The following is a 42189-nucleotide window of genomic DNA, read 5'->3' on the forward strand; positions in this document are numbered from 1 at the left end:
CGAGCGCGAACCGCGGCCCGTCGTTCGGCACGACCGGAGCGACTCCCGCCCAGTTCCGCCATCGCGAACAGCTGCTCCCGCGCGGTCAGCGACGGCAGCAGGTTCGACTGCTGGAACACGATCCCGATGCGCTCGCGGCGCAACGAGGTCGCTTCGGCGGGAGAGAGCGCTGCGGCGTCGATCGCGTCCGCGCCGTCGCCGATCAGCACGCGCCCGGAATCTGGCCGGATCAGCGTAGCGGCGACGGCGAGCAGGCTCGACTTGCCAGAGCCGGACGGGCCCGTGATCCCGACCACGGAGCCCGATCGGGCCGTGAGCGAGACACGGTCGACCGCCGTGATGCGGTCGTCGCCGTCGGGGAAGGTGAGGGTGACGTTGTCGAGCTGGATCATCGGTGGCTCCCGAGTGCGGTGAGGGGGTCGGCTGAAGTGACGGAACGGAGAGCGAACGCGGCGCCGGCGAGACCGAGCACCGCCATGATCACGGCGGGGAGCGCCGTGGTGAGTGGGCTGAGCAGGAACGGCAGGGCGCCGCCCGCCAGGGTGCCGAGCCCGACGACGAGGGCGAGCCCGACGCCGATGCCGAGTACGAGCACCACGAGCGCCTGGCCGAGCGCGTCTCGCACGAGCGATCCGGTGGTGGCGCCGAGCGCTTTCAACACCGCGATGTCTCCGGCACGCTGCATGGTCCAGACGGTGAAGAACGCACCGACCACGAGCGCCGAGATACCGAAGAGCATGGCGATCATGAGGCCGAGCGAACCGATCTCCGACTTGAACGTCTCGAGCGCGCCGAGGCTCGCGAGCGTCGGCTGGGCGACGGTCTTCGTCGACGACGCGACCGCGTCCCAATCGGGCGACCCCGACACGGCGAGCACGGTCACCGCGTCTCCGCCGGATCCGCCCATGCGCTGCGACGCGGCCTGCCACGAGGCCGGGGTCATCGCCACGACCGGAGTGTGGCTGTACCAGGCATCCCCGCCGACCTTCGCGACGCGGTACTCAGAGCCCGCGATCGAGATCCGGTCGCCGACCGAGGCGTCGAGATCCTTCGCGGCGCCCGCTGACAGGCCGACCTCGTCATCCTCCGCGGGAGCGAGCTCGGTGAGGTCGGTCTGCTCGCCGGCACCGGACGGAGCAGAAAACCCGAACAGCGCGACTCCGACCGGTGACCCGCCCGAGGAGACGGAGGCACCAGCGGAACTGGAGGCACCAGCCGAACCGGAGGCCCCAGAGGACTCCGCAGCGCCCGAGAACCCGGCCGATCCAGCCCCGCCGAGCTGCGCCCGGCCCTGCGCGATGCCGACCGGCAGCACCGACGAAACGCCGGGGGCCTCGCGCCATGCCTGCACGGTCTCCGCGTCGATCTCCGAGGTGCCGAACGACGGCGACCCCGATGCGGGATCCTGCAGCACCAGCCGATCGCCGGGAAGCCCCAGCACCGCCGAAACGTTCTGCGACGCGAGCCCGCCGGTCAACCCGGCGAGAAACCCGACGAGGAGGGTGATGAGGGCGACGACGGCCCCGATGAGCAGGAATCGTCCACGGGCGAACCGCAGGTCTCTCCAGGCGACGAACACGAGTGCTTCCTTCCGGCCGCTCGAGGTGAGCAGCACCATTCCAGGCTCCTCGCACGGCGCTCCCGCGTCATCGCCGCTTCGGTCGGTATTCCCGAGTCGAAAGGATGGCCCGCGCTCCAACTTTCGGAGGATGCGTCGCCGCGGCCCCGCGCCTACGCTGGAGATCCATGGCCCACGCGACTCTGACTCCGGTGTTCGTCGGGCTCCGCGTCGGCCTGCACGTGCTGCTCGTGGGGCTCGCGGCGTTCGCCGTGGTGCCCGGGTTCGTCACCGAACGCTCGAGCGCGCCGGGGGCGCTGCTCATCGCGATCCTCTTCGTCGCCGTCTACGCGGGAGGAGTGCTGCTTCCCCGGAAGCGGGTTCCCGCGACGCTCTGGGTCGCCGCGCTCACCCTGCTGTGGGCGGTGCTCGTGTGGCTCGCGCCCGAAGGCGCCTACCTCGTGTTCCCGCTGTTCTTCCTCTACCTGCACGTGCTGCCCGGCGCGGGCGGCATCATCGCCGTCATCGCGTCGACCGCGATCGCGATCCTCGCGCTCGGCCTGCACCTCGGCTTCAGCGTCGGCGGGGTCATCGGCCCGCTCGTCGGCGCCGGTGCCGCGATCCTCATCGGACTCGGTTACCGGGCGCTGGCCCGCGAAGCCGCCGAACGACAGGAACTGGTCGACGAGCTACTGCGCACCCGGGAGCGGCTCGCGGCGACGGAACGCGAACAGGGCGCGCTCGCCGAACGCTCCCGCCTCGCACGAGAGATCCACGACACCGTCGCGCAGGGGCTCTCCAGCATCCAGATGCTGCTGCACGCAGCGGAACGCGACGACCCGGACGGCCCAGGAGCCCGGCACGTGCGCCTGGCCCGGGAGACCGCGGCCGACAGCCTCGCCGAGACTCGGCGGTTCATCCGAGAGCTCGCACCTCCGTCGCTCGACGACGGCTTCGCCGCCGCGCTCCGGCGCCTCGCCGAGGATCAGAGCCGCCGCTCCGGCCTCGTGATCTCGGTCGAGACGCCCGACGAACTGCACCTGCCCATGAGCACGCAGACCGCCCTGCTGCGGATCGCGCAGGGCGCCGTGTCGAACGTCGTACGCCACGCCGCCGCCGGCCGGGCCCGGATCCTGGTCGAGGCGATCGATGGCCGGGTCACGCTCTCCGTGCACGACGACGGCGTCGGCTTCGATCCCGAGCACGTCGCAGCCGGCGGCGGCTCGGCGGACAGCTTCGGCCTGCGCGCCATCGCCGAGCGCGCCCGCCAGCTCGGCGGCACCCTCGTCGTCGAATCCGAGCCCGGACGAGGCACCCTGCTGTCCGTGACCCTCGAGAGGGGAGACGCATGATCCGGATCGTGCTCGCCGATGACCACCCTGTGGTGCGCGCCGGCATCCGAGCCCTGCTCGAGGGCGACCCCGAGCTCGAGATCGTCGGGGAGGCCGCGACGCCGGACGACGCCGTCGCGCTCGCCGCAGCCGGCCGCCCCGATGTCGTCCTCATGGACCTCCAATTCGGGCAGGACCAGACGGGCGCCGACGCGACCCGCAGGATCCGGGCCCTCGCCGGCGCGCCGGCCGTGCTGGTGCTCACCAACTACGACACGGACGGGGACATCCTCGGCGCCGTCGAAGCGGGCGCCAGCGGCTACCTGCTGAAGGACGCTCCGCCGGCCGAGCTGATCGCGGCGATCCGCGCCGCGGCGGCGGGGGAGAGCGCACTCGCACCGGCCATCGCCGGGCGCCTGCTCGCCCGGATCCGCACGCCGCATGCGAGCCTCAGCGCCCGCGAGACCGAGGTGCTGCGCCTCGTCGCCGACGGCGAGAGCAACAGCGCCATCGCGACCAGACTGCACATCTCCGACGCCACCGTGAAATCGCATCTGGTGCACATCTTCTCCAAGCTCGGCGTCTCGTCGCGCACCGCCGCCGTCGCGGCAGCGCGCGACCTCGGCGTGCTGCGCTAGAAACGCTGAGAGCGGGGCCCCGGCCGAAACCGGGACCCCGCTCTGCAGGATCGGAGCTCAGGAGCTCAGGAGCTCAGGAGCTCAGAACTGATTCATCGTGTTGTCCTTGCCGCCGGCCTTGAGGGCCGCGTCGCCGGCGAAGTACTCCTTGTGGTTGTCGCCGATGTCGCTGCCGGCCATGTTCTGGTGCTTGACGGTGGCGATGCCCTGGCGGATCTCCTGGCGCTGCACGTCGCGGACGTAGGTCAGCATGCCCTCGTCGCCGAAGTAGCCCTTGGCGAGGTTGTCGGTCGACAGCGCCGCCGTGTGGTAGGTCGGCAGGGTGATGAGGTGGTGGAAGATGCCGGCGCGGGCCGAGCCGTCGCGCTGGAAGGTGCGGATCTTCTCGTCGGCGATGCGGGCGAGCTCGGTCTCGTCGTACTCGACGCTCATCAGCTTGTCGCGGTCGTACGCCGACACGTCGGCGCCCTCTTCGACGAGCTGGTCGAAGGCCTGCTGGCGGAAGTTGAGGGTCCAGTTGAACGAGGGGCTGTTGTTGTAGACGAGCTTCGCGTTCGGCACGACCTCGCGGATGCGATCCACCATCGAGGCGATCTGCTCGACGTGCGGCTTCTCGGTCTCGATCCAGAGCAGGTCGGCGCCGTTCTGGAGCGAGGTGATGCAGTCGAGCACGACGCGATCCTCGCCGGTGCCCTTGCGGAACTGGTAGAGGTTCGAGGCGAGGCGCTTCGGGCGCAGCAGCTTGCCGTCGCGCTTGATCACGACGTCGCCGTTGCCGAGCTCGGCCTCGGAGATCTCCTCGACGTCGAGGAAGGAGTTGTACTGGTCGCCGAGGTCGCCGGGGGTGCTGGTGACGGCGAGCTTCTGGGTGAGGCCGGCGCCGAGTGAGTCGGTGCGGGCGACGATCACGCCGTTGTCGATGCCGAGCTCGAGGAACGCGTAGCGGACCGCGTTGATCTTCGCGATGAAGTCCTCGTGCGGCACGGTGACCTTGCCGTCCTGATGGCCGCACTGCTTCTCGTCCGAGACCTGGTTCTCGATCTGGATCGCGCAGGCGCCCGCCTCGATCATCTTCTTCGCGAGCAGGTAGGTCGCCTCGGGGTTGCCGAAGCCGGCGTCGATGTCGGCGATGATCGGCACGACGTGCGTCTCGTAGTTGTCGATCTGCGACTGCAGGAACTCGACCGCGGTCTCGTCGCCGGCGGCGCGGGCGTCGTCGAGCTGGGTGAAGAGCAGGTCGAGCTCGCGGGCGTCGGCCTGGCGGAGGAACGTGTAGAGCTCTTCGATGAGCGCGGGCACCGCGGTCTTCTCGTGCATCGACTGATCGGGCAGCGGGCCGAACTCCGAGCGGAGCGCGGCGACCATCCAGCCCGAGAGGTACAGGTAGCGCTTGTTCGTCGTCTTCAGGTGCTTCTTGATCGAGATCAGCTTCTGCTGGCCGATGAAGCCGTGCCAGACGCCGAGCGACTGGGTGTAGACCGAGGAGTCGTCGTCGTACTCGGCCATGTCGCGGCGCATGATATCGGCGGTGTACTGGGCGATCTCGAGGCCGGTCCGGAACCGGTTCTGCGCACGCATACGGGCCACGTGCTCGGGGTTGATCGCATCCCAGCCGGAGCCGTTCTGGTCCTTCAGGCCTTGTGCGGCTTCAATGTCGTTCTGGAACGCGGTCATGATGACTCCTTGACGTGGATCTTCGGTGATTGATTCCACAATGACCGAGCCTGAGCACCCGAATCGGCCATTTCGGGGGTGAAGATTTGACGTATTTCTACTCGACGGAAAATTTCCGGGTTGCGAGGCGGCCTGGAGCGAGGCGCCGGCCGCACTAGGATCGCGGCATGAGCGGACTCTCGGATCGGGCGCAGCTGCGACTGCGGTGGGGGATCGCGGTCCTGCTGGGAGGCGCCGCGGGCGCGATCGCGGGCCCGGCGCTCGGCGTCGCCGCGGGGTTGCTCGCGGGTTGGGGAGCGCTCGCGTGCGTGAGCACCGTCTGGGCGCTGCTGCAGGTGTGGCCCATGGACGCCGAGGCGACGCGGGCGCACGCGACCGCGGAGGATCCGGGCCGGCGTATCGCGCGCCTCATCGCCATCGCTGGCAGCGTCGCGAGCCTGGCCGCGGTCGTGATCGTGATGATCCAGGCGCGCCACGCGAGCGGAGCCGCGACCTACTGGCTCGCGGGCATCGCCGTGGTCAGCATCGTGGCGTCGTGGGCACTGATCCAGGTCAACTACCTGTTGCACTTCGCCCGCAGCTACTACGAGGATCGCGGCGACGGCGAGATCAAGCGCGGCATCGACTTCAACCAGCAGGAACCGCCGGAATACACCGACTTCGCCTACTTCTCCATCGGGCTCGGAATGACCTACCAGGTCGCCGACACGAACGTGACGCGCAACGAGATCCGTCGCATCGTGATCGCCCAGACGACGCTCGCCTACCTCTTCGGAGCGGGGATCCTCGCAACCGTCATCAACCTGGTGTCGGGTCTCGGCTGACGCGCAGCAGGGGCGCCCGGACGCACCGCGCTGCGCATGATCCGCGCCGCGCGGGCGCCCCGCGACCGGCGGCGTCGTGTGAGGATGGAGGCGAACCGGATCGACGGCAGCGAGGGAGCACCGGAATGCACGACACCCAGCAGTGGATCACCGACGGCGGCATCGAGACCGCGCTCGTCGACCGCCTGGGGCAGGATCTGCCCGAGTTCGCCGCGTTCGTGCTGCTCGACAGCGCCGAGGGGCGCCGGGCGCTGCGCGAGTACTACGCGCCCTTCGTCGAGATCGCCGACGCCGCGGGCCTGCCGATCGTGCTCGACACCCCGACCTGGCGTGCGAACCCCGACTGGGGCGCGCTGCTCGGCGCCGACGACGCGCACCTCGAACGGATCAACGAGGACGCGGCGGCGTTCGTGCGCGAGGTCGCCGACGAGCTCGCCCCCGATGCGGACGTGATCGTGAACGGGTGCGTCGGCCCGCGATACGACGAGTTCGAGGCCGATCAGCGCATGACCGCCGAGGAGGCGCAGAGCTATCACGCGCCGCAGGTCGCCGCGCTCGCGGCGGCCGGTGCGGATCGGATCACCGCGGTGACGGCGCTCGATGCGGCGGAGGGCATCGGCGTGGCCCGCGCGGCGATGGCGCTCCGGGTGCCCGCGTACGTGTCGTTCACGGTCGGGGCCGACGGGCGGCTGGCCGACGGATCCTCGCTCGCGGAGGCCATCGCGATGGGCGATGCAGCCACCGGCGGCGGCATCGAGGCCTATCTCGTCAACTGCGCGCACCCGTCGGAGGTCGCCGCGGGCCTGGACGACGGCTCCGCCGCCCTCAGCCGGATCGCCGGGTTCCGGCTGAACGCCGCGCGCGACGGCGACGACGGGGCTTGCGATGGGCCGGCGCGTTTCGCCGCCGGGGTGCTCGCCCTGCGGGATCTCGCGCCGAACGCGCGGGTGTTCGGCGGCTGCTGCGGCACGGATGCGCCGCATATCGATGCACTCGCAGGACTCCTGCGGGGTGCTCCGACTTCGAGTCGCTAGGCTGTCCGGGTGACTGATCCGCTGATTCCCGAGCTTGTCGAGACCGAGGTCGAGGTACCGGAGCGCAATCCGCACCTGGTGCCGTGGATCACGGTCGGCGCGATCGCCGTCGTCGCGATCGTGGTGTCGATCCTCCTGGTGACCTTCGGTCGGGCCGAGAGCATCGCCCCGACCGCAGATCCGAAGCCGTCGACGTCCGAGACGACCTCGCCGTCGCCGTCCACGACCCCCAGCGAGACGCCGACCCCGACCGAGACACCCAAGACCGACGACGTGCCGGTCGTCACGATGGGACCGTCGCAGCGGCTCGCGATCGAGCCCTGGGGCGTGCAGGCGCAGCTGTCGAACAAGTTCGGCAGTTCGCAGTACTCGATCGATGCGCAGCAGAATCTCGTGCTCACCTCGCCGCTGATCGAGAAGCTGCCCGAGTCCTGCGCGGCCATGCGCAAGCAGTTCGGCATCACGAAGGGCACCGACGGCAAGTACGTCGTGCTGCGGCCCGGCGAGAAGTGCGCCGAGGCGCCCGAGCTCTACGACGAGATCTGGGGCCAGCTGGCCGAGACCGTCAAGACGATTAAGCCGCTCTGAGCGCAGAGCCCCGCGCGGCCGGGCCGCGCTACCTCGCGACGGCGAACAGCGCGGGCCAGATTGCGACCGCGAGCGGATACCCGACGAAGCTCACGATGTCGAGGATCCAGTGCGCCACGACGAGGGGGAGCGACCGGCCCCAGCGCTGGTAGCACCAGCCGAAGACGAGGCCCATGACGACGTTGCCGATGAACCCGCCGAAGCCCTGATACAGGTGGTAGGTGCCGCGCAGCAGGGCGCTCGACACGATCGTGGCGACGGGGCCGACGCCGAGGCGCTTGAGCCGCTCGAAGAGGTAGGCGACCACGATGAGTTCCTCGGTCAGCGCCGCTTTCAGCGCCTGCAGCACCAGCACGGGTACGGTCCACCAGGCGGCGTCGAGCGCGGTCGGGATCACGGTCGCGTTGATGCCGATCGCCTTGGCGATCACGTAGAACGCCAACCCCGGGATCCCGATGGCGGCGGCGAGCAGGAACCCGCCGCCGGTCTCCCGCGCCCACCAGGGGCCGCGCGGGGAATCGGACACCCGGACCGGGGCGCCGAGACCGAGCGCGCCCAGCCGCGGAGCCCGTTCGCGCCAGAGCAGGAAGACGACCAGGGCGACCGGGGCCAGGCCGAAGCCGAAGGAGAGCAGCTGGTAGATCAGGTCGAACAGCGGGCGCTCGTCGAGCGGCGTGTTGATGGTCGCGGTCTGCGAGGACAGTGCGGTGTCGCGGGTGAGGCGATCGGCGATGGCGACGATCGCGTAGACCGCCGAGGCGCCGAGCGAGAGCGCGAGGACGATGGCGATCTCCCAGCGGAGCCGGGCGGGGGAAGGCTGCGGGGCTGCGGAGCCCGGAACGCGTTCGGAGGAGAGCACGCGCTCAGCGTACCGGCGCAGGGCTCGGACGAATTCGCGAGAACTGTTCGAACTCGACAAAACCGTCTCCGCGTTCTGGGGGTCGCATTGTGACTTCCTGGACCTTCGTCACGATTGGGTCGCGATTCGCGCGCGTTGGCCGTTTGTGCAGACGCCTTCCGATTAGGCTCTGGTCGGTTGAACTCCGCGGAGTGCGATGGGGCGTTTTCGATGCCCGGGGCACCTCTGCGGAATCTGAACAAGGAGGAATATCTTGAAGCGAACTCGGATCGGCCTGGGGCTCATCGCCCTCGCCGCAGCGGGCTCACTTGCACTCGCGGGCTGCTCGTCGTCGAGCACCGGCGGAGACAAGGGATCGACGCCCAAGGGCGACGCGTCGGCCATCATCACCGCGAACGGATCGGAGCCGGAAAGCGGCCTGATCCCCAGCGACACCAACGAGGTGGGCGGCGGAAAGATCCTCGACGCGATCTTCGCCGGCCTGGTGTACTACGACGCGAAGGGCAAGCCCCAGAATGACGTGGCGGAGTCCATTGATACCAAGGACTCGAAGGTCTTCACCATCAAGCTGAAGGCCGACCAGAAGTTCACCAACGGTGACCCGGTCGACGCCGACTCGTTCGTCAACGCGTGGAACGACGCCGCGAAGCTGTCGAACGCGCGCAAGAACTCGAGCTGGTTCGCCAACATCGAGGGCTTCGACGACAAGAAGGACGCGAAGCTCTCGGGCCTCAAGGTCGTCGACCCGACCACCTTCGAGGTCACGCTGAAGGAAGCCCAGTCGGACTTCCCGTTGCAGCTCGGCTACTCGTCGTTCTACCCGCTGCCCAAGTCGGCGTTCGACGCCAAGGGCAACGTGACCAAGGAGTTCGGTCAGAACCCGATCGGCAACGGCCCCTACAAGGTCGCCGACAACGGCTGGGTGCACAAGCAGAAGATCGACCTGGTCAAGAACGACGAGTACAAGGGCGACCGCGCGCCGAAGAACGGTGGCGTGACCATCAAGTTCTACGACTCGCAGGATGCGGCCTACGCGGATCTGCAGGGCGGACACCTCGACGTCCTCGACGCGATCCCGGATTCGGGTCTCGCCACCTTCCAGACCGACCTGGGCGACCGTGCGGTCAACCAGCCGGCTGCGATCTTCCAGTCGTTCACGATCCCGTCCCGCCTGCCGCACTTCAGCGGCAAGGAGGGCGAGCTGCGTCGCGCCGCCATCTCGATGTCGATCAACCGCGATCAGATCACCGACAAGATCTTCTACAAGACCCGCACCACCGCGACCGACTGGTCGTCGCCGGTCATCGACGGGTACAGCAAGAGCCTCAAGGGCGGCGACGTCCTGAAGTACGACCCGAAGAAGGCCAAGGAGCTGTGGGCCGAGGCCGACAAGATCTCCAAGTGGTCGGGCAAGTTCCAGATCGGCTACAACGCCGACGGCGGCCACCAGGGCTGGGTCGATGCCGTGACCAACGACATCAAGAACACCCTCGGCATCGACGCATCGGGCGCTCCGAACCCGCTGTTCGGCGACTTCCGCCAGTCGATCACCGACCGTAAGATCCAGACCGCGTTCCGCTCGGGCTGGCAGGGCGACTACCCGGGTCTGTACAACTTCCTGGCCCCGCTCTACAAGACCGGCGCGTCCTCGAACGACGGCGACTACTCGAACCCCGAGTTCGACAAGCTGCTGGCCGAGGGCCTCGCAGAGAAGGACGTGGAGGCCGCGAACGGCAAGTTCCACGAGGCGCAGGAGGTCCTGAACAAGGATCTGCCGGCGATCCCGCTGTGGTACTCGAACGTCTCGGGCGGCTTCGGCACCAGCGTCGAGAACGTCACCTTCGGGTGGAACTCGGTTCCGCTGTACTACGAGATCACCAAGACGGCCGCGAAGTAACGCTGCCTGATGAGGCCCCGGGCGCACCCGCCCGGGGCCTCACCCCGTCACGCCGCACCCGGCAGACCAGACGGGCCACGAGCCCGGCGCAGCGCAGACATCGACGTCTGGAATTCGTTTTGCGCCCCGACTGCGAGAGAATACGCAACATGTCTACTCAGTTCGAGCGGGGGAGGGGACCAGCCACATGCTGAGATACGTCCTCTTCCGCATCCTGCAAACGATCCCGGTGCTCCTCGGCACCACCTTCCTGATCTACTTCATGGTCTTCGCCATGCCCGGCGACCCGGTGCTCGCGCTCTTCGGCGACAAGACGCCGAGCCCCGAGGTGCTCGCGCAGATCAAGCACCAGTACCACTTGGATCAGCCCTTCATCGTGCAGTACCTGCTGTACATCGGCGGCATCTTCCGCGGCGACCTCGGCATGACCTTCTCGGGTCAGCAGGTCAGCGAGGTGCTCGCGACCACCTTCCCGGTGACCATCCGCCTCGCCCTCATGGCGATCGTGATCGAGCTCGTGCTCGCGATCTCGATCGGCCTCATCTCGGGCCTGCGCAAGGGCAAGTTCTTCGACAACATCAGCCTCATCATCGGCCTGATCATGATGAGCGTGCCGATCTTCGTGATCGCGTTCGTCGGCCAGTACTTCCTCGGCATCAAGTGGCCGATCTTCAGAACGACCGTCGGACCGGGCGCCCCGTTCCAGGATCTGATCCTGCCGGCGCTGGTGCTCGGCATCTCGCTCTACGCGACCAGCATGCGCCTCACGCGCGCCTCGGTCATCGACACCCTGAACCAGGACTTCGTGCGCACCGCGTACGCCAAGGGCCTGAGCCGCGGGCGGGTCATCCCCGTGCACGTGCTGCGCAACTCGCTGATCCCGACCCTGACCAACACCGCCACCAACTTCGGTGTGCTCATGGTCGGAGCGACGATCACGGAGGGCATCTTCAACGTGCCGGGCGTCGGCAACACGCTGTTCCGCGCGATCAAGCTCGGCGAGAACACCACCGTGGTCTCGTTCGTCACCGTGATGGTGCTGATCTACCTCTTCGTCAACCTCTTCGTTGACCTGCTCTACGCCGTGCTCGACCCGAGGATCCGTTATGCCTGAGTCCACGACCCCCAAGCTCGAACACTACGTAGCCCCGGTCGACGAGACCCCGGTCGCCGCGGTCGACGCGCCCCAGCTCGACGAACGCCGCTCCGGTCTCTGGATCGACGCCTGGCGCGACATCCGCAAGCGTCCGATGTTCTACATCTCGGCGGCGCTGCTGCTCGTCGTGCTCGCCGCGGCGTTCTTCCCGCAGTGGTTCACCTCGGTGGATCCCACCAAGTGCGATCTCGCGCAGAGCCTCAACGGGCCGAGCGAGGGCCACCCCTTCGGGTACAACCGCCAGGGTTGCGACATCTACTCGCGCGTGATCCACGGCACCTCGACCTCGCTGTCGGTGGGCCTCATCTCGACGCTGCTCGTATTCGTGCTCGGCACGATCATGGGTGCGATCGCCGGCTTCTTCGGCGGCTGGGTCGACGCGGTGCTCTCGCGCATCGGCGACATCTTCTTCTCGATCCCCTACATCCTCGCGGCGGTCATCGTCATGGGCATGTTCAAGGAGTTCCGCAACATCTGGACCATCTCGCTCGCCATCGGCCTCTTCGCCTGGGCGTCGAGCGCGCGCGTGCTGCGCGCCGAGGTGCTGCGCGTGAAGCCCGCCGACTACGTCACCGCGTCCAAGGCGCAGGGGCTCGGGCCGTGGAAGACCCTGTGGCGCCACGTCCTGCCGAACTCGATGGCCCCGATGATCGTCGTCTCGACGCTCTCGCTCGCGGCCTCGATCGTGGCGGAGGCCTCGCTGTCCTTCCTCGGTGTCGGACTCGGTTCCGACGTCATGTCGTGGGGCAACGACATCTCGCAGGCGCAGGCCGATCTGCGCACTGCTCCGATGAACCTCATCTACCCGTCCATCGCGCTGTCGATCACGGTGCTCGCCTTCATCCTGCTCGGCGAACTCCTGCGTGACGCGCTCGACCCGAAGGCGAGGGCGCAGCGATGAGCGAGCAGCAGCCGATCCTCAGCGTTCGCGACCTCAAGGTCGCGTTCGGCACGAAGAAGAAGCAGAACGAGGTGCTGCACGGCGTCGGTTTCGACGTCTACGCGGGCGAGACCGTCGCGATCGTCGGCGAGTCGGGCTCCGGCAAGTCCACCACCATGCACGCGGTCATCAACCTGCTGCCCGGCACCGGCAAGGTGACCGGCGGTTCGGTGCAGTGGAACGGGCGCGAGCTCGTCGGCATCGGGCGCAAGGAGATGGAGTCGATCCGCGGTCGTGAGATCGGCCTCGTGCCGCAGGACCCGATGTCGAACCTGAACCCGGTGTGGTCGGTCGGCTTCCAGGTCGAGGAGGCGATCCGTGCGAACGGGCTCGCCTCGGGCAAGAAGGCCGTGCACGCGCGCGCCGTCGAGGTGCTCGAGCAGGCCGGCCTGCAGAACGCCGAGCAGCGCATGAAGCAGTACCCGCACCAGTTCTCGGGCGGCATGAAGCAGCGCGCGCTGATCGGCATCGGTCTCGCCGCGAACCCCGAACTGCTGATCGCGGACGAGCCCACCTCGGCGCTCGACGTGACCGTGCAGCGCGTGGTGCTGAACCACCTCGAGAAGCTCACGAAGGAGCTCGGCACCGCCGTGGTCTTCATCACGCACGACCTCGGCCTCGCGGCCGAGCGCGCGGAGAAGCTCATCGTGATGTACAAGGGCAACATCGTCGAGTCGGGACCGAGCCGCGAGATCCTGCAGAACCCGCAGCACCCCTACACCCGTCGACTGGTGTCCGCCGCCCCGAGCCTCGCATCGCGTCGCATCGGGACGGATGCGAGCCTGCCCGCGGCCCCCACCTCGACGTTCGACGTCGCGGCGCTGGCCGAGAGCACGGAGCGCAAGATCGGCGAGCCGCTGATCGAGGTCGAGGGCCTGCGCAAGGTCTACAAGCTCCGCAAGGGCAACTTCGGTTCCGAGGACTTCGTGGCGGTCGACGACGCGAACTTCACGATCAACCGCGGCGAGACCCTCGCGCTCGTGGGCGAGTCCGGTTCGGGCAAGTCCACGATCGCGAAGATGGTGCTGCAGCTCGAGGACCCGACCGCCGGAACGATCAAGATCGAGGGCCGCGACACGTCGAAGCTGAACGGCCGCGAGCTGTTCAACCTGCGTCGCACGCTCCAGCCCGTGTTCCAGGATCCCTACGGCTCGCTCGATCCGCTGCACAACATCGGCAACACGATCATGGAGCCGCTGAAGATCCACAACGTGGGCGACGCGGCGAGCCGCAAGGCGCGCATGTACGAGCTGCTCGACCAGGTCTCGTTGCCGCGCGAGGTCGCGACCCGATACCCGAACGAGCTCTCGGGCGGTCAGCGACAGCGCGTCGCGGTCGCCCGCGGTCTGGCGCTCAAGCCGGACATCCTCGTGCTCGACGAGGCCGTGTCGGCGCTCGACGTGCTGGTGCAGGCGCAGATCCTCGATCTGCTCGCCGAGCTGCAGCGCGATCTGGGCCTGACCTACCTCTTCATCACGCACGACCTCGCGGTCGTGCGCCTGATCGCGGATCGCGTGTGCGTGATGCAGCAGGGCAAGATCGTGGAGCAGGCGACCACCGACGAGGTGTTCGAGAACCCGCAGCAGGAGTACACCAGGAACCTGCTGGCGGCGATCCCGGGCGCGGGCATCGAGCTGGGCGTGGCGTAGTACCAGACACTCCGACGCCGCAGCGGGGCGGGATCCTTCGGGATCCCGCCCCGCTGTCGTATCCGGGTACCGAACGTGTCACGATTGCGACAACCCGGTTCGCGGGGGCCCGCGCGGCTCGCTATGATCGGGCTGTCTCTCCGCGTGGCAACGTCGCCGCATCGATGCGTCGACGTGAATGCGGACTCAACCCATGTAATGGAGCAAGAGTGAAACTTTCACGGACTGGAACCGGCGCACTCGCACTCGTCGCCTCGGGAGCACTGCTGCTCACCGGCTGCGCGCAGGGCGGCAGCGGAGGAAACGGCGGAGGCGGCGGAGCCGTCACGGTCGGCACGACCGAGGTCGTCACGGCCCTCGACCCGGCGGGCGCGTACGACAACGGCTCGTTCGCGGTCATGACGAACGTCTACCCGTTCCTGCTGAACAACCCCGTCGGCAAGTCGGAGGTCGAGCCCGACATCGCCGAGTCGGCCGAGTTCACCTCGCCGACCGAGTACACGGTCAAGCTCAAGAAGGACCTCACCTTCGCGAACGGCCACAAGCTGACGAGCTCGGACGTGAAGTTCACGTTCGACCGCCAGCTCAAGATCAACGACCCCAACGGCCCCGCCAGCCTGCTCGCGAACCTCGCGAGCGTCGAGGCGAAGGACGACCAGACGGTCGTCTTCACCCTCAAGGAGGGCAACGACCAGACCTTCCCGCAGGTGCTGTCGAGCCCGGTGGGCCCGATCGTCGACGAGGAGGTCTTCTCGGCCGACAAGCTCACGAGCGACGCCGACATCGTGAAGGGCAAGGCGTTCGCCGGCCAGTACACGCTCGATTCGTTCGACAAGGGCAACCTCGCCGCATACAAGGCGTTCGACGGCTACCAGGGCCTCTGGGGCAAGCCGAAGAGCAGCTCGGTCAACGTGAAGTACTTCGGCAACGAGTCGAACCTCAGCCAGGCGATCCAGACCAAGGCCGTCGACGTCGCGTTCCGCTCGCTGTCGGCGACCGATATCGAGAAGCTCGGCAAGACCAAGGGTCTGAAGGTCGTCAACGGCCCCGGCGGCGAGATTCGCTACATCGTCTTCAACTTCAACACGCAGCCCTTCGGCGCCAAGACGCCCGAGGCCGACGCGAAGAAGGCGCTGGCCGTGCGCCAGGCCGCTGCAGACCTCGTCGATCGCGCGAAGATCGCCAAGGAGGTCTACAAGGACACCTACACCCCGCTGTACAGTTACGTGCCGCAGGGCCTGACGGGTGCGGTGGAGCCGCTGAAGAGCCTCTACGGCGACAAGCAGGGCGGTCCCAGCGCGGACGCCGCCAAGAAGGTGCTCGCCGACGCCGGCGTCCCGACCCCGGTGAAGCTGCAGCTGCAGTACTCGCCCGACCACTACGGCAACTCCTCGGCCGAGGAGTACGCGCAGGTGAAGTCGCAGCTCGAGGCCGGCGGCCTGTTCACCGTCGACCTGCAGTCGACCGAGTGGGGCCAGTACTCGAAGGACCGCGTCGCAGACGTGTACCCGGCGTACCAGCTCGGCTGGTTCCCCGACTACTCGGACGCCGACAACTACCTGTCGCCGTTCTTCGCCAAGGAGAACTTCCTGGTGAACCACTACGACAACGCCGAGGTGCAGAAGCTCATCTCCGAGCAGCGGGTCACCCCCGATGCCGCCGAGCGCACCAAGAAGATCGAGCAGATCCAGGAGCTCGTGGCGGGCGACCTCTCGACCCTGCCGCTGCTGCAGGGCTCGCAGGTCGCGGTCGCTGTCGACGGGGTCGAGGGCGTCACCCTCGACGCGTCGTTCAAGTTCCGCTTCGGGACGCTGCAGAAGTAGACGCGATCCGGTGAATCGGGCGGGGAGCACGGCTCCCCGCCCGATCCGCCATGCGAACCATGACTGTCGACACGCAGGCCGCTCCGGCGGCCGTCACGTCCCGCACACGCTCCGGGGGAGGGCTCGGCCGCTACATCCTGTGGCGGGCCGTGCTCATCATCCCGACCGTGTTCATCCTCGTCTCGCTGGTGTTCGTGCTCATGCGCACCATCGGCGACCCGATCACCTCCTCGGTGGGCGGCAAGCTGCCGCCCGACGAACTGGCGAAGCGCATCCACGAGGCCGGCTACGACCGCCCGGTGATCGTGCAGTACTTCGAGTACCTCGGCCAGATCTTCACGGGGAACTTCGGTACCACGATCAGCGACCACCGCCCGGTCACCGAGGTGCTCGTCACCTTCGGCGCCGCGACGCTCGAGCTCGCGATCTACACCCTCATCGTCGCGTTCATCGTCGGCATCCCGCTCGGCATGCTCGCGGCCTACTACCGCGACCGCGGACCCGATGCGGCGCTCCGCGTCTTCGCGATCCTCACCTACGCCACCCCGGTGTTCTTCTCGGGCCTGCTGCTGAAGCTGATCTTCGGCGTCTGGCTCGGGTGGCTGCCGACCACGGGCCGCGCTTCGGTCGGTACGGAGCTCAAGATCCAGCTGCTGCCGAACCCATCCGGGATCTATCTGATCGATGCGTTCCGGCTCGGCGATCCGGAGGCGATCGGCGACGTGCTCGCGCACGCGATCCTGCCGGCGCTCACGCTGGGACTCATGACCGCCGGTGTGTTCCTACGGCTCGTGCGCACCAACATGATCGGCACGCTCGGCCGCGACTACATCGAGTCCGGTCGCTCTCGCGGCGTCCGCGAGTTCCGCCTGGTCTCGAAGCACGCCTACCGGCCGGCGCTGATCCCGATCATCACGGTGATCGGCCTGCAGATCGCGCTGCTCCTGGGCGGCGCGGTGCTGACCGAGAGCACCTTCGAATGGAAGGGACTCGGGTTCCAGCTGGCCCACTATCTGAGCGCACGCGATTTCACGGCGGTGCAGGGCATCGTCGCGATGCTGGCGGTGATCGTCGCGCTGAGCAACTTCGTCGTCGACGTCGTCGCCGCGCTCATCGACCCGCGAGTGAGGTATTGACATGACGACGGAAGCGATCCTCACCGCGCCCCGCAAGCAGGAGCGCGGCTGGCGCACGTGGCCGCTGATCAAGCAGATCCGGCAGAGCGTCGGCTGGCAGCGCGCCATGCTGCTGACCGGCCTCGTGCTCGTGCTGCTGTTCGTGGTGATGGCGGTCTTCGCGCCCCTCATCGCGCCCTACGGATTCAACACCCTCTCGGGTCCCGGCGGCGACTTCGGTTCGCGCATGCCGCCGTCGGCCGAGCACCTGTTCGGCACGACCGTCGCCGGCTACGACGTGCTGTCTCGCGTGATCTGGGGCTCGCGCACCGCGCTCCTCGTGATCATCATGGCCGTGGTCAGCTCGCTGTTCCTCGGCACCCTGCTCGGCATGGTCTCGGGCTACCTCGGCGGCGCGCTCGACCGGGTGCTCGTGATGCTCACGGACGCGATCTACGCGTTCCCGTCCCTGCTGCTCGCGATCGTCATGTCGATCGTGATCTCGGGCGGGCAGTCGAGCATGTGGGGCGGCATCTGGTCGGCCGCGCTGTCGATCACCGTGGTGTTCATCCCGCAGTACTTCCGCGTGGTGCGCAGCGAGGTGGTACGCGTCAAGGCGGAGGCGTTCGTCGAATCGGCCCGCGTGGTCGGTGCGGGGCACTGGCGGATCATGTTCCGGCACGTGCTGCGCAACTCGACGCGTTCGCTGCCGCTCGTGTTCACGCTGAACGCCTCGGAGGCGATCCTGACGCTCGCGGGCCTCGGCTTCCTCGGCTTCGGCATCGAGCCGAACTCGGCGGCCGAGTGGGGCTACGACCTGAACAAGGCCGTCGCCGACGTGACGAACGGCATCTGGTGGACGAGCCTGTGGCCGGGCCTCGCGATCGTGCTGATCGTGCTCGGGCTCACGCTCGCGGGCGAGAGCCTGAACGACCTGGCGGATCCGCGACTGCGCAGCCGTCGTCGGGCGAAGGCCGGCAGCGGCGCGGTCGCGGCGACCTCGGTCGGCGCGCTGCTCGCGGCCGAGCCGGCGCAGGGGACCGCCCGAGGCGCATCCACCGATGGGACCATCGCGGACGAAGGGAGCGAGCGATGAGCGCGACGACGCGGAACGGCACCGGAACGGTGCTCGAGATCCAGGATCTGGGCGTCACCTTCGCGACCGACCACGGCCCGGTTCGAGCGGTCGACGGCGTCTCGCTGTCGATCTCGCCCGGCCGCGTGCTCGCGGTCGTCGGTGAATCGGGCTCCGGCAAGACCGTGACGGCGCGGACCGTGCTCGGGCTGCTGCCCGAGACCGCGGTCTCGCAGGGCGCGGTCGTGCTGCGCACCCGCGACGGTTCGGGATCGAGCGAGATCCTGCGGCTCTCGGACGAGCAGCTGCGCGAGGTGCGCGGACGGGACGTCGCGATGGTGTTCCAGGAGGCCTCGACGGCGCTCAACCCGGTCTTCACGATCGGGTGGCAGATCGCCGAGGGCCTGCGGGCGCACGAGAAGCTCTCGAAGAAGGAGGCGCGAACCCGGGCGATCGAGGTGCTCGGCCGCGTCGGGATCCCGGATCCCGAGGAGCGGGTCGACTACTACCCGCACCAGCTGTCGGGCGGCCAGAAGCAGCGCGTCATGATCGCGATGGCGCTGTCGCTGAACCCCGGCCTCATCGTCGCCGACGAGCCGACCACCGCGCTCGACGTCACGGTGCAGGCCGAGATCCTCGACCTGCTGCGCAAGCTGCGCGACGACTTCGGCACGGCGATCCTGCTCATCACCCACAACATGGGCGTCGTCGCCGACCTGGCCGACGATGTCGCGGTGATGTACCAGGGCGAGCTGGTCGAGCAGGCGCCGGTGGCGGAGCTCTTCGCGAATCCGCGCGAGCAGTACACGAAGGACCTGCTCGGCGCGGTGCTGCGGCTCGGCGATCGGAGCATCCGCACGCAGGCCCGCGAGGCCGTGCCCGAGGGCGCCTCCGCTTCGGGGGCGACCCGGGGCGAGGTGCTCGTGGCCGCGCAGGGGCTCGAGATCCAGTACCCGGGTCGGCTCGGCCGGCCGGGGTTCCGCGCCGTCCGCGGGGTCGACTTCGAGATCGCGGCGGGCGAGGTCTACAGCCTCGTCGGCGAGTCGGGTTCGGGCAAGTCGACCATCGGCCGCGCCATCGCGGGGCTCACTGCGGCGACCGGAGGGTCGCTGCGGGTGCTCGGGCACGAGATGGTGGGCGTGAAGGAGCGCCGGTTCCGCGCGGCCCGCCGCGACATCGGATTCGTGTTCCAGGATCCGGGGTCGAGCTTCAACCCCCTGCTGACCATCGCCGACAACGTCGCCGAACCGCTCGTGGTGCACCGCATCGCGCGGAACCCGCAGGCGGCGCGGAAGCGCGTCGACGAGCTGCTCGAGGCGGTCCAGCTGCCGCGCAGCTACGGCGACCGGTTCCCGCACGAGCTCTCGGGCGGCCAGCGCCAGCGGGCCTCGCTCGCGCGCGGGCTCGCGCTCGATCCGAAGCTGCTGATCGCCGACGAGCCGACCTCGGCGCTCGACGTCTCGGTGCAGGCACGCGTGCTCGAGCTGTTCGCCGAGCTGCAGCGCGAGCTCGGCTTCGCGTCGCTGTTCATCACGCACGATCTCGCGGTGGTGGACGCGCTGGCCGACCGGGTCGGCGTGCTGTACCACGGCGAGCTCGTCGAGGTCGGCGGCTGCGCCGAGGTGCTCGGCGCGCCGACGCATCCCTACACCCAGCGGCTGCTGGCGTCGCTGCCGGTGCCCGATCCGGTGGAGCAGGCAGAGCGGCGCGAGGCCGCCCGGCTCGCGCGGGAAGTGCCGGGGGCCTAGGCCCGGTCCGCATCGGCGTCCCGACGCGACCCCCGCCCCGTTTGTCCGGTATCCCGGATGATGGTGGCGGGGGTCGCGTTGTTGCGGGCCTCCGGAGGGGATGGAATGGGAGCACTGCTGGCCGGAGCGACGCCGCTCTGCCGCAGGATCCGCTCCGCGGATCCCTCACCACAGACCCCTGCGAAAGGACCGATCATGGCTCTTCCCGGCGCCCGCCCCGTCCGCGCCCCGCGCGGCACCGAGATCTCGGCCAAGAGCTGGCAGACGGAGGCCCCGCTGCGCATGCTCATGAACAACCTCGACCCCGAGGTCGCCGAGCGTCCCGACGACCTCGTCGTCTACGGCGGCACCGGCCGTGCCGCCCGCAGCTGGGAGGCGTACGACGCCATCACCGAGACCCTGCGCGACCTCGAGGAGGACGAGACCCTGCTCGTGCAGTCGGGCAAGCCGGTCGGCGTCTTCCGCACCAACAAGTGGGCGCCCCGCGTGCTCATCGCCAACTCCAACCTCGTCGGCGACTGGGCGACCTGGCCCGAGTTCCGCAAGCTCGAGGCCGAGGGGCTCATGATGTACGGCCAGATGACCGCCGGGTCCTGGATCTACATCGGCACCCAGGGCATCCTGCAGGGCACCTACGAGACCTTCGCCGCCGCGGGCCGCAAGCTCCAGGGCCAGAAGCGCATCGAAACCGTCGAAGGCAAGGGCTCGCTCGCGGGCACCATCACCCTCACCGGCGGCTGCGGCGGAATGGGTGGCGCGCAGCCGCTCGCCGTCACCCTGAACGACGGCGCCTGCCTCATCGTCGACGTCGACAAGACCCGCCTCGACCGGCGCGCGGGCAAGCGCTATCTCGACGAGGTCGTGGAGGATCTCGACGAGGCGCTCGCCAAGGTGCAGCAGGCGAAGGACGAGAAGCGCGGCTGGTCCGTCGGGCTCGTCGGCAACGCCGCCGAGGTGTTCCCCGAGATCCTGCGCCGCCACCGGGCGGGCGAGGTCACGATCGACCTCGTGACCGACCAGACCTCGGCGCACGACCCGCTGTCGTACCTGCCGATCGGCTACACGGTCGAGGAGCGCCTCGAGCGCGCAGAGAGAGATCCCGAGCAGTTCACGAAGGACGCTCAGGCCGCCATGGCCGCCCACGTGCGTGCCATGGTCGAGTTCCAGGACGCGGGCGCCGAGGTGTTCGACTACGGCAACTCGATCCGCGACGAGGCGCGCAAGGGCGGCTACGACCGCGCGTTCGAGTTCCCCGGCTTCGTCCCGGCCTACATCCGCCCGCTGTTCTGCGAGGGCCTCGGCCCGTTCCGCTGGGCCGCCCTCTCGGGCGATCCCGAGGACATCGCGGTCACCGACGCGGCGCTCAAGGAGCTGTTCCCCGAGAACACCCACCTGCACAACTGGCTCGACGCCGCCGCCGAGCGGGTCGAGTTCGAGGGCCTGCCCGCCCGCATCTGCTGGCTCGGCTACGGCGAGCGCCACCAGGCGGGCCTGCTGTTCAACAGGCTCGTCGCCGAGGGCAAGGTCAAGGCCCCGATCGTGATCGGGCGCGACCACCTCGACTCGGGCTCCGTCGCATCGCCCTACCGCGAGACCGAGGCCATGGCCGACGGCTCCGACGCGATCGCCGACTGGCCGCTGCTCAACGCGCTCACCGCGACCTCCTCGGGCGCGACCTGGGTGTCGATCCACCACGGCGGCGGCGTCGGCATCGGCCGTTCGATCCACACCGGCCAGGTATCGGTGGCCGACGGCACGGAGCTCGCCGCCGAGAAGCTCGAGCGCCTGCTGACCAACGACCCGGGCATGGGCGTCATCCGTCACGTGGACGCCGGCTACGAGCGTGCGGCCGAGGTCGCCGACGAGCGCGGCGTGCGGGTGCCGGTCAAGCCGACCATCCGCAACCACGACCGCGCCTGGTAGGCCGCGGCCCCGTACCGTCGCTGAGCGAGCGAAGTACCACCGCTGATCGAGCGAGCGGAGCGAGTCGAGATCGAGAGCATCGGTTTCGGCTCGCTTCGTTCCCCCTCCCGTCTGAGAGAGTGATCCCATGAGCAAGACCCTGCTGATCCGCAACATCGGCGAACTGACGACCAACGATGACGCGAACGGCGGCCGCCCGCGCGACGCCGCCGTGGTGATCGAGGGGGATCGGATCGCCTGGGTGGGAGCTTCGGCGACCGCGCCGGCCGCCGACGAGCACTTCGACGCCGCCGGGCGCGCGGTGCTGCCGGGCTGGGTCGATTCGCACACGCACATGGTGTTCGCGGGGGACCGCACGGCCGAGTTCGAAGCGCGCATGGCCGGCGAATCCTACGCCGCGGGCGGCATCAACGTGACCGTCGGGGCGACCCGGGCCGCGACGGATGCCGAGCTGCGCGCGAACCTCGAGCGGCTCGTCGGGGAGGCCCGCCGCTGGGGCACCACGACGATGGAGACGAAGACCGGCTACGGCCTCACCGTCGAGGACGAGCTGCGCTCGGCGACGGTCGCGAGCGACGTCGTCGACGCGGTCACCTTCCTCGGCGCGCACGTGGTGCCGTCGGGCTCGGAGCCGGGGGAGTACCTCGACCTCGTCACCGGCCCGATGCTGGACGCCGTCGCCCCGCACGTGAGCGCCGTCGACGTGTTCTGCGAGACCGGGGCGTTCGACGCGGCCGCGTCGGCCCGGGTGCTCGAGGCCGCGGCCGCGCACGGCCTCGCGACGCGCGTGCACGGCAACCAGTTGGGGCACGGCCCCGGCGCGCGGCTCGCGGTGGAGCATGCCTCCCTGAGCGTCGACCACCTCGGCTTCCTGTCGGACGACGACATCGACGCCCTCGCTTCGTCGTGGGGCGAATGGGCGGGGGGCGCCGGTCGGCGCGGCACCGTCGCGACGGTCCTGCCGGCCTGCGACCTGTCGACGCGGATGCCGTTGGCGCCGGCCCGGCGCCTCCTCGACGCGGGCGCGCAGCTCGCGATCGCGTCGAACTGCAACCCGGGCACCTCCTACACGAGCTCGATGGGCTTCTGCGTCGCGACCGCCGTGCTGCAGATGGGCCTCACGATCCAGGAGGCCGTGCGCGCGGCGACCTTCGGCGGTGCGCTCGCCCTCGGCATGCATGTGGACGGCTGGATCGATCCCCGGGGCGCCGCGCAGCCCGCGGTCGGTACGATCCGCGTCGGCGCCCGCGCCGACCTGCACCTGCTCGAGGCCCCCTCCGTCACCCACCTGGCCTACCGGCCGGGCATGCCGCTCACCGCCGCGGTCTGGCGCGCCGGGATCCGCGAGGTCTGAGGCCGGGCCCGTCACCCGGGCAGAATGGAGCCATGACGGCTCTGAAGCGCGCGCTGCGCGCCTACCCGATGGTCGCGACCACCCTGCTCGTCGCCGCGGTGGGCCTGGTGCTCCTCGCCACACCGGTCGGAGCGGCGGCGCCGATCCTCGTCGGCGTCTACGCGCTGCTCATCGCTGGCTGGCAGGCGGTCGGCATGATCCGGTCGCTGATCGGCGGCAAGGCGGGGCTCGACATCCTCGCGGTCACCGCCATCGTCGCCGCGGTACTGGTCGGCGAGCCGTGGGCGGCGCTCGTCGTCGTGCTCATGCTCACGGGCGGCGAAGCACTCGAGGACTACGCCGAGAACCGCTCCAAGCGCGAACTCACCGCGCTGCTGCAGCGCGCGCCCCGGCAGGCCACCCGCGTGCACCCGGATCCGGACGCGACGGGCGGGGAACGCCTCGAGACCGTCGACATCTCCGACATCGCGATCGGCGACGTGCTGCTCGTGCGTCCGGGCGAACTCGTCCCCGTCGACGCGGTGCTGCTCGACCCCTCCGCCCAGTTCGACGAGTCGTCCCTCACCGGCGAGAGCCTCCCGGTCGAGCGGCGATCGGGCGAGAAGGTCGCGAGCGGCGTCGTGAACGGTGCCGCGGCGATCCGGATGCGGGCCTCGGCGCTCGCCGCCGACAGCCAGTACCAGCAGATCGTGGCGCTCGTCTCCGAGGCGCAGCAGAGCCGCTCCCGGACCGTGCGGCTGGCCGATCGGTACGCCGTGCCCTTCACCGTGCTGTCGCTCGCCATCGCGGGCATCGCCTGGGCCGTCAGCGGCGAGGCCGTGCGCTTCGCCGAGGTGCTCGTCGTGGCGACGCCGTGCCCCCTGCTGATCGCTGCTCCGGTGGCGTTCCTCGGCGGGATGAGCCGGGCCGCGAAGTCGGGCCTCATCGTGAAGGGCGGTGGCACGCTGGAGCAGCTGGCGCGCGTGCGGTCCGCGGCCTTCGACAAGACGGGCACGCTCACTACCGGACGGCCGCAGCTCCAACGCGTCGTGGCCGCCCCGGGATTCACCGAGGATGACGTGCTGCAGCTCGCGGCGGCGGCCGAGGTGTACTCGTCGCACGTGCTCGCGGGTGCGGTGGTCGATGCGGCGAAGGCCCGAGGGCTCGCCGTGCTCGCCGTCGAAGAAGCCTCGGAGAGCGCGACCAACGGGGTGGCCGCCGAGCTCGCCGCGGTGGGAACCGCAGCGGGCGGGCCCGGTGCCGCTCGGCCCGGGGCCGCTCGGCCCGGGGCCGTCGTCCGTGTCGGAAAGCCGGCATGGGTCGCCGAGACCGCGGCCGATCTGACGCGGGTCGACCTGGCGCCCGGCGAACTCGCGATCTACACGGCGTTGGACGACCGCTTCGCCGGCGCGATCGTGATGCGCGATCGGCTGCGCGAGGAAGCGCCCGAGACGCTCGCCGACCTGCGTTCGCTCGGGATCGAGCGGATGCTCATCGTGACGGGCGACGTCGCTGCGACGGCTCGGCCGATCGGGGAGCGCCTCGGCATCGACGAGGTGCACGCCGAATGCCATCCCGCCGACAAGGTCGCGATCGTGGCGCACGTGCAGCCGCGGCCCCTCCTGATGGTCGGCGATGGGTTGAACGACGCGCCGGTGCTGGCCGCGGCGGACGTCGGCTTCGCGATGGGCGCGCGCGGCGCGACCGCGGCGAGCGAGTCCGCTGACGTCGTCAACCGCTTCGACCGGGTCTCGGGCGTCGCCGACGCGGTGCGGATCGGCCGGGACACGGTGCGGATCGCGATGCAGAGCATCTGGCTGGGCATCGTCATGAGCGTCGCGCTGATGCTGGTCGCGGCATTCGGGTTCCTGCCCGCGCTGCTCGGCGCCTGGCTGCAGGAGGTCGTGGACCTCGCGGCGATCCTGGGCGCGCTGCGCGCGATCGCGCCGCGACGGGCCTGCTAGCTCCTTCGAGGGCACTCGGGCGCGCGCCCTGCCCCTCCCTCCCTCCCTCCCTCCCCTCTTCGTCGAGGTGCCCCGTCTTGCGGTTTTGGGAGCTCATATCGGCAACGCGGGGCATCTCGACGAAGGACAGCGCGCGTGGTCGGCTGCTCAGAATTCCTCCACAGCACGCGAATATGCAAGAAGCGCCTGTGCGCCTGGGGAGGAACCGCGTCGGCGCCGGAGCCTGGTGCAGTCTTGCTTCATGACTCGAACCCCACGACCCCTCCCAGCCGGATATCCGGCCCGCGCCGTGACCTACGCGGACGCGCTCCGACTCGGCGTCTCGAAGGGCATGCTCAGGCATCGTCGATTCGTCCGCCACCACCGTGGCGCATACCGGCGTCGGGCGATGGGGGCGCGGCGCACCGACGCCGCTCAGTACCCGGAAGATCGTCTGCGGGTGCGCGCTGAGAACTACGCACCGCTCCTACGCCAGGGCGAGGCGTTCAGCCACACCACGGCGCTCCTGCTGCTCGAGTGCCCGATCCGGTGCGCGGAAGAACTCCACGTGACCGCGCCCAGCGGGCTCAACGGCGCACGCGCTTCGGCCGTCATCGGGCATCGACGGGGTGGGAACCTTGGGGTGGTCCGTGATGGCCACGGACTGCCGCGGGTCACGGCCACGACAGCGCTGCTGCAAGCCGCCTCGCTCCTCGACTTCCGAGAGCTGGTGGTCGCCATCGACTTCCTGATCCTGCCGCGTGGGCCCGCCGGGCAGAAGACGCCGTTCGTGGGGCGGGGAGCGCTTCGACGGGTACTCGAAGAGAGTTCGGGGCGTGGGGTACGAAAGCTGCGCGATGCATTCGAAGTGTCCCGAATCGGTGCAGAGTCACGGATGGAGAGCCTGCTCCACTTCGAGCTGGCACGGCTGGGCCTCGACGACCTCGAGATGCAGGCCGACGTCTTCGACGCGAACGGGCGATGGATCGGGCGATTCGATCTGGTCGATCGCGCACGTCGGCTCATCGTCGAGTACGACGGGGAGCAGCATCGACTCGATCGCGAGCAGTACCTGCGAGATCAGGTCCGTCTGGATCAGGCTCGGGCTGCGGGGTACAGAATTCTGCGCCTCCATCGGGAGGATTTCCACACGGCGGGCATCGCGCGGACGCGTGGACGGCTCTGCGCGTTCCTGGGCAGGGCACCGCGGGCGCTCCCTGCGAACCTGATGCGGCGTTTTGCGGAGTCGTGAGTATCCGCGCGGGAGGACCGAGCGCGCCGTTCTGCCTGGCCTACACCCGCGCGCTGCGCCCGTGGATGCGGGTCGAGAGCGTTTCGGCCGTGCGGCGCACCTCTGCCGCGAGACCGGGGTACGCGTCGTCGGGCACGCGCGATTCCGGGAAGGTGACCGCGATGGCGGCCACCGGCCAGCCGCGGTGGTCGAGCACGGGCACGCCGACCGAGGCGAGGCCCGCGGTGACCGAGCCGCGCTCGAGCGCGTAGCCGCGGGTGCTCGTGTCATCGAGCACGGTGCGGAGACGCGAGTAGCGGTCGATGCCCTCGAGGTCCTCGTGGCGGTGCACGAACGACTCCCGATCCGGGAAGAGTGCGCGCACCTGCGCCTTCGGCAGGGCGGCGAGGATCGCCCGTCCGCTCGCGGTGAGCTGCAGGGGCAGACGCACATCGACATCGGTGATGAGGGGCGGGGATCCAGGCGCGCGCTCTTCGATTACGTAGAGCACGTCGCGGCCGTGCGGCACCGCGAGGTGGCCGCTCATGCCGAGCCGGTCGACGAGGCCGGCCAGCAGGGGGCGCCCGATCCGCGTGAGGGGTTCCTGCCGCGCGTAGGCCGAGCTCAGCTCGACGGCGGCGAGGCCGAGGCCGTAGCGGCGCTCCTCGGGCAGGTGCATGACGAAGCCGTGCTCCTGCAGCGTGGCCAGCAGGTGGTAGACGGTGGATCGCGGCAGGCCGAGCTGCGTCGCGATCATGCTCGCGGCCATGGGGCCGCGCGAGCTCGCGAGCAGGCTCAGGATCCGCAGGGTCTGGTCCGCGGCGGGAACCTTCGGCGAGTCGTCAGACATCGTTCGTCCTCTCAATCACTGTTCCCCCAGTGCGGACCCCCGGCGCGCGGCACCGTTCCGGCGGCCCCGCGTCTGACGGGGCCACCGGGCATCGAGCGGGTCTCCCCGCACCGGTTCCGCTGCGGACAGTCTGCCCGCAGCGGTGCGGGCTCAGGCGAGCGGCGCGCCGAGTGCGCTCTCGACCGCGTCGAGCACGGCACCGCTCTCGACGAAGCGGTGCGCCGCCGTGATGGTCGGCGACAGGAACGAATCGGTGTCGGGCGCCGAGATCTCGGTGCGGAACAGGGCGTGCACCGCGGCCGTGGCGGGCGCCGGGGCGCCGTGCTCGGGCTGAGCGGCGCGGAAATCGAGTGCGCGGGTCGAGGTGAGCAGTTCGATGGCGAGCACGCGGCCGAGGCCGTCGATCGCGCGACGCAGCTTGCGACCGGCGGCCCAACCCATCGACACGTGATCCTCTTGCATGGCCGAGGACGGGATCGAGTCGACCGATGCCGGGGCGGCGAGCCGCTTCAGCTCCGACACGATGCCGGCTGCGGTGTACTGGGCGATCATGAGGCCCGAGTCGAGCCCCGCGTCGGCCGCGAGGAACGGGGGCAGCCCGTGGTTGCGCGACACGTCGAGGAACCGGTCGGTGCGGCGCTCGCTGATCGACGCGAGGTCGGCGACGGCGATCGCGAGGAAGTCGAGCACGTACGCGACGGGTGCGCCGTGGAAGTTGCCGTTCGACTCGACGCGACCGTCGGGCAGCACGACCGGGTTGTCGACCGCCGAGCGCAGCTCGATCGACGCGACCTGCGCCGCGTACGCGGCGGTATCGCGGGCGGCGCCGTGCACCTGCGGGGCGCAGCGCAGCGAGTACGCGTCCTGCACGCGGGTGAACACGCCCTCCTGCGGGCGCTGGATCAGGTGCGAGTCCGCGAGCACCGCGGCCATGTTGGCGGCCGCGGCGGCCTGGCCCGGGTGCGGGCGCAGCGCGTGCAGGTCGGCGGCGAACACGGCGTCGGTGCCGGTGAGGGCCTCGACCGATGCAGCCGCGGCGACGTCGGCGATGCGGAGCAGATCGGCGAGGTCGGTGAGCGCGAGGCTGAGCATGCCCAGCATGCCGTCGGTGCCGTTGATGAGGGCGAGGCCCTCCTTCTCGACGAGCGAGATCGGCTCGATTCCGGCCGCGGCGAGGGCCTCGGCCGCGGGGATCGGGGCATCGTGCGGATCCCGGGAGACACGCACGTCGCCCTCGCCGAGCAGCGTGAGCGCGCAGTGGGCGAGGGGGCTGAGGTCGCCCGAGCAGCCGAGCGAGCCGTACTCGTGCACGACGGGGGTGATGCCCGCGTTGAGGATCGCCGCGTAGGTCTCGGCGACGACGGGGCGCACACCGGTGCGGCCCGAAGCGAGGGTGTTGAGACGGAGCAGCATGAGCGCGCGGACGACCTCGCGCTCGACCTCGGCGCCGGTACCGGCCGCGTGCGAGCGGATGAGGCTGCGCTGCAGCTGCTGGCGCTTCTCGACGGGGATCTGGACCTTGGCGAGCGCGCCGAAGCCGGTCGAGACGCCGTAGTGGGGGCGGGTGTCGTTCGCGAGGTCGTCGATGACCCGGCGGCTGGCGGCGATGCGTTCGAGGGCGCCGGCGCCGATCTCGACGCGGGCGTCCTTGCGGGCGACGGAGACGACGTCGGCGATGGTCAGGGAGGTCTCGCCGAGGATCACGGGTGCAGTGGTGTTCATGGATTCGATCCCACCGCACGCGCGGCCCCGGCGGCAGGGCATGCGCCCGCGAACCGTCCGGTATCCCGGACGGGCTCCGCGATCGTCCCCTCCGAACCCGCCGTCGAATCTTGCTACGGTCGCCCCATGAGCACTGACGCCATCACCGCAGCCCGCGCCCTCGCCGCGCGTCCCGCCGTCGATCCGAAGGGATTCGAGACGGCCGCAGCCGCCGGCCTCTCCGTCGATCCGGCCTGGCCGCGAACGGGAGGCTGGCCCGCCGACTCCGGGCAGGAGGCGGACCTCGCCCTCGTCGGGATCCCGGTGTCGCAGACCTCGCTCTCGCCGACCAACGCGCACGAGACCCCGGCGGCGATCCGGGCGGCGCTGCGCCGTTACTCCGGCCACGCGGTGGCCGAGGGCGCGCCGGGCACGCGGGGAGACGAAGCGGAGCTGATCATCGAGGAGGCCCTGCGCATCGTCGACGCGGGGGATCTGCACGACCCCGATTCCGAGGCGGGGGAGCACGCGGCGACCGAGGCGGTCGCCGCGCTCGCGCGCCGGGCGCAGCTCGTCGTCGCGCTCGGCGGCGACAACTCGCTCACGGTACCGGCCGCGCTCGGCGTGTACGGCGACGAGCTCGGCACCGCCGGGCTCATCACCCTCGACGCGCACCACGACCTGCGCGATGGCCGCAGCAACGGATCGCCCGTGCGCCGCCTCGTCGAAGCGGGGCTCGATCCGCGCCGGATCGTGCAGATCGGCATCGCCGACTTCGCGAACTCGCGCGCCTACCGGCAGCGGGCGAAGGACCTCGGCATCACCGTGATCCACCGCGACGAGCTCCACGACCGGCCGCTGCGCGATATCGTCGCAGAGTCGCTCGAGATCGCGGGCGCCGCAGGCGGCCCGATCCACGTCGACCTGGACGTCGACGTCTGCGACCGATCGGTGGTGCCCGCCTGCCCGGCGTCGATCCCCGGGGGCATCCAGGCGCACGAGCTTCGACGCTTCGCCCGGCTCTTCGCCGAGGATCCGCGCGTGCGCGGCATCGACCTCGCCGAGATCGACGCCACCGCGGACTCCGCCGACGGTCGCACGGTGCGCCTCGCGGCGCTCTGCGTGCTCGACGCCGCGGTGGGCCTGGCCCACCGCCTCCAGCGGTAATCCCTCCGCTCGGAACGACGCACGCCGACCTCAGAACTGAAGGACCCGAAGGACCCGAAGATGGACACCACGCTCGATACGGGTGCGCCCGCACCCACCACGCTGAAGCGCGGCCTCACCGCCCGGCACATCCGCTTCATGGCGCTCGGCTCCGCCATCGGCACGGGCCTCTTCATGGGCTCGGCCGGTGCGATCCAGGCCGCCGGCCCTGCGGTGCTGCTCGCCTACATGATCGGCGGCGCCGCCGTGTTCATGGTGATGCGCGCGCTCGGCGAGATGGCCGTCCGGCATCCGGTCTCCGGCTCATTCGCCCAGTACGCCTCCCGATACGTGGGCCCGTTCGCCGGATTCCTCACCGGGTGGACCTACACGTTCGAGATGTTCGTGGTCGCGCTCGCCGACGTCACCGCGTTCGGCGTCTACATGGGGTTCTGGTTCCCCGACGTCGAGCGGTGGATCTGGGTGCTCGCGGTCGTCTTCTTCATCGCGGCGCTCAACCTGATCAGCGTCAAGGTGTTCGGCGAGCTCGAGTTCTGGTTCTCGCTCATCAAGATCGTCGCGATCATCCTCATGATCGCGGGCGGTATCGCCATCATCGTCTTCGGGATCTCGACCCAGAGCGAGAATGCGGCCGGCCTGCACAACCTCGTCGACCACGGCGGCTTCATGCCGAACGGTGTCTGGGGGCTGCTCGCCTCTTTCACCGTCGTGATGTTCGCGTTCGGCGGCACCGAAGTGATCGGCATCACCGCGGGCGAGGCCCAGGATCCGAAGCGCGTGATCCCGAAGGCCATCAACTCGGTCCCGGTCCGGATCCTGCTCTTCTACGTGCTCACCCTCGGCATCATCATGTGCCTGCAGCCGTGGAACACGATCGACGGCAAGGCGAGCCCGTTCGTGTCGATCTTCGAGACCCTCGGCCTCTCCGGTGCCGCGCACGTGCTCAACGCCGTGGTCATCACCGCCGCGCTCTCGGCGATCAACGCCGACATCTTCGGCGCCGGGCGCATGCTGCACGGTCTCGCCGAGCAGGGGCAGGCGCCGCGAGCGTTCATGCGCGTCACCCGCACCGGCGTGCCGTGGTTGACGGTGCTCACGATGGTCGCAGCACTGCTCGTCGGCGTCGTGCTGAACGCGCTGTTCCCCGACCAGATCTTCTTCCTCATCGCCGCTCTCGCGACCTTCGCGACGGTGCTGGTCTGGCTCATGATCCTCGTCGCCCACGTACGCATGAAGCGCGAGATCGCGCGCGACGGCCGCCTGCCGAGCGAGTTCCCCGTGCCCCTGTGGCCGGCGGCCTCGATCGCCACGATCGTCTTTATCGGATTCGTCATCGTGATGATCGGCGTGATGGAGGACACCCGGCCCGCGCTCGTGGTCGGGATCATCTGGATCGCGCTGTTGCTCGTCGGGTACTTCGCGCTGGTGCGGGGCAAGGGGCGGCAGCGGCACGAGCTCGTCGACGAGACGGCGCCGATCGGCGTGATCGTCGACGACTGAGCCGTCCTGCCGAGCGGGTGCGGATCCGGTGCGTGATGTGCGATTCACTCCCATCCGTTACAATTGCACGTCGGCCTTGTGACGTCCGGCGCGTTTCGCGTGCCTCCGATGTCCCGGCATCCCGCTCCGCCGACGCCGTCTCTCCGTCTCGTTAGGACACCACTGCTTATGGCTCTTGCCACCCGCGAAGACCTCCGGAACGTCGCAATCGTCGCGCACGTCGACCACGGCAAGACCACGCTCGTCGACGCCATGCTGCGCCAGACCAACTCCTTCGACGCGCACGCCGAGGTCGACGATCGGGTCATGGACTCGAACGATCTCGAGCGCGAGAAGGGCATCACGATCCTCGCGAAGAACACCGCCATCTCCTACGAGGGCGAGCACGCGAAGAACGGCCCCATCGTCATCAACGTGGTCGACACTCCGGGTCACGCGGACTTCGGTGGCGAGGTCGAGCGCGCGCTGTCCATGGTCGACGGTGTCGTGCTGCTCGTCGACGCGTCCGAGGGCCCGCTGCCCCAGACCCGCTTCGTGCTGCGCAAGGCGCTCGAGGCGCACCTTCCCGTGATCCTCGCGGTGAACAAGACCGACCGTCCCGATGCCCGCATCGAGGAGGTCGAGGGCGAGGCCCAGGACCTGCTGCTCGGCCTGGCTTCCGACCTCTCCGAGGATCACCCCGACATCGACGTCGACGCCGTGCTCGACGTGCCGACCGTCTACCTCTCGGGACGCGCGGGCGCCGCGTCGCACGAGCGTCCCGGTGACGGCGAACTGCCGAACAACCCGGATCTCGAGCCCCTGTTCGAGGTCATCATCGACCGCGTCCCCGCGCCGAGCTTCGATGACGAGCACCCGCTGCAGGCGCACGTCACCAACCTCGACTCGTCGCCGTTCCTCGGCCGTATCGCGCTGCTCCGCGTGCACAACGGTTGGATCCACAAGGGCGAGACCGTCGCGTGGGTGAAGCAGGACGGCACCGTGCAGAACGTGCGCATCACCGAGCTCATGCTCACCAAGGCGCTCACCCGCTACCCGGCCGAGAAGGCGGGCCCCGGCGATATCGTCGCGATCGCCGGCATCGAGGACATCACCATCGGCGAGACCATCGCCGACGCCGAGGACGTGCGTCCGCTGCCGACCATCACGGTCGACGAGCCCGCCATCTCGATGACCATCGGCGCGAACACCTCGCCGCTCGTCGGCAAGGTCAAGGGTCACAAGCTGACCGCCCGCATGATCAAGGACCGCCTCGATCGCGAGCTCATCGGCAACGTCTCGCTGCGCGTGCTCAACACTGAGCGTCCTGATGCCTGGGAGGTGCAGGGCCGCGGCGAGCTCGCGCTCGCCATCCTCGTCGAGAACATGCGTCGTGAGGGCTTCGAGCTGACCGTCGGCAAGCCGCAGGTGGTCACGAAGCAGGTCGACGGCAAGACTCACGAGCCCTACGAGCACCTCACGATCGACACCCCCGAGGAGCACCTCGGTGCGATCACGCAGCTGCTCGCGGCGCGCAAGGGCCGCATGGAGAACATGGTGAACAACGGCACCGGCTGGGTGCGCATGGAGTTCATCGTCCCGTCGCGCGGCCTCATCGGCTTCCGCTCGGAATTCATGACCACGACTCGCGGCACCGGTATCGCGAACGCGATCTCGCACGGGTACGACGAGTGGGCGGGCCCGATCGTCACCCGGAACAACGGGTCGATCGTCGCCGACCGCGCGGGTGTCGTCACCCCGTTCTCGCTCATCAACCTGCAGGAGCGCATGACCTTCTTCGTCCAGCCCACCGCAGAGGTGTACGAGGGCATGGTCATCGGTGAGAACTCGCGTTCCGAGGACATGGACGTGAACATCACCAAGGAGAAGAAGCTGACGAACATGCGTTCGTCGACGGCCGATTCCTTCGAGTCGATGACCCCGCCGCGCGTCCTGACGCTCGAGGAGTGCCTGGAGTTCGCCCGCGAGGACGAGTGCGTCGAGGTGACCCCCGAGGTCGTCCGCATCCGCAAGGTGGAGCTCGAGGCGAGCCTGCGCGCACGCGCGGCGTCGCGCCTCAAGCAGCAGCTCGCGAAGTAGCGCGTCCGCGCTCCTGCGAAGCCCCGCCCGTCGGTTCTCCGGCAGGCGGGGCTTCGTCGTTCGAAGGGGCGTAGGATCGCCCCATGGCACTCATGCACGAGACGACCCTGGTCCCCTCGAAGGTCGAACTGCTGGCGGCTTGGCTGCCCGCGCAGCCCTGGTTCCACGGCGATGCGACGAAGCTCGAGCGGGTGGGCGCGTACCGGCTCGACGACCCGGCGGGCGAGGTCGGGCTCGAGGGGCACCTCTTCACCGCGGGCGATGACACCGTCTACCACGTGCCGCTCAGCTACCGCGGGGCACCGCTCGAAGAGACGGTGGAAGGCGGAGGCGCCTTCCTCGTCGGCGTGATGCAGCACGGCGTGCTCGGCAAGCGGTGGGCGAGCGACGCCATGGGGGATCCGGTGTTCCGCTCGGTGATCGCCGAGGTGATGGCGCACGGCGGGCACGAGGCCGCGGAGTTCGCGCAGGATGCCGCGGGCAACGTCGTCGAGCGCGCGGTGCACACCCGGATCCAGGGCAGCGGCTCGCCGCGGGACGCGGTCCCGGACCTCGCCGACGCGAGCGTCGTCGACCTGGGGGAGTCGAGCCGCGCGGAGAACGGCACCGCGATGCTCGTGCTGCACCGGATCGCCGTGCCGGGCCGCGAACCGGGCGACGCCTATGCGCTGCGGGTGAGCTGGCCGGGGCAGGCCGATCCGGTGGTGCTCGCCGAACTCCGGTCCTAGCGGAGCGCCGGCCGCACGGGCGGGCGCGCGGCGACCGGCCCGGGTGGGCCCGAGCCCGGGGACCGCGAGGCCCCGCCGCGCGACTAGGCTGGTGCTGTGACCCGACATTTCCTGCGCGATGACGACCTGAGCCCGGCCGAGCAGCGGGAGGTCCTCGACCTCGCCGCCCGACTGAAGCAGGACCGGTTCGCGGAGCGACCGCTCGAGGGCCCGCGCACGGCGGCGGTGATCTTCGACAAGACGTCGACGCGCACCCGCTTCAGCTTCGCGACCGGCATCGCCGACCTCGGCGGCTCCGCCCTCATCGTGAACCCGGGGGAGGCGCAGCTCGGCGTGAAGGAGACGATCTCCGACACGGCCAAGGTGATCTCGCGCATGGTCGACCTGATCGTCTGGCGCACCTTCGAGCACGCCGGGCTCGAAGAGATGGCGGAGCACTCGCGGGTGCCCGTGATCAACGCGCTCTCCGACGACTTCCACCCCTGCCAGATCCTCGCCGACCTGCAGACGATCCGCGAGCAGAAGGGCGAGCTCGCCGGCCTCACGGCGACCTACGTCGGCGACGCGGCGAACAACATGGGGCACTCCTACCTGCTCGGCTTCGCCACGGCGGGCATGCACATCCGCGTCGCCGGCCCCGCGGGGTACCACCCCCGCGCCGACATCATCGCCGAGGCCGAAGCGATCGCCGCGGGCACGGGCGGCAGCGTCACCGTGCTCGCCGACCCGGCGGCCGCGGTCTCGGGGGCCGACGCGGTGATCACCGACACCTGGGTGTCGATGGGTCAGGAGAGCGAGAAGGCCGAGCGCATCGAGACGTTCGGCGCCTACCGGGTGACCCCTGAGCTGATGGCGCAGGCGAAGCCCGACGCCATCTTCCTGCACTGCCTGCCGGCCTACCGCGAGTACGAGGTCGCCCCCGAGGTGATCGACGGCGCGCAGAGCGTGGTGTGGGACGAGGCCGAGAACCGATTGCACGCGCAGAAGGCGCTGATGACCTGGCTGTTGAAGGAAGACGCATGACCGAGAACACGAACCGCGCCGCCGAGGCCGGAGCCCTCTGGGGCGGACGCTTCGCCAGCGGCCCCGCCCCCGCGCTCACCGCGCTGTCGAAGTCGACCCACTTCGATTGGGCGCTCGCGCAGTACGACATCCGCGGTTCCCGCGCGCACGCCACGGCGCTCGCCGCCGCGGGCTACCTCGACGACGACGAGCTGAAGCGCATGCGGGACGCGCTCGACGAGCTGTCGAGCCGGGTCGCCGAGGGAGCGTTCCTGCCCGGCGACGAGGACGAGGACGTGCACTCCGCGCTCGAGCGCGGGCTGATCGACATCGCGGGCGTGCAGCTCGGCGGCAAGCTCCGCGCGGGCCGCAGCCGCAACGACCAGATCGCGACGCTCGTGCGTCTCTACCTGCTCGACCACGCCGACGCGATCCGCAGCCTGCTGCTCGACCTCGTCGGCGCGATCCTCGACCAGGCTCTCGCGCACCCGGACGCGATCCTGCCGGGGCGCACCCACCTGCAGCACGCGCAGCCGGTGCTCCTCGCGCACCAGCTCGCCGCCCACGCCTGGCCGATCGTGCGCGACCTCGAGCGTCTGCGCGACTGGGGCCACCGCGCCAGCGCCTCGCCCTACGGCGGCGGCGCGCTCGCGGGCTCCTCGCTCGGACTCGATCCGCGACTCGTCGCGGCGGAGCTCGGCCTCGGCGATCCGCTCGAGAACTCGATCGACGGCACCGCCGCGCGCGACGTGGTCGCCGAGTTCGCGTTCATCTGCGCGCAGATTGGCATCGACCTCTCCCGCTTCTCCGAGGAGATCATCCTCTGGAACACCAAGGAGTTCGGCTTCGTCCGCCTGCACGACGGCTACTCGACGGGATCGTCGATCATGCCGCAGAAGAAGAACCCGGACATCGCCGAGCTGGCGCGCGGCAAGTCGGGCCGCCTCATCGGCAATCTGACGGGGCTGCTCGCCACCCTCAAGGGTCTCCCGCTCGCCTACAACCGCGACCTGCAGGAGGACAAGGAGCCGGTGTTCGACTCCGTCGCCCAGCTCGAACTGCTGCTGCCTGCGTTCACCGGCATGGTCGCGACCATGAGCTTCGACACCGATCGGATGGCGGAGCTCGCGCCGCAGGGCTTCTCGCTCGCGACCGACGTCGCCGAGTGGCTCGTGAAGCAGGGCGTGATCTTCCGCGACGCGCACGAGATCTCGGGCGAGCTGGTGCGCTTCTGCGAGGAGCGCGGGCTCGAACTGCACGAGCCGAGCGACGAGCAGCTGAGCCAGGTCTCTCCGCACCTCACGCCGGGCGTGCGCGACGTGCTCACGATCGAGGGGTCCGTCAACTCGCGTACCGGTGCAGGCGGCACCGCCCGCGTGCGGGTCGACGAGCAGCTCGCGCGCCTCGCCGAGCGGATCGGCGAGTTCCGCAGCGTCTGACGTTCGGAGATGCAGTGAGGGGGTGCCGGTCGACCGGCACCCCCTCACTGCGTTGCAGCGGCTGCGCGGATCAGCTCCGCACGGAGGCCCGCAGCAGCGGCCGCGTCGCGAGCAGCGCGGCCGCGACGACGAGGATCCCGACCGCGACGGTCGACAGCGTCACCGCGAGCGAGAGCGGTGCGACGATCACCGCGATCCCCACCAGCGGGAACAGCAGCACCGCCGCGAGGATCGCGGATCCCACCGAGGCGAGCAGCAACGGCAGCATGGTCGCCTTGCGCCGTGCCGCGTCCTGCACCGCGATCGGGGTGCCCATGATGTCGAGCGAGCGGGCGACGTCCCGCCGGTCGAGGATCTGCGCGGCCTGGTTCACGCCCACCGAGCAGGCGACCATGAGGAACGTCCCGATGACCGTGATGGCGATGCCGGTGCGGATGTCTCCGATGAGGAAGCGTTCGGGGCCGACGAGATCCCCGGCTTCCGCGTCGGCCATGCTCATGAGCGCGATCCCGGACCCGGCGAACACCGCCATGAAGCTCGACATGGCGACGCCGGACACCTGACGCCAGGCCGCGCGGGGCGATTCGAGCACCAGCCGCGCCGCGATCAGGTCGGCCGGGCGCTGCGCGCGGCGGGCCTTGCCCTTGCCGAAGAGCGAGAGCACCCAGGCGCCGATGAGGTCGAGCGCGAGCAGGGCGATGCCGAAGCAGATACCGAGCCCCGCGATGAGGGCCATGACTCCGCCGGCCTGGCCGAGGCCGCCGATGTTGCTGACGACGAACGAAGCGATCAGGATCGCCGCGACGGCGACGAGCGCCTGCACCCACGGCACCTTGGGCGCCGACTGCTTGAGCGCGACACCGAGGGGCGAGATGATGACGCGGCGCAGGCTCGAGATCGCGCTGACGGTCGCGACGAGCACGACGCCGAGCACGAGCAGGCCGGAGGCCCAGAGCGGGAGCGCGACGCCCGCCGCGCCGAGCGCCTCGCCGCGGAACGGGATCAGTCCGATCAGCGGTGACAGCGCGTAGGCGAGCCCGGTGCCGAGCAGCGAGCCGATCAGCGCGATGCCCGCGGCCTCGACGACCGCGAGACCGGCGGTGCCGCGGCCGGTCGCGCCGAGCAGCCGCAGGATCGCGAGGCGCTCGTCGCGACGGCGGGCCGAGAGCCGGGCCGCGGCGGCGCCGAGCGACAGCAGCGGCACGATCAGCAGTACGAGCGCGATCACGGTGAACGCCCAGTACATGGGTGCGAGGTCGTCGGAGTAGCCCCAGAAGGTCTGCGCGCCGCCGAGCACGATGGCGAGCAGCGCGGTCACGCTGAGGAACGCGACGGCGGGCAGCACGAGGGCGCTCGCGCCCTGCCGGCTGGGCCGGGATAGCAGGGGGAGGACGCGGAGGATCACTGGGGGACCCCCGCTGCGGACACCTGCTGGGTGGGCTGATCCGCGACGATCCGACCGTCGCGCACGGTCACGACCCGCTGGCAGCGGGCCGCGACCGAGGGATCGTGGGTCACGACGACGAGCGTCTGACCGCGTCCGACGGTCGAGCCGAGCAGCGCGTTCATGACCTCGTCGGAGGTGACGGAGTCGAGGGCGCCGGTCGGCTCGTCGGCGAAGACGATGCGCGCGCCGGTGACCTGCGCCCGGGCGATGGCGACGCGCTGCGCCTGGCCGCCCGAGAGCTCGCCGATGCGACGGTCCTCGAGGCCCGCGAGGCCGAGCGCCGCGAGCCACTGGGCGGCGGGACCGATCGCCTGGCGACGCGGGGTGCCGTTCAGCATCAGAGCGAGGGCGACGTTCTCGACCGCGGTGAGTTCGGGCACGAGCAGGCCCTGCTGGAACACGAAGCCGAAGTGCTGCCGGCGCAGCCGGCTGCGGTCGGCATCGGAGAGGCCACTGATCTCGCTGCCCGCGTAGTGCACCGAGCCGGTGTCGGGGGTGCGGATCCCGGCGAGCGCGTGCAGCAGGGTCGTCTTGCCCGACCCTGAGGCTCCCATGATCGCGGTCGCGGTGCCCTCGGCGAAGGCGATGGAGACGCCGTCGAGCGCCCGGGTCGGTCCGTACTGCTGCGTGAGGCCGACGGCCTGCAGGATCGTGTTCGTCATGGGATCCAGCCTCGCCGTGCGGGCGCGGCGGCGGATCGACCCGCGGTGCCGATCCTGTGGCACCGGGGTCTGACTCGGCTATCGTCTGGGACATGCGCACCATTCCGGACTCTCTCGACCCGCAGGTCGTCGCGGGGATCGACGCGCGCCTTTCGGGCGTCGAACGGGAGCACGGGGTCCGGATCCCGTGGGCCATCGAGAGCGGCAGCCGCGCGTGGGGCTTCCCCTCCCCGGACAGCGATTACGACTGCCGGTTCCTCTACGTGCGCCCGTCCGACGACTACCTGTCGCTGTGGCCGGGCCGCGACGTGATCGAGACGCCCCTCGACCGGGTGTTCGATGTCAACGGCTGGGACCTCGCGAAAGCGGTCAAGCTCATCGCGAAAGGCAATGCGGCGGCGCTCGAGTGGTTGCGATCGCCGATCGTCTACACCGGCGACCCGGCGTTCCGAGACCGGCTGCTCGCGCTCGCCGACGAGATCGTCGCGCGCGAACTGATCGAACGGCACTACCTCCACGTCGGCAGGCAGCAGCTGAGCTCCGGGAGTTCGCTCAAGCGCTTCTTCTACGCGCTCCGGCCGGCGGCGGCGCTGCGCTGGCTCGCCGACCACCCGGAGTCCGCGCTGCCGCCGATGGATCTGCCGACCCTGATCGCCGAATCGTCGGTGGGCGCCGACATCGCGGACGCGGTCGCGGAGCTGATCGCGGCCAAGGCGGTCACCCGTGAGCTCGGCGACGCGGCGCGCCCCTCGGTGCTGGTCCGCTTCACGGAGGAGGAGTTCGGCCGCGCCGAACGGCGCGATGCGGTGCTCGGCGACCCCGAGCGCGGAGCGCGGTGGGACGAGGTGCGGGCGCTGGCCGACGCCTGGTTCATCGAGGAGCTCCGCGCCGGGAGCCGGACGACCCGCTGAACCCGGTACGATGTCGAGCGTGACTGCAGTAGATGAGCGCGCCGAGATCCTGGCGGCCCAGCGCAACGACGACAGCTTCGAGACCCTCTGGGACGAGCTGGAGTGGCGCGGGCTGATCCATGTCTCGACCGATGCCGGGGCCCTGTCCGAACTCTTCGAGGGCGCCCCGTTCACCTATTACTGCGGTTTCGACCCGACCGCACCCAGCCTGCACCTCGGCAACCTGGTGCAGCTGCTGCTGCTGCGCCGCATCCAGCTCAAAGGGCATAAGCCCCTCGGCCTGGTCGGCGGCTCGACGGGTCTGATCGGCGATCCCCGACCCACCGCCGAGCGCACGCTGAACAGCCGAGACACCGTGGCCGAGTGGGTCACGCGCCTCCAGGGGCAGGTCTCGCGGTTCCTCTCGAGCGAGGGCGACAACGCGGTGCGTCTCGTCAACAACCTCGACTGGACGGCCCCGCTGTCGGCGATCGACTTCCTGCGCGAGATCGGCAAGCACTTCCGCGTCGGCACCATGCTGAAGAAGGACGCCGTCTCGGCCCGACTGAACTCGGACGAGGGCATCAGCTACACCGAGTTCAGCTACCAGATCCTGCAGGGCTTCGACTTCCTCGAGCTCTTCCGCCAGTACGACTGCAAGCTGCAGTCCGGCGGCAGCGATCAGTGGGGCAACCTGACGAGCGGCACCGACCTGATCCGCAAGGTTGAGGGGCAGTCGGCGCACGCGATCGGCACCCCGCTGATCACGAACTCGGACGGCACCAAGTTCGGTAAGAGCGAGGGCAACGCGATCTGGCTCGATGCCGATATGTGCTCGCCGTACACCTTCTACCAGTTCTGGCTCAACCAGGCTGACGCCGACGTGATCGACCGGCTCAAGGTCTTCACGTTCCTGTCGCGCGCCGAGATCGAGGACTACGCGCGTCAGGTCGAGGAGGAGCCGTTCCGCCGCGCCGCGCAGAAACGACTCGCGCTCGAGGTGACGACGCTCGTGCACGGTTCGGTCGCGACTCAGGGCGCGATCGACGCCTCCGAGGCGCTGTTCGGCCGGGGTGATCTGTCGACGCTCGATCTGCAGACGCTGACCGGCGCGCTCGGGGAGCTCAAGACGGCGGAGGCCGTTGCGGGCGCTGCGATCGTGCAGCTGATGGTCGACGCCGGGCTCGTGGCCAGCCTGGGTGAGGCCCGTCGCGCGATCGCGCAGGGCGGGGTCTACGTCAACAACGTGCAACTCGTCGCGGACGACGCGGTGCTCGCCGAATCCGATCTGCTGCACGGGCGTTTCGCCGTGCTGCGCCGCGGCAAGAAGACGCTCGCGGGCGTCCGGGTCGCGCAGGACTGAGTCCCCGGGGCGCGAGCATGCGGATCGCACTGATGCAGGCGGAGGCGGCTCCGCTCGATCCCGAGAAGAACCTCTCGGCGATCGACGCGGCGGCTGCCGCCGCGCTCGATGCCGGTGCCGAACTGCTGCTCGCGCCGGAGCTCTTCGTCACCGGGTACGTTCCGCGCTCGCTCGCGTCCTGGTTGACTCCCGAACGCGTGGCCGAGTTCCCCGCGGAGCTGTCGCGGATCGCCGCCGCACGGGGGATCGCCGTAGCCGCGGGGTTCCCCGCCGCACGGATGGATGGCGGCTTCGCGATCGCCGCCGGCCTCTGGGACCGCGGGGGAGCGGAGGTGCTCCGCTACGAGAAGGTGCACCTGTGGGGAGCTGAGGAGCGCCTCGCCTTCATCGCGTCCGACGCGGAGCCGCGCATCGCCGAGTGGAACGGCCGTCGGGTCGCGTTCCAGATCTGCTACGACATCGAGTTCCCGGAACCTGCGCGGGCGCTGGCCGCTCGCGGGGCCGACCTGCTGCTGGTCCCGACCGCCATCGACGGCGAGTCCGATTACGTCGCCGAGGTGCTGGTGCGGGCCCGTGCCGCCGAGAACCGCCTCGTGGTGGCGTACGCCGATCACGCGCGCTCGGCGGATGCCCCGCTCGACGAGCCGACCGCGGGCTTCGCCGGGCTCAGTACGGTGGCCGGCCCGGAGGGGGTCGTGCTGGGGACGGCCGGGCGCGGCAGCGAAGTGCTGATCGCGGACATCCCTGATCCCAACGGAGCGCGGCCGGGGAGCGCCGATTACCTGGCGGATCGGCGTCCTGAGATCTACGGTCGCTGGTCCTGAGGTACGGCTTCCTGCGGCCGTGAAGGCGGAATCCGCGGGAAATCAACGGGACACGCCCGAGATCGTGCCTTGTGTTGCGGGTGGGGTGGGGTGCGCGTAATGTATTCCCTTGTCAGCGCGACAGTGCGAGACGCGGAAGCGGCTCGGGCGGTTGGCGCGGATGGATCCCTCTGGATCATCGAAACCCCGACTTGTTGT

At 70.0% G+C, this 42189-nt stretch carries 34 protein-coding genes (1 of these 34 cut by a window edge); 26 read left to right on the top strand and 8 right to left on the bottom strand.

Annotation, left to right across the window (positions count from 1 at the left end; genetic code table 11):
* Together BMH31_RS01580 and BMH31_RS01585 are read right to left on the bottom strand one after the other, a co-directional pair.
* Nucleotides 1–392 carry the 5' portion of an ABC transporter ATP-binding protein gene (locus tag BMH31_RS01580; protein WP_099723595.1) on the bottom strand. 337 nt of this gene lie to the left of the window's left edge, so the window shows 392 of its 729 coding nt (coding positions 1–392); it begins with the start codon at nt 390–392; its stop codon lies off the left edge, out of view.
* The gene (locus BMH31_RS01585) at nt 389–1579 is read right to left on the bottom strand and encodes an ABC transporter permease (protein ID WP_099723640.1); all 1191 of its coding nucleotides are present in this window, start codon (nt 1577–1579) and stop codon (nt 389–391) included. Before BMH31_RS01585 ends, BMH31_RS01580 begins: the two co-directional genes overlap by 4 nt.
* Nucleotides 1580–1746: 167 nt before the next feature.
* Here BMH31_RS01585 and BMH31_RS01590 point away from each other — a divergent pair, with 167 nt between their 5' ends.
* Nucleotides 1747–2910 carry a sensor histidine kinase gene (locus tag BMH31_RS01590; RefSeq protein WP_099723596.1) on the top strand — a complete coding sequence of 388 codons (1164 nt, stop codon included), beginning with the start codon at nt 1747–1749 and terminating at the stop codon, nt 2908–2910.
* Nucleotides 2907–3527, top strand: coding sequence for a response regulator transcription factor (locus BMH31_RS01595; protein WP_099723597.1), 621 nt, complete (start codon nt 2907–2909; stop codon nt 3525–3527). The genes BMH31_RS01590 and BMH31_RS01595 overlap by 4 nt, the downstream gene beginning before the upstream one ends.
* A gap of 81 nt (nt 3528–3608) precedes the next feature.
* Here BMH31_RS01595 and BMH31_RS01600 read toward each other — a convergent pair whose 3' ends face one another.
* Nucleotides 3609–5201, bottom strand: coding sequence for an isocitrate lyase (locus BMH31_RS01600; protein ID WP_099723598.1), 1593 nt, complete (start codon nt 5199–5201; stop codon nt 3609–3611).
* A 167-nt stretch (nt 5202–5368) separates the two neighbouring features.
* Here BMH31_RS01600 and BMH31_RS01605 point away from each other — a divergent pair, with 167 nt between their 5' ends.
* The 3 genes from BMH31_RS01605 to BMH31_RS01615 all read left to right on the top strand — a co-directional run bounded on the left by BMH31_RS01605 (nt 5369) and on the right by BMH31_RS01615 (nt 7647).
* Nucleotides 5369–6025 carry a DUF1345 domain-containing protein gene (locus BMH31_RS01605; RefSeq protein ID WP_099723599.1) on the top strand — a complete coding sequence of 219 codons (657 nt, stop codon included), beginning with the start codon at nt 5369–5371 and terminating at the stop codon, nt 6023–6025.
* Between the two features lie 125 nt (nt 6026–6150).
* The gene (locus BMH31_RS01610) at nt 6151–7059 is read left to right on the top strand and encodes a homocysteine S-methyltransferase family protein (protein ID WP_099723600.1); all 909 of its coding nucleotides are present in this window, start codon (nt 6151–6153) and stop codon (nt 7057–7059) included.
* A 9-nt stretch (nt 7060–7068) separates the two neighbouring features.
* Nucleotides 7069–7647 carry a hypothetical protein gene (locus BMH31_RS01615; protein WP_099723601.1) on the top strand — a complete coding sequence of 193 codons (579 nt, stop codon included), beginning with the start codon at nt 7069–7071 and terminating at the stop codon, nt 7645–7647.
* Between the two features lie 28 nt (nt 7648–7675).
* On the opposite strand, the gene BMH31_RS01620 is transcribed toward BMH31_RS01615, so the two are convergent.
* Nucleotides 7676–8506 carry a type II CAAX endopeptidase family protein gene (locus tag BMH31_RS01620; RefSeq protein ID WP_099723602.1) on the bottom strand — a complete coding sequence of 277 codons (831 nt, stop codon included), beginning with the start codon at nt 8504–8506 and terminating at the stop codon, nt 7676–7678.
* 253 nt (nt 8507–8759) lie between these two features.
* Between BMH31_RS01620 and BMH31_RS01625 the strand changes: the two genes are divergently transcribed.
* The 12 genes from BMH31_RS01625 to BMH31_RS01680 all read left to right on the top strand — a co-directional run bounded on the left by BMH31_RS01625 (nt 8760) and on the right by BMH31_RS01680 (nt 26360).
* Nucleotides 8760–10403 carry an ABC transporter substrate-binding protein gene (locus tag BMH31_RS01625; protein ID WP_099723603.1) on the top strand — a complete coding sequence of 548 codons (1644 nt, stop codon included), beginning with the start codon at nt 8760–8762 and terminating at the stop codon, nt 10401–10403.
* Between the two features lie 187 nt (nt 10404–10590).
* A complete protein-coding gene (locus BMH31_RS01630) occupies nt 10591–11517 on the top strand; it encodes an ABC transporter permease (RefSeq protein WP_099723604.1) in 927 nt (308 codons plus the stop codon).
* A complete protein-coding gene (locus BMH31_RS01635; protein ID WP_099723605.1) occupies nt 11510–12460 on the top strand; it encodes an ABC transporter permease in 951 nt (316 codons plus the stop codon). Before BMH31_RS01630 ends, BMH31_RS01635 begins: the two co-directional genes overlap by 8 nt.
* Complete coding sequence (locus BMH31_RS01640; RefSeq protein WP_099723606.1) at nt 12457–14148, top strand: ABC transporter ATP-binding protein; 1692 nt, start codon at nt 12457–12459, stop codon at nt 14146–14148. The genes BMH31_RS01635 and BMH31_RS01640 overlap by 4 nt, the downstream gene beginning before the upstream one ends.
* A gap of 209 nt (nt 14149–14357) precedes the next feature.
* Nucleotides 14358–15971 (top strand): ABC transporter substrate-binding protein, encoded by a 1614-nt coding sequence (locus tag BMH31_RS01645; protein WP_241898083.1) that lies wholly within the window; start codon nt 14358–14360, stop codon nt 15969–15971.
* A gap of 59 nt (nt 15972–16030) precedes the next feature.
* Nucleotides 16031–17107: an ABC transporter permease gene (locus BMH31_RS01650; RefSeq protein WP_099723641.1), complete on the top strand. Its 1077-nt coding sequence runs from the start codon at nt 16031–16033 to the stop codon at nt 17105–17107.
* A 1-nt stretch (nt 17108) separates the two neighbouring features.
* Nucleotides 17109–18182, top strand: a complete 1074-nt coding sequence (locus BMH31_RS01655) for an ABC transporter permease (RefSeq protein WP_168187894.1) — start codon at nt 17109–17111, stop codon at nt 18180–18182.
* Complete coding sequence (locus tag BMH31_RS01660) at nt 18179–19909, top strand: ABC transporter ATP-binding protein (protein WP_099723608.1); 1731 nt, start codon at nt 18179–18181, stop codon at nt 19907–19909. The genes BMH31_RS01655 and BMH31_RS01660 overlap by 4 nt, the downstream gene beginning before the upstream one ends.
* Nucleotides 19910–20104: 195 nt before the next feature.
* Nucleotides 20105–21832, top strand: coding sequence for a urocanate hydratase (hutU, locus tag BMH31_RS01665; RefSeq protein WP_099723609.1), 1728 nt, complete (start codon nt 20105–20107; stop codon nt 21830–21832).
* A gap of 127 nt (nt 21833–21959) precedes the next feature.
* The gene (hutI, locus tag BMH31_RS01670) at nt 21960–23186 is read left to right on the top strand and encodes an imidazolonepropionase (RefSeq protein WP_099723610.1); all 1227 of its coding nucleotides are present in this window, start codon (nt 21960–21962) and stop codon (nt 23184–23186) included.
* Between the two features lie 32 nt (nt 23187–23218).
* Nucleotides 23219–25129, top strand: a complete 1911-nt coding sequence (locus BMH31_RS01675) for a heavy metal translocating P-type ATPase (RefSeq protein ID WP_099723611.1) — start codon at nt 23219–23221, stop codon at nt 25127–25129.
* A 241-nt stretch (nt 25130–25370) separates the two neighbouring features.
* Nucleotides 25371–26360: a DUF559 domain-containing protein gene (locus BMH31_RS01680; protein WP_143469776.1), complete on the top strand. Its 990-nt coding sequence runs from the start codon at nt 25371–25373 to the stop codon at nt 26358–26360.
* Between the two features lie 40 nt (nt 26361–26400).
* Here BMH31_RS01680 and BMH31_RS01685 read toward each other — a convergent pair whose 3' ends face one another.
* Both BMH31_RS01685 and hutH read right to left on the bottom strand, forming a co-directional pair.
* Nucleotides 26401–27189, bottom strand: coding sequence for an IclR family transcriptional regulator (locus BMH31_RS01685; RefSeq protein WP_099723613.1), 789 nt, complete (start codon nt 27187–27189; stop codon nt 26401–26403).
* 150 nt (nt 27190–27339) lie between these two features.
* Nucleotides 27340–28911, bottom strand: a complete 1572-nt coding sequence (gene hutH / locus BMH31_RS01690) for a histidine ammonia-lyase (protein ID WP_099723614.1) — start codon at nt 28909–28911, stop codon at nt 27340–27342.
* Between the two features lie 126 nt (nt 28912–29037).
* Here hutH and BMH31_RS01695 point away from each other — a divergent pair, with 126 nt between their 5' ends.
* From BMH31_RS01695 to argH, 6 genes are all read left to right on the top strand, one after another.
* Complete coding sequence (locus BMH31_RS01695) at nt 29038–30057, top strand: arginase family protein (RefSeq protein ID WP_099723615.1); 1020 nt, start codon at nt 29038–29040, stop codon at nt 30055–30057.
* Between the two features lie 60 nt (nt 30058–30117).
* A complete protein-coding gene (locus BMH31_RS01700; RefSeq protein WP_099723616.1) occupies nt 30118–31557 on the top strand; it encodes an amino acid permease in 1440 nt (479 codons plus the stop codon).
* A gap of 168 nt (nt 31558–31725) precedes the next feature.
* Nucleotides 31726–33636 carry a translational GTPase TypA gene (typA, locus tag BMH31_RS01705; protein ID WP_099723617.1) on the top strand — a complete coding sequence of 637 codons (1911 nt, stop codon included), beginning with the start codon at nt 31726–31728 and terminating at the stop codon, nt 33634–33636.
* 83 nt (nt 33637–33719) lie between these two features.
* Nucleotides 33720–34364 carry a hypothetical protein gene (locus tag BMH31_RS01710; protein ID WP_099723618.1) on the top strand — a complete coding sequence of 215 codons (645 nt, stop codon included), beginning with the start codon at nt 33720–33722 and terminating at the stop codon, nt 34362–34364.
* A gap of 96 nt (nt 34365–34460) precedes the next feature.
* On the top strand, nt 34461–35387 hold the full coding sequence (argF, locus tag BMH31_RS01715) for an ornithine carbamoyltransferase (protein WP_099723619.1): 927 nt from the start codon (nt 34461–34463) through the stop codon (nt 35385–35387).
* Nucleotides 35384–36805: an argininosuccinate lyase gene (gene argH / locus BMH31_RS01720; RefSeq protein WP_099723620.1), complete on the top strand. Its 1422-nt coding sequence runs from the start codon at nt 35384–35386 to the stop codon at nt 36803–36805. Before argF ends, argH begins: the two co-directional genes overlap by 4 nt.
* Nucleotides 36806–36875: 70 nt before the next feature.
* Here the strand turns inward: argH and BMH31_RS01725 are convergent, their stop codons facing one another.
* Both BMH31_RS01725 and BMH31_RS01730 read right to left on the bottom strand, forming a co-directional pair.
* On the bottom strand, nt 36876–38210 hold the full coding sequence (locus BMH31_RS01725) for an FtsX-like permease family protein (protein WP_099723621.1): 1335 nt from the start codon (nt 38208–38210) through the stop codon (nt 36876–36878).
* Nucleotides 38207–38914, bottom strand: a complete 708-nt coding sequence (locus BMH31_RS01730) for an ABC transporter ATP-binding protein (RefSeq protein ID WP_099723622.1) — start codon at nt 38912–38914, stop codon at nt 38207–38209. The genes BMH31_RS01725 and BMH31_RS01730 overlap by 4 nt, the downstream gene beginning before the upstream one ends.
* Nucleotides 38915–39006: 92 nt before the next feature.
* Here BMH31_RS01730 and BMH31_RS01735 point away from each other — a divergent pair, with 92 nt between their 5' ends.
* Genes BMH31_RS01735 through BMH31_RS01745 form a run of 3 tightly spaced genes read left to right on the top strand, consistent with a single transcriptional unit; the run spans nt 39007 to nt 41991 of the window.
* Nucleotides 39007–39825, top strand: a complete 819-nt coding sequence (locus BMH31_RS01735; RefSeq protein WP_099723623.1) for a nucleotidyltransferase domain-containing protein — start codon at nt 39007–39009, stop codon at nt 39823–39825.
* A gap of 10 nt (nt 39826–39835) precedes the next feature.
* Nucleotides 39836–41167, top strand: a complete 1332-nt coding sequence (tyrS, locus tag BMH31_RS01740) for a tyrosine--tRNA ligase (protein WP_099723624.1) — start codon at nt 39836–39838, stop codon at nt 41165–41167.
* A gap of 17 nt (nt 41168–41184) precedes the next feature.
* On the top strand, nt 41185–41991 hold the full coding sequence (locus tag BMH31_RS01745; RefSeq protein WP_099723625.1) for a nitrilase-related carbon-nitrogen hydrolase: 807 nt from the start codon (nt 41185–41187) through the stop codon (nt 41989–41991).
* The last annotated feature ends 198 nt before the right edge of the window (nt 41992–42189 follow it).

The organism is Leucobacter sp. OLIS6 (genome assembly GCF_002752355.1).
GTDB lineage: Bacteria > Actinomycetota > Actinomycetes > Actinomycetales > Microbacteriaceae > Leucobacter.

Coding starts and splice junctions, on each gene's coding strand:
- BMH31_RS01590 (WP_099723596.1), top strand. CDS start 1,747: ATGGCCCACGCGACTCTGACTCCGGTGTTCGTCGGGCTCCGCGTCGGC.
- BMH31_RS01595 (WP_099723597.1), top strand. CDS start 2,907: ATGATCCGGATCGTGCTCGCCGATGACCACCCTGTGGTGCGCGCCGGC.
- BMH31_RS01600 (WP_099723598.1), bottom strand. CDS start 5,201: ATGACCGCGTTCCAGAACGACATTGAAGCCGCACAAGGCCTGAAGGAC.
- BMH31_RS01605 (WP_099723599.1), top strand. CDS start 5,369: ATGAGCGGACTCTCGGATCGGGCGCAGCTGCGACTGCGGTGGGGGATC.
- BMH31_RS01610 (WP_099723600.1), top strand. CDS start 6,151: ATGCACGACACCCAGCAGTGGATCACCGACGGCGGCATCGAGACCGCG.
- BMH31_RS01630 (WP_099723604.1), top strand. CDS start 10,591: ATGCTGAGATACGTCCTCTTCCGCATCCTGCAAACGATCCCGGTGCTC.
- BMH31_RS01635 (WP_099723605.1), top strand. CDS start 11,510: ATGCCTGAGTCCACGACCCCCAAGCTCGAACACTACGTAGCCCCGGTC.
- BMH31_RS01640 (WP_099723606.1), top strand. CDS start 12,457: ATGAGCGAGCAGCAGCCGATCCTCAGCGTTCGCGACCTCAAGGTCGCG.
- BMH31_RS01650 (WP_099723641.1), top strand. CDS start 16,031: ATGACTGTCGACACGCAGGCCGCTCCGGCGGCCGTCACGTCCCGCACA.
- BMH31_RS01655 (WP_168187894.1), top strand. CDS start 17,109: ATGACGACGGAAGCGATCCTCACCGCGCCCCGCAAGCAGGAGCGCGGC.
- BMH31_RS01660 (WP_099723608.1), top strand. CDS start 18,179: ATGAGCGCGACGACGCGGAACGGCACCGGAACGGTGCTCGAGATCCAG.
- hutU (WP_099723609.1), top strand. CDS start 20,105: ATGGCTCTTCCCGGCGCCCGCCCCGTCCGCGCCCCGCGCGGCACCGAG.
- hutI (WP_099723610.1), top strand. CDS start 21,960: ATGAGCAAGACCCTGCTGATCCGCAACATCGGCGAACTGACGACCAAC.
- BMH31_RS01675 (WP_099723611.1), top strand. CDS start 23,219: ATGACGGCTCTGAAGCGCGCGCTGCGCGCCTACCCGATGGTCGCGACC.
- BMH31_RS01680 (WP_143469776.1), top strand. CDS start 25,371: ATGACTCGAACCCCACGACCCCTCCCAGCCGGATATCCGGCCCGCGCC.
- BMH31_RS01685 (WP_099723613.1), bottom strand. CDS start 27,189: ATGTCTGACGACTCGCCGAAGGTTCCCGCCGCGGACCAGACCCTGCGG.
- hutH (WP_099723614.1), bottom strand. CDS start 28,911: ATGAACACCACTGCACCCGTGATCCTCGGCGAGACCTCCCTGACCATC.
- BMH31_RS01695 (WP_099723615.1), top strand. CDS start 29,038: ATGAGCACTGACGCCATCACCGCAGCCCGCGCCCTCGCCGCGCGTCCC.
- BMH31_RS01700 (WP_099723616.1), top strand. CDS start 30,118: ATGGACACCACGCTCGATACGGGTGCGCCCGCACCCACCACGCTGAAG.
- typA (WP_099723617.1), top strand. CDS start 31,726: ATGGCTCTTGCCACCCGCGAAGACCTCCGGAACGTCGCAATCGTCGCG.
- BMH31_RS01710 (WP_099723618.1), top strand. CDS start 33,720: ATGGCACTCATGCACGAGACGACCCTGGTCCCCTCGAAGGTCGAACTG.
- argH (WP_099723620.1), top strand. CDS start 35,384: ATGACCGAGAACACGAACCGCGCCGCCGAGGCCGGAGCCCTCTGGGGC.
- BMH31_RS01730 (WP_099723622.1), bottom strand. CDS start 38,914: ATGACGAACACGATCCTGCAGGCCGTCGGCCTCACGCAGCAGTACGGA.
- BMH31_RS01735 (WP_099723623.1), top strand. CDS start 39,007: ATGCGCACCATTCCGGACTCTCTCGACCCGCAGGTCGTCGCGGGGATC.
- tyrS (WP_099723624.1), top strand. CDS start 39,836: ATGTCGAGCGTGACTGCAGTAGATGAGCGCGCCGAGATCCTGGCGGCC.
- BMH31_RS01745 (WP_099723625.1), top strand. CDS start 41,185: ATGCGGATCGCACTGATGCAGGCGGAGGCGGCTCCGCTCGATCCCGAG.